Genomic DNA, 57,671 nt, shown 5'->3' on the forward strand with positions numbered 1-57,671 from the left:
GGTTGGTACCCCCCCTTGCCCCCCCTTGCTAAGGGGGGGTTGGGGGGGTTGCAAAATTTGCTGATAGATTCCCAGCATTCTTGCTGCTAGTTGCTCGTTGCGTTCGATGCGATCTGCGCGCAGCGCAGCAGCGAAGCTATCGCGAATCGTTCTTAAATGCTCTGGCTCATCTTGGGATTCCCAACGGTTAATTATATACTTTTTAACAATATTTTCTACCAAAACCTTTTCGACAAGGGGAAGATTTCTCTTCTCTTCATCAGTTTTAGCTTGACTGGATTGCACAATTAATTGACATACTTTTTGCGTCAGAAAAGGCTGTCCTCCCGTCCAATTCAATATCTCTTTGATAACCCTTTCTGGTTGTTGGACTATTTTTTCTAATCCCTTGATTAAAGAACCCGCCTCTGCAAACTTCAAACCTTCTAATTCAATAGCTTTACCGATATTAAAAGGAGTCCTCGTTTTATCTTGAATTAAATCACTGGGAGTGGCTACACCAAAAATAGCAAATGACAGACGCTGATATTCAGGGTTTATAGCTCTTTGGTTATAGCAAAATCGAATCAAAGCAAAAAAATCATCAACTGAAAAATCTAAACCGAGAATACTATCAACTTCATCAACAAAAATGACCAGTCTTTCTTTGGCAAATTGAACAAAGAGTAATTCCTCTAGAAAAGCCTTCAGTCTTGTGAGTAAAGAAAAATCTTCTTGCTCGCGCCACCAAGCTTTTAGCTTGAGACTTTCTACAAGTTGAAAACCCAACCATAAATCGCCAACTATCCCCTTATACCACTGCTGTACGGTGATATTTTCACTACCAATAACGCTCAAATCGACAGCAGCACATTTAAACCCTTCTTGTTGGAGACGGTGCTTAGTTCTCACTAAAAGTGAAGATTTCCCCATTTGGCGGGAGTTGAAAATGTAACAAAAATCACCCTGTTTCAGAGCTTGATAAAGTTGTAAATCTGCTTGTCTTTCTACATAGGTAGGTGTATCAACGTTGAGACTCCCACCTACTTGGTATCTATAGGTCATTCTGGACTTAACTGGTGTTTAGATGAAAATATGAAAAAATCACCTAGTAGTGCTAAGTTAAGAAGGTTTAAATTTGAAAAATCAAAGATTTGATAAAAGTTAATACGCTTGCTGATCAGATAATTTGCAAGAATGATAACCGTTATAGAGAGGTTGCATGCAACCTCTCTACACGTATGAAATCTCCAAAAACAATCCTTAACTGAACTGTATTGTGATAAAAGTATTTTATAACACTTGAGTGGAGTAAAATAATATTTTTTACTTGATTGTATAGCAGAATTTCATCAACTATTTGATACCCTAACTAGATTTCCAGATAATCTACTGAAGTATTGCTTCTACTTGCGGCAAAGTTTCAGCAAACATTTCCTCTGCAAGTTGCTGTTTCTTTGCCAAATCAGCTAAATCCGTTACACAAAAAAGGGGTTCTACACGCGCTACAATCTCAGGTGGGAAATCTCGGTTAAAATACTTCATACTAAAATCATATCGGTAAGGTCGATATATCATTCCCAGAAGTTCAACTAAATGTCGCAGCGTATAGGATTGATAGTTGACAATAGCTTGCGCCAAATGTCCACGATTGATTTCTTTTTTGACGAATATTTGCAAAAAATCAAACATCGTTTTTAACTGCTCAAACCTTGCTTTCATTTTTGAAAAATGCTCTTGGCGATTCAACTGGAGTTTAGACTAAGCCATGTAAAATGACCCAGCAGGGCTGAGTTAAGAAAAGACGTAGTGAAATTATCGATAATCTTGAGTATTAAACAGCAACTGATGGTTCTTTAGGTGGTGGCGTTACTGTTTTTTTGACAATTGGGCATCGGTTTTTACGGTGACGCTTTTTTCCTGGTTCCCAACCAGGAGACTTTCCGCGAAGTTTGGGAGCACAGGTAGGAGTACCAATCGCCGCGAAAACTCCACCCATAGCTTGAGCAACTCTTCCAGGGGTCAATTTGTCAACAGACTTCTGCCAAGGTAGAGGATTGTCATGTACTATCGCACGAGCTAACCACAATTCCCAAGTCATTAGAGGCATCAAGTCACTCCACCGCTCACATTGCTTGGGAGTACTTAACTTGGGTACAGTCCAATGTAAACGTTGCTTTAAAAAGCGATACCAATGATCAATTGTAAAGCGACGCAAGTAAAGACACCAAACTTCCTCTAGCGATGGTATTTCTTCTCCTACCCAAGCTAACCACAAAGGTTTGGATACTTTCGTGTTGCTTTGCTCGCCCTGACGTTCAACCCTCATGAGTAACATTGGGCGTGTAGCAGCTTTACGAAAGTGTAAGTTTTTCCACAAGCTAACACGCACAAGTCCTAATTTTGAGTCATTTACTTCCAATACAGATGTTGCTTGACTCCATGTTGTTGGTTCATTAAGTTTAAATTTATCACCATGCTTTTTGGGTCGCCCCTTCCCAGAATAAGCGTGACTGTTCACCCCATAAACATAAATTTGAACGCAACCGAACTAGAATATCTGCTGGAATATTGGCAGTTTTTAACACAAAAGGCGCACAACCATATTCACTATCCCAAACTGAAATCGGTCTAACAGGTAGATATTTACACACCTGTTTTAGTTGCCAAATTGCTTTTGAGATTGGACTTTCCCTACTTGTAATCCGTTCATGTCTTAATGGTAATGCCCAACTTCCTGAAGTTTCTGGTATCCAGGCAATTGTGCTATATCCCTGACCAATAGTAATTGGTTTATTTCCTGCTATGGATGTGCCACTATGTTCATAAGTTCTTTCCTGTAGTTTAACTGCATCTGGGCGTGACCAGTTAGTATGGTCGCCTGCCAATAGAGGTCGCTCCCCCGTTGCTATCTGTTTGATATATAACTGCATCAATTTCTGTCGCTGCGGTCTACTATCTTGCAGGGCTTCATAAATACTTGACCACTTGCGTCTAAATACTGGTGATAAAGATAAGTCTGCCAAGGAATAAACATTGCGGGTCAGCAATATGGCATCTGTTAATTCAAAAGTCGCGTCTTTGGCTCTACCTAAATATCTGTAAGCTACTTGACGAAACTCTTCAAGTCTGGCACGTTTCATATTGGCAGGTGAGTAAGTAATGGTAATTCTTTTCTCAGCTTCTGCCAAAAGGGGGCTGTGTTCAATCACACTCCCTTTTTTTGGTCATTCCTCATTTAGTTTCCAGTCCAGTGATAATGATAATAGAATAATGGGGGTGGGAGAGAAACGAGCAACGCTCGTTTCTCTCCCACCTTTTTCATGATTCTCATTATTGTAATATTATCTTCACACATATCCACTACATAATTATCAAAAGTCGCAGATGCTTTGAGGCTGACTTGAGAATATTTTTAATCTGTAATTCTATTTGATTTGCCTTCTCTCATATCGCTTTTAGTCTAAACTCCAGATTCAAATGTGTTGGAACAATAAGATTAGCCTTATCGAAAGCAATGACTGCTTGTCCGTGTCGTTCCACATCTAAAAAATCGTTACGACTACTACGCTTCATAACAGCAAAGTCAATCGCCAAAAAAGGACTCACTCCCACAAGTTGATAGAAGCATTGTGAGTGACCATGCCATGTAGGTTCAGGAACTCTATACTTAAAGTTAATTTCAGAAATTGTTTGCAATGCTGCTTCAACAATATCAAAAGTTTGTTGAACGTAATCATCTTCAACAATCACTTCAATATCGATGTCAGACCATTCATCTGTATACCCGTGTGCTGCAGAACCACCTTGCCAGAAAGCTAAAACAAAATCTTTTGGTTGTAATGCAGCGATAATGGTTTTTAAAAATTTTTCTCTCATTATGCCTCAAAAAAAGCAGCTGGTGAAATGTGAAAAAACTCTGCCAGTTGACGAATGTGGTTCACGGTCAAATTGCGTTGACCACTTAAAACTTCAGATACTATAGATTCAGTTTTAAAGATAGGAATTAAATCTTTTTGCCGCAAACCTAGTTCAGCTATCAAGGCTTTGAGCAGTTCTATGCCATGAATATCAGGTATAGGTTTATGTTTTTCTTCGTACTCGTAAACGAGAGTACCTAAGACATTGAGATAGTCTTGTTCATCTGGTGTTAATTCACCTTTATCGATAAGTAAATCTATGACTTTCTGCGTAGCCGTCAATTCTTCTTCTGAAGTAATTGGACGAGGAGGAAAAGTTTTGAGTAACTCTATATAAGCGTTAGTGCTAGGTGTAGCAAAGGTCATTTTTAGCAAATTGCGAAGATTGGTGCGAAAATATTGGTGGGCATCGCCCACCCTGATTACCTAAACAAGGACTGGAGTATTGACACGTTTTTCCAAAGGCATTGCAACCATCTGCATTCCTGCGGGTGTTGCTACAGTCAAACCACGACGCACAGGACGGACGGGACGCCTATTAACCAGAGAGACTTGAAAGCGCGATAAAATTGTCGCCAATACGAGTTTCATTTCATACTGGGCAAATGCCAACCCAATACAACGACGATTTCCGCCACCAAAGGGCAAATACTCATAAGGAGAAAATTGTCTTTCCAAAAAACGTTCTGGTTTAAACTGCTTTGATTGTGGATAAGTTTCTTCTCTGTGGTGCGCTAAGTAGATATTGGGGATAATGATTGTTCCTTCTGGGAGTGTGTAACCTTGAATTTCGATTGGTAATCGCACAACCCGAGGAAAAGCATTCATCGCAATCGGATATATCCGCAGAGTTTCTTGGCACAACGCATTTAAGTAAGGTAATTTGGCAACAGTACTTGGATCTGGGTTGTCACCAAGCGTGTCCAGTTCCCTCAGCAACTTGTCGCGTACCTCTGGTAAATAGTCAATCCAGTAAAACGCCCAAGTCAATGCTGAAGCAGTCGTTTCATGTCCCGCTACCATCAGAGTCATCAATTCATCGCGTAACTCTTCATCAGTCATCGGTTGACCATCTTCATCACGTGCAGACATCATCAAACTGAGGATATCTTGCCGATTTTGAGGAGATTGGACGCGACGTTCCCGAATAAGCGCATAAATCATTTCATCAATTTGTTGTCGCAGGCGTAGCACTCGCCCCCAAGGACTCCACGCACCAAAATCTTTTTGTAGAAACCGGAAAAATAAGCCAGCAGACAACAGGGGAGAACCGATAGAGTCCAGCAGTGAACTCAACAATTGTCGAATTTTTTCCAAATGAGGCCCTTCATCTAAACCAAACACCACACGCAAAATGACACGCAAGGTAATTTCTTGCATCGACGCACGGATATTAAACGGCTTACCCTTCTTCCAGCCGTTACTCACTTGCTGCGTGATTTCGCGGATAATCTCACCGTAAGTCCGCATCCGATCGCCATGAAAAGGAGGGGTTAAGAGTTGACGTTGGCGTTGGTGGCGATCAGAGTCCAGTAGAATCAAAGAGTTAGAACCTAGCAAAAATTGTAAACCTCGGTTTCCACTTCCAGCATATAAGTGACTGGAATCCGCATTAAAAATTTGTTGCAGTGCTTGAGGATGACTGAAGTAGATAATAGGAGAATCGTTACGACTCCAAATAGTGAAGTTATCACCGTAAACTTTGGCAAAATCTTCCACATATTCCAACGGCTGAAAAATAAATTTCATCCGCCGCAGGAAACTCGACATTTTCGGTCCATCAGGCAGATTGTTAGTTGCTCTCATAAATACTTGTAGCAGATGTGCTGATCGATTCTATTGTGACTCTTTTAAACCAATGCCGTTTTTGGCAAACTCTTCTACTGTTTTGTCTGAAAATTCATGAGTCGTCATAGCCTGTAACATTGACAAAGGTAAAGTCAGATGATGAGCACCAGCTTGTAGTGATGCTGCGGCTTCTTGTGGTGACTTAATACTAGCTGCTAAGATTTCAGTATTGCTGCCAGTTAGTACACTAGCCATATCTCGTACCAAGGCAATTCCATCGCCTAACAAACGGGTAGCACGATTGACATAGGCGATCGCCATCTTAGCACCCGCCTCCCGTGCCACTGCAGCCTGTGCTGCACTGTAAATTGCTGTCACCGAACAAGTTATCTCTGGCGAGAGACTCGCCACGGCTGCAAACCCAACTGGTGTGGCTGGAATTTTCAAAATCGTTTGTTTGCCAATAATCTCAAAAGCTTTTCTTCCTTCCGCCAGCATTCCTTCAAAATCAGATGACATGAGCTGATAAAATACAGGTCCTGAAGTCAACTGCGTCAATTTTTTCAGTGTAGTTTCCGGTGGATAATCGCTTTTTGCTAAAAGCGTTGGATTCGTCGTGATACCTTTTACCCAGCCCATTTGACTGGCAATTTCAGCTTCAGATACAATTGCTGAATCCAGATAGATTGCCATAATTGTCTCGCTTTTTGAGGTGTCTCAACAACACAGGTATGATCTCACATTCTGCACCTTGAATGGTAACAGTTTTCCTAAAGGCAATTAGGGTTGCGGCATAACAACAACCCTGAAGCAGACAGACGTTTGCTACAATCAGAGTAGAAATTTTAGTATCGCTTATGGCACTGTCAATTAAGCCTGAGCCTGCGCCATTAAAAACTAACGTTGATGGTGTCGTTCGGGTGGGCAAAACTCGCGTAACACTGGATACGGTCGTTGCTGTTTTCAAACAAGGAGCAACAGCAGAAGAAATTGTTTAGCGTTATCCATCGCTGAAGCTGGCTGATGTATACGCCACAATTGCCTTTTACCTTAATCATCAGCAAGAAGTTGAGATATACCTAAAGCAGCGACAGCAGCAAACGCAAGAAGTTCGCAGGATGAACCAGCAAAGGTTTGACCCGCAAGGGTTACGTGACAGATTGCTTGCTCGTAAGGCTGAGCAGGAAGCATGCTGAAGCTGCTTGCCGACGAAAACTTCGACAATACTATCGTGAGAGGCTTAGTGCGACGTAACCTGAATATTGATATTGTGCGAGTCCAAGATGTTGGTTTATCGGGTGAGGATGAGCCAATTATACTGGCATGGGCAGCTCAAGAAAACCGAGTGTTGCTCACCCATGATGTCGCTACGATTACACGCTATGCTTATGAACGAGTTACACAGGGACTGCCAATGCCAGGAGGATATTTTCATCATCGTGGAATGTAGTCTGGACGGAAAATTGGAAGGACAGGTTCAGTATCTTCCTCTATGATTTGAATGCGTGAATTGTTCACCTTTCTCACCGTCTCAGAAGAATCTCCCAAGTTCCTTCACCAGCCACACCATCAGCATCCAAACCATAGCGCTTTTGTAAAGTTATGACTGTAGCTTCGGTTTCGGTAAAAGTATTCTTCCTATTCGCCGATTCCCGATTTCCCTTTCAGGAGTTATATTCTTTTGAAAGAGTGTCGCAAGCAAACAGTGCCGAAAATCATCGCTATCCTCAATGGTAAGGGAGGCGTTGGTAAAACAACGACCGCAGTCAACCTGGCTGCAACCTTTGCACAAGAAAAAAAAGTTCTTTTAATCGATGCAGATATTCAAGGTTCTGCCAGTTGGTGGTTTGGGCGGAGTGAAAATAGCATGGGATTTGATTTATCACAATCAACTGACCCCAAACTTTTAAGTTATTTACGAGGAATAACAGGTTACGATTTAGTAGTAGTAGATACGCCTCCGGCGCTGCGCTCTGAAGCATTGGCGGCAGTTGTTGCTGTAGCAGATTATCTAGTTTTGCCTACACCATGCGCACCAATGGATTTGACTGTCCTTATTGAGACAGTTCAACAAGTCGTCATTCCCGTTGGGAAGCCCCATCGGATACTGCTGACTAAAGTGGATTCGCGGAGTTTAGGGGAAGCGCTAGAAGCTCAAAACACTCTTATGCAGATGAAAATTCCTGCTTGTAAAACTTTTATCCGTGCCTACAAAGCACATGAACGAGCTGCGCTTGAGGGTGTGCCAATTACTCAATGGCGAGGAAAGAATGCACAGGAGGCGCAGTCAGACTATCGTCAAGTAGCTGAAGAACTAAAGCGTGATTGGAGATAATATGGCTAAGAAACGTCTTTCTGACTTATTACACGAAGAAGTGCAAAGATTTTCACCATCAGAAGATGAAACGACTATCGATGTTGTTGCTATTTCTGACGAGAATTCCTCTACGTCCTCCGATAATGATAAAGAGAAAGAAGAGGAAGAATCAACACAAGCAGATGAGTCAACCAATTATGAGCATACACATTCAACACAAGCGGAGTTAGAAGCAACTGTAAAAGAGTTGAAAGACACTGTAGAAAAAGCACAGCAAAAAGAAGCTTCTCTTGCTCATGAATTGAAAGAAGCTTTAGAAAAAGCACAGCAAAAAGAAGCTTCTCTTGCTCATGAGTTGAAAGAAGCTTTAGAAAAAGCACAGCAAAAAGAAGCTTCTCTTGCTCATGAATTGAAAGAAGCTTTAGAAAAAGCACAGCAAAAAGAAGCTTCTCTTCAACAAGAAATTGCTGATTTGCAATCATCCTTATCTGAGAAAGAAAAACTAGCAGCAAGACTCAAAACAGAGCTAGAGGATGCAAAACAGGCAGCTATACAACTAGCAGAAGCTAATTCACAACTGACAGAAACAATTAACGCATTACAACAGCCAAAAGAAAAAACTCAGTTAGTCAAAACCTATAAAAAATCCTACCGTTTACCAGAAAAACAGCCTGTAAAGAAGCCTGACGAATCTGGTGATAATTCTTCTGCGATGTGGTTGCTTGACTAGAGTCAGTCAATTAGTACCAATCAAAATCTATGGCATTGCTTCACTTATTTGTGAGTTCCGCAGTGCCATTTTCCGTACGAACTGTGTACAAATGAAAATCCCGCACTTATGTAACTGCAAATCCTGAATCTCGCCTCAGTTCCTGAGAACGGAAACCTAACACAATCTGTTCTTTAGGTATACCTGCCCTGACTAGTTCTGTTGCTACACCCTCTTCAGTACCATCCCGCTGAATCCAGATTTTGCCATCAATAATATCAATATGAATCAGACAACCATGAACCCGGCGCGTGACAGTTGGAGAAAAATCATAGGCTGGTTCTCTTCCCAAAATCATCAACAGGTATCGATCCTGTTCACTGTCAAAGACTGTCTCAAATTGAATGTCACCGTAGCTGAAGGGAATTTTTGTGTGTTCGATTAAAATATGCCGAATCAACTGCCTGTATTGCTCCAAGGTATCCATTTGAGAATAACCTCCTGTTCTGGTTTGAACACAACAATGTCTACTTTATAGTCTTCTACCAAAAGTTTAGCAATGGGTTCGTCAAACAGATCCGCATACACTTCATCATGAACGGCAAGATGCAGAGAGCGATTTGGATCAGTTCTAGTCATCACAGAACGATATACAAGATATTGTCCCAGCGTTTGTTCGAGATCGCTCATATCCGATACACTGCGAAACGTTTTAATTTCAACCGCTATATACCGCCCTTGTTTCTGGGCGGCGATCAGTTTCTCTGCTCCCAAGTCAACGTACATATCCCGTTTGCCCCACTTCAGATGCAACGGATCATCGGTAATTGTCCAACCATCTTTGATAAGGGCATTTTTGACACTCTGGTGATAACGGTCTCTGACAGGCATTAGACGTGGAACTCGCTTTGTCAACGGTATAGAGTATTCATTTTATGTTACAGGGAGTCTACGCGTTAGACCAATTGCTGCTAGTCGTTATCTCGAAATTCTAAAATATGCTGAGCAGTTATTTGCGGTTCTTCCAGATGAGGGATATGACCACAATCTTTAATCCAAATGAGTTTACTATTTGGAATTGCTAACTGAAACCTCTTGGCATCTCTAATTCCTAAAATCTTGTCAGAATCACCCCACAAAATAAGTGTTGGTTGTACAATTTCTGCTAGTTTCTTAAATCTAAAAGGACTGTAACCACCACTTTTGGTAAAAGCAATCAAAGCTTTATGCCAGTCAGAGCATTCTAGATGCAGTGCTGCACATAATTGGGCGTCAAGTGATGCTAACTGCTTGTTTTTATAAGCAGCGCGGGAAATACTTGCCCTAACCTTTGGATTGCGCAAAAATTGAGCTGCCCAATCATCTAACGGTGGAAACATTAATTTGATGAACGGTGAACCACCTGTTAAACCAGCACTATCAATTAATACTAGCTTTTGGACGACTTCTGGGTAAGTAAGGGTGAAATCAATTGCTGCTGCACCCCCCATCGAAGCGCCTACTAAAATGATAGGTTTGTTAATTAGTATTTTCCAGAAATAGTAGAGATGATTTTTAATGTCACTAGGGCTAAACTTAACTCCGACTGGTCTATCTGTAAACCCAAAACCCAACAAATCAACTGCGAATGTCTCGTTTTGTACTGCAAGTAAAGGAATCAAGCGACGAAATTCCAATACAGAACTATCAAAACCGTGAATCAAGACTATAGGTGTACCTCCACTCCCCTGACGAACATAAGTTGTAGTGATTGGTTGTTTACTCAAGGGAGTGGTAATTGCAATCTGCTCAATGCTTTGAACAAGAGCAATTGAAGCTGGTTCTGTGAGTGTACTAACTGTAGTCGGTAAGAAACTTGGAAACATATAATTTTGTTGACCTGAAGTATGACTAAAAAAGTTCATTTGAGAAAAGCAAGATGGTTTGGGCTAATACTGAAGATTAAAGCGGTGTCACCCAATAGTTAATTCCCTCAACAATTTTATTTTGAAAACCAAATTCAGTTAATCTTTCTTTTGGCAAACCTACATAAGTCCAATGAAGTACATCATACTCTACAGTCCGGTACCAACCATTTTGATTAAGAGCTTGTATCTGCGCTTCGTTTGAAACTCTTAAATCAATAGCGAGTCCCCAAAGATGTTGTGATGCTCCTGGTGGTGCAACTGTACCAAGGATTTTTGTTTCCTTACCTTGACGCACTTTTTCCAAAGTATTATTGTTTGCATATTTTTGCCAGAATCTCAAATTAGTGGCAAAACTGCGAGTACAGTCACTAGCACCATAACCTGATTTTAGAGGGATTTGTACTTGCGCTCGTGCCTGATTGAAGGCATCTGCTGCTGACTTTTGTAACTCACAATTACTTGTATTATTCACTTTACCCATTGTCAAAGTCAATTGAAATTGTTTTGTTTCCTGGTCATTTGTAAATAGTACTTTTGGTGGAAGTTTAATTGTAGGTATTTGATTGACAAATGCTGAACCGTATGCACGCAATAGTGTATATTCAAAACTATTCGGAACGGGAATGATTGATAATTTTTGTGTAATGGTTGCTAGAAATCGCTCTTTTTCAGTTAAACTTTGGTCGGGAGTGAATGGAGAGCTTGAAGTAGGTTCTATTGATGTTTGAGAAATATTTTTACAAAATTGAGTTGAGACTCTGTTATTTTCAGAAGAAAAAGTTGTGACACAATCTTTCGTGTTTTGAACATTTGCCATCAACTGAGAGCGATTCACTCCTTGACTTGCAACTAATGCACAAGAAAGAAAAGCAATCAGAATATAGAAAAACGTTTTCTTTAAAAAGAATCCCATACTCATAGTCATATTTATAAGTTAGAATCATCCGTCAGAATAGTTAAAGAATCAGGAAAACATTTGATGAAATGAATATAACAAGAAGAATAGAGTTTTTAAAAATTAGGACTACTGACTCAAGAATTGCTGACTTCTGAATTCTTACACAAAAATATGAAGCGAACATAGTGATTTCGCTGAGCTTTTCATCTTGAGTTTACAGCAAGGGAACCCGCGTATCGGCTAATATTGAGATTGACTATTCATGCTTGCTTAAAGTAAGACCATGCACACTTGTGTTGAATTTCAAGACGCTTATGATATCATCGTCGTCGGTGCAGGTCACTCTGGTTGTGAAGCAGCCCTTGCTACCGCACGCCTCGGCTGTCGAACCCTGCTGCTGACACTCAATTTGGATAAAATTGCTTGGCAACCCTGTAACCCAGCAGTCGGTGGTCCAGCAAAATCCCAGTTGACTCATGAAGTGGATGCACTCGGCGGGGAAATTGGCAAAATGGCGGATCGCACTTATTTACAAAAGCGCATTCTCAACTCTTCGCGAGGACCAGCAGTTTGGGCGTTGCGTGCTCAAACAGATAAAAGAGAATACGCAGCCGTCATGAAAGCGATTGTCGAGAACCAAGACAACTTAACCATCCGCGAGGGAATGGTTACAGATTTGGTATTGGGTGCAAACGATGAAGTCATCGGCGTTCAAACATATTTTGGTGTGGCGTTTGAGTGCAAAGCAGTCATCTTAACGACGGGGACATTCTTGGGAGGACGGATTTGGGTTGGTAACAAGTCAATGGAGGCGGGACGTGCTGGAGAATTCGCCGCTGTCGGTTTGACGGAAACTCTCAATCGCTTAGGATTTGAAACAGGACGACTCAAAACAGGAACCCCCGCACGGGTAGATAAGCGGTCTGTAGATTATAGTAAGATGGCACCTCAACCAGGGGATGAAGATGTCCGTTGGTTTAGCTTTGACCCAGAAGTCTGGGTAGAACGGGAACAACTTCTTTGTTATATCACCCGCACCACACCGGAAACTCATCGCCTCATTCGGGAAAATCTGCAACTATCGCCAGTTTATGGTGGGTGGGTTGATGCTAAAGGACCACGTTATTGTCCCAGTATAGAAGATAAGATAGTGCGCTTTGCCGATAAGGAAAGCCACCAAATTTTCATTGAACCAGAAGGAAGAGATATTCCTGAACTCTACATTCAAGGGTTTTCGACAGGGTTACCTGAAAATTTGCAATTACAAATGTTACGGAGTCTACCTGGGTTGGAAAAGTGTGTTATGCTCCGCCCAGCTTATGCAGTTGAGTATGATTATTTGCCAGCAACTCAGTGTTATCCCACACTGATGACAAAAAAGATAGAAGGGCTGTTTTGTGCTGGACAAATTAACGGAACAACAGGATACGAAGAAGCCGCAGCTCAAGGTCTTGTTGCTGGAATTAATGCTGCTCGCTTTGTTCGCGCTCAGGAAATGATTGTGTTTGCCCGTGAACAAAGTTACATCGGTACATTGGTTGACGACCTCTGTACAAAAGACTTACGGGAACCTTACCGTATGCTCACAAGCAGATCTGAATATAGGTTAATTCTTCGTTCGGATAATTCCGACCAGCGTTTGACACCACTAGGACGAGAAATCGGCTTAATTGATGACCGACGTTGGGAACTTTTTACTCGCAAGCAAGAAAAGATTGCAGCCGAAAAAGAACGATTGTACGGGACAAGAGTTAAAGAACATGATGAAATTGGACAGGCGATCGCCCTTGGTACTCAACAAGCCATCAAAGGTTCAATCACCCTAGCTGACTTGTTGCGACGTCCGGGATTTCATTATGTAGATCTCTACAAATACGGACTAGGAAACCCCAACCTTGCGCGTGCGGAAAAAGAAGGCGCAGAAATTGACATCAAGTATTCTGGTTATTTACAAAGACAGCAAAATCAAATTGACCAAATTGCCCGTCAAGCACAACGTCAGTTACCCGTAAACTTAAACTATGAAGCGATTGATACTCTTTCTAAAGAAGCACGGGAAAAACTGAGCAAAGTCAAACCATTGACTATTGGTCAAGCTGCTCGCATTGGCGGAGTCAATCCAGCTGATATTAACGCCTTATTGATTTATCTAGAATTACGTAGAAACAAGAAACAGAGTGAATTTTCAATATTGACTTGAAAACAATTCAACAAGAACGAGTATAGTGATATGTGAAATCTGGACAGACCAGTACCGCTTGACGTTCGTCAAAAGCATGCCCTTGAGCTAAAGCGCGATCGCGTGTCCTCTGGACTAACGTCGTTCTTGCGTGATAGCAAAATGCCCGCAATAAGGTTGCGGTCCAAAGACTTATGATATAAGCTTTTTGCTGATTTTTAATCGTCGTTTTATTTTCACCGTCATGTACTAGTATGATAGGTGACGTTAAATTAAGAACTGGTACTATCAACAGTTTCAAAATTGCAGTATGATTTAACACCAATCATCAATCCACTTGTTGATTTAGCACAAGAGATTGGAAATAGGATTTAAAGTTTGTATTCGCGGGCAGGGGGAACAAAACTTATTTTTCTAGGAGTCAGCACTTAAAAAAATCATGTCACAAAACGCCAATACGTATCTCATTCTTCCAGAACAATCAGAGGAATTCATCGCCAGCGAACCCTGGTCGATAGAAACTTGCGCCGATGGCTTGATGGATGAACTCTTCACTGAAATCAACCTCATTTTGGATGGTTGTGATAGCTTACCTTCCCAAGCATCACCACCTCAAAAAGACATTCGTCAAGTACAAACAGTTACAATACCGCAAATTATCGTCCCAGAGACACAGATCCAACCTAGACAAAAAGTTCCGACATCGGTTCCTAAAGCTAGAAACAACCCATTGAATCAAGTTGGAGTCCAGACTTCAGCTGCTAGTAAACCAAAAAACAAACCACGCAAAAAATCAAAGCGCACAAAAGGTTTAGTGCTTTGGATGGGAGTCAGCATTGGGTTAATGGCTGCTAGCATTCTTTGGGTGCTAAACTCTGTACTGGTCAATCGTCTCGTTTCCAAATCATTCCAGCAAAGCCTGCTACAGCCCCAAACAAAGCAGATAAAGCCTCAATCGCTGACAAAATCTCAAGTTGAGACAGATTTGGCAAACTATATGCTGGGAGCGCTAGCAGTTATTGATAAGCAAGAAGCAAGAAGCTATATTCAACGATCTGCCAAACCAGTTTACACTGCAACACCAGCTCATCAAGCAGTCCTTGCTTATATCACTCCTCAACCCACAACAGCAGGTCGTCCATCAGCTGACGATCGCAATTCTACAACCGTTACTGAGCAGCACATCAAAGTGTATCAAGCGCCCCAGCCCATGCGCTACACGTCTTCACCAGAAGTAATTGTGTCCAAAGATACCTTTCTAAATGCCTCTCAACCTGCACCCGTAGACACAAACCTTAACAGCGTTACGCCACCAAAACAAGCTACAGTCACAGCACTCACACCTGGAGAACAAGAAGTGGCTTCTACGGAAACCACTTATAAAATTAGTGCTTTTAATTACAAATTAGAAAGATTATTAGAGTTAGGAAACAAATCTGCTGCCTTATTTAAAGTGAACGGCGTCACTCAACGCGTTGAGTTGGGTGAAGTCATCGGCTCAAGCGGTTGGACTCTAGTGGAATTTGCTAACGGCAAAGCCATTATTCGTCGCAACGGTGAAGTCCGTTCAATTTATACAGGGCAGACATTTTAGTTTGACGATTTGTGATCCGCGTAACAGTGAGGCTCACTGCCGAAGCGCGTAGCGTGCGCTTTGCGCTCGTAAGGCAAGCGTTAGCGCAGGCCCCCTAAGGGGCTAGCTATCGCCATTTGAGAAAGTAACTCTCTTCAAAGAGCGATTGCCCATAGCCAAATTACCTATAATTGAGTCATCGAACGCCAGCCAGAGAACAGTTATGCTCTCAAGCAATCTCAAAAATAGCCTGCCAACCACCGACGAACTTCCTTGTAGTGACGATATACCAGTGGATAACGAAGACCAAAATTTTTTGCCCAATGTTTTACTATTTTTACTCAACTCGATTTGGGCAAATCGTATGGATTGGTTCTTCGGTGTAGATATGGCAGTTTATCATACCACCGGAGTCAATCCCAGAGTACCCGTAGTGCCAGATGCTTTTTTGAGTTTGGGAGTGGAACGGAAAAAAGGTGGCAAATCTCGCAAAAGTTATGCAGTTTGGGAAGAAAACGATGTAGTTCCAATACTCACATTGGAAATGGTATCTCATACTCCAGGAGGCGAATATGATGAGAAAATGGCGATATACAACAAACTCGGTGTGTTGTACTATGTGATTTACAATCCAGAATATTGGCGACGCGACCAACATCAACCGTTTGAGGTATATAAGTTGGTAGATGGTGATTATAAATTGCAGATAAGTGAACCGTACTGGATGTCAGAGATAGGGTTGGGTATAGGACGATGCCAAGGAGTATTTGCTGGTATCCAGCAGGAACAGTTAGCGTGGTATAGTCAGCAAGGCGATCGCTATTTGACAGCAGATGAAGTTGTTCAGCAAGAACGATTACGCGCAGAACAGTTAGCGCAGTATTTGCGTTCTCTCGGTATTGATCCTGATAATCTGTCTAGCAAGTAACTCTGTTGTTAATGCACTCAAGTAACTAAATACAGTTGAGAATCGCTATCTTTCCACTTCTAGAATGACTACAATAAAGAAGCAATCAACCTCGTGGAGTTCTAGCAGTGGGTTTATTTGACGATTTTAGCCGGTTTTTAGAAAACCGTTTGGAAGAATTCCTGCGTAATAATCCGCATTTGGAACTAGAAGCACTGTTGGAGCAACTACGCCAGCAAGAAGAAGACACGTTGAAGTTGATTGCAGATTTACAAGTTCAGGAGAAGCGATCGCAAGAGCAAATTCTTTCCACAGCTCAAGAAATCCAAAAATGGCATATCCGTGTAGAAAAGGCAAAAGCTGCGAAGAGACAAGATTTAGTTGCTGCAGCCTCTCAGCGAGAAGCCGCACTGTTACGCGAAGGAAATCAGCTTTGGGGACAAATGCAAGGAGTGAAAGAACGCATCACTCAAGCCAAAGAACTATTGCGGAAAATTCAACAACGACGACAGGAAGTGCAAGCCAAAGCAGCCGAAGCACAAACAGCACGTGCTAAAGCACAACAGGCGCAGCGCTTAGAAACCAGTGGCTGGTGGAATGCTGCAAGCAGCTATTCTAGTGGATATGACGATTTAGAAGAAAAGTTTCGCCGTTGGGAAACTGAAGATGAGTTAGAACAAATGAAGCGAAATATGGGAAAATCATAATGTTTATTGGACGAACCGCCTTAGCGTTTGCGAAGCGCCCCCTATGCCTTCGGCACGGCTTCGCCTATCGGGGCTAGCGTGTCCGTTAGCGCAGCGTGCCCGCAGGGCATAGGACATAGACGCCAAGCGCGTAGCGTGCGCCTTAGCGCATAGAACGCCAAGAAAAGAGAAAAGAAAAGAGAAAACAGAGAATTTCACTAATCATTTAGGATTGCTATTTTACCTTGCTTCGCTAATACTCAGCACATCTTGTAATAACTTGCGTTCTTCGATGGGCAGTTCTAGCAAAACACGTCTATCGCCTTTTGTCTCCCGATAGCGGACAGCAGCATTGAGAAGCCGGAGGGGAATTTGGAATTCAGGACGACTTCCTACTACTTCTTGCCAAACTTCCAGCCATGTTTGGGCTGCTTTGTTGCTTACGATTTCTGACATCAATGCATTGATGGTTTTTTCTCGGACAAGTCCTTGTGCTAATGGTGCGGTGATTTGATGTTTGTTGTAAAGTTCAATCAAGGTTGTGATGCGGGTTTTCCATAACGCTGTGTCGTTTGTGCTGTTGAAAAGATTTCGTAAAATTAACTCGATGTCTTCCGCAAACACATCATCTGTAGACTCTATACGCTCAAGTGCATTGTCTAACGCTGTGATGCCTTCCTCCCAACGATTTAGCCCTAGAATTGCGATCGCTCGATTGAAGAAAACATAGGAAGATTGTTCGCCGAGTGCGATCGCGCGATCGCAGGATGCCAAAGCTTCTTCGTAACGTTGAAGTTCGTTTAGCGCCCAACCTCGGTTTGTCCAAACCCAAGCAAAATTGAGGTTAAGCCCAATCACTTTGTCATAGGATGCTAAGGCTTCCTGGTAGCGTTGAAGTTTATGCAGCAACCAGCCTCGCTGTACCCAAGCCCAAGCATAATTGGGGTCAAGCGAAATCGCTTTGTCGTAGGATACCAAAGCTTCCTCGTAGCGTTGCAGCTTGTCCAGCACATCACCTCGCTTTACCCAAGCCCAAGCATAATTGGGGTTAAGCGAAATCGCTTTGTCGTAGGATACCAAAGCTTCCTCGTAGCGTTGGAGGTTTTCTAACACATCACCTCGGCTAGCCCAAGCCCAATCATAATTGGGGTTAAGCGAGATCACTTCGTCAAAGGATACTAAAGCTTCCTCGTAGCGTTTGAGATAACCCAGCAAATCGCTTCGATTAGCCCAAGCCCAAGCATAATTGGGGTTAAGCTCAATTGCTTTGTCGTAGGATACTAAAGCTTCCTCGTAGCGTTGGAGTTTGTCGAGCACGTCGCCTCGGTTCGCCCAAGCCCAAGCATAATTGGGGTTAAGCTCAATTGCTTTGTCGTAGGATACCAAAGCTTCCTCGTAGCGTTGGAGGTTGTCTAACACGTCGGCTCGCTTAGCCCAAGCCCAAGCATAATTGAGGTTAAGCTCAATTGCTTTGTCGTAGGATACCAATGCTTCTTCGTAGCGTTGCAATTTTTTCAGCGGCCAACCTCGGTTAGCCCAAGCCCATTGATAATTGGAGTCAAGCTCAATTGCTTTGTCGTAGGATACCAAAGCTTCTTCGTAGCGTTGGAGTTTGTCGAGCACGTTGCCTTGCAAACACCAAATGCTAGCATCATCAAAACCAAGCGAAATCACTTTTTTGTAGGACACCAAGGCTTCCTTGTAGCGTTTAAGGGACCAAAGTACCGCTCCTCGTACTAACCAAACCCAGGCATAATTAGGGTCAAGCAAAATCGCTTTGTCGTAGGATAGCAAAGCTTCCTCGTAGCGTTGAAGGTTGTCTAGCACATCACCTCGGTTCGCCCAAGCCCAATCATAATTAGGGTCAAGCGAAATCGCTTTGTCAAAGGATGCTAAAGCTTCCTCATAGCGTTCAAGGTTATTTAAGCAACGTCCTTGTGCTGACCAATCTTGTGCATGACTGCGAATTTCCACCAATTTCTCTGCATATCGCAAAGCATTAGCATAGTCTTTCTTTTTACAGCAATTCTCATATTCCTGCCAGTACGCTGCTACCCGAGGATCTTCATCATCATCTTCCATTGCTTCAAGTGCATAAAGCACATATTCTCGTTCCACTACAGCATCAGGTGGAAGCGGTTCTAGACGTTGCTGATACTTGAAATGATTTCGTTCGTAAGGAAAATCATCAATTCGCGCTTCATTGAACTGTTGTCCTAAATCATCAAACCACCCATTTTTCCTGATTTCATCAATATCGTGTCCCAACCGCTGCTGCAACTCTGTGCGCGTGTACCAAATTCGCAAAAAGTCAATAAATAATCGTATCGGTTCATCTCGCTGCTTCTTCACCTCCAAACAAAACCGCATCAGTGGTTCGTGCAGTTCATAAAACGACTCACGCCCAATGAATTCAGAATTAACGTAGCCCTTCTCGCGCAAATCTTTAAGTTGACTTGATGCTGTCTGATGAGTAATAAAACAGCGTTGGGCAATCTCCTTCACAGTAACAGCACGGCGACGGTCTGCGAGAAATTCAATAATTTTTCTTTGCTGCTGCGAAAGCCAAGACATCCGCGCTTGATAGTAAGGTGTCAAATCATCCAGCATCCGCATGAACGGTTCTACCAGTTCATCTAGCAACTTACGCGTGAGGAACTGAGAGAAAATCACGTAGACGCGGGGGTTTCCACCAGAGAGGTGATGGATGGCGCGGATGCGATCGCGTCCCGTTGGTGTTTTAATAAAATCTTCTAGTTCCTTATCCCCTTCTAATTCAGCAATATGCCTCAACAAATCCACAGCTTCATCTAGCGTCAACTCCTCTAAATGATGAGCATAAAAGAAGTTATAAAAAGGGTCATCTTTACGGATGATTCCATCAAACAAACTTTGTGCTGTTGCCAAAATTGTTAAAAATGAATAATTCTGTATATAAGCCCGCAGTTGCTTTTGCCCAATATCACCTAAGCCGTTAAACACATCATCTAGATTTTCCATCAACAGCAGTAGAGTGCGTTTCCCAACAAATTCTCTGAGCAATGCTGCGGCTTGATGTTCAGCTTCTTGTGGCGATAACTGATATAGTGCTTCAACTTCTTGATTTAATTTCGCATCATATTCTGCTGGATATTCTTTTTGAAGCGCTCGAAATATCCGCAACAGCAAATCTAAAAACGATGTAACGCCCCACTCTTCCTCTCTCAACCATGCGATAACTAACTTATCTTGTAAGTCTTTCATTTTAGAGACGCGGTGATACATCAGTGTTATCATGTGCGTCTTTCCGATACCTCGCATCCCCAGCAACAGGCGAAAATGTTTATTTGCTGTTAGTACACTTTCACGAATCAATTCAACTAAATAATCTGCCAACTGATGACGCTGGACAAAAATTGCTTCCAAAGTTTCTGGAGTCATCAGACTAGGAGTAAAGCGAGAGAGGAAGGTGCTTTTCATGTTCTCAACCTCTCAATAATTTCCAGTAACGTTTAATCAGCGAATAGCGAAAGCAATATCCTTCACTTTGTCGAATAATATAGTAATCACGTTCTAAAAGTCTTAATACAGTGCGTGCCATTTCTTTGTTTTGTGTTTCTGGCTCTTGTTTGAGATTGTGAAACAACTCATCAAATAACAAAGGCTCGTTTGAAACTGCCAAAACATCAAGTAAATTTAGAGCATAAGGACGTTGCTCGTCATTATAGTAATTATCAATCCGCTCTCGATAATGATCCATCTTCCAAGGATTGAGTGGATCTAATAAACAATCTTCGATAGTTTTAGTGATAATTGCTGCATCCACCTTTTTGCCCCGCATTTTTAGTTTAATAATCAGGTGGTGAATGTAGAAGGGAATGCCATCCATTGCTTGAGCTATTGCAGCAGCACTTACCCATGAATCAGTCGTAGAAATATTTTCTCCTAAAAGTAACCTATGGGTCAAATCATTAGCATCAACATAAGACAGTGGCGGTATATCTGCTGCATACATATCATTTGTCGGCTCGTTTGTGTATCCTTCTTTTTTCAAAGAAGCAATTACATGATGCAAGCCAATAGAACCCGTAAACACCATCCTGACATCGGGGTACATTTGACGGATAGAACGCAATGTATCCAAAATCTCCATTGCCGCTTGATTGCCAACATTACCCAGCATATATGGAACTTCATCCCAAAGCAGAATGACTTTGCGCTCTTGATTTTCAACCAAATCGGCTATGGTTTCTGTCAGCAGTCTTTTCCAGTGGGGAGCAGCAAATTCAGGTAACTTGAAACCGCTGAATTCAGCACCACTAATTTGTGTCAATAGCTGGCGCGTTCGCCTTGCTGTTCGCCGTAAGCCACTTGAGTATTCTTCTACATCTTGCAAAACAGTCTCCACAAATTCTAAGGGCGAGCGTACTTTCTCCAAGTCATGGTAAACAGGTAACTTGTCCTTTGGCGCTTCTGCTTGCATCTTCTTAATCATGCAAGTTTTGCCCATTCGCCGTTCTGCATTCAGCATCAAGCTTTGTCTGTCCAAAATTTCCCAAAACTCCGAAATCAGCTGATCTCGTCCAATAACCTCATCTGGCGAAATTTGACCTCCAGGGTTAGCCCTCAATTTTTGCGGTACCACTATAATCTATACCTCCATAATATACGTTTCGTTAAACGTACGTCAAAAATAACGTATGTTTAACGAAACGTTTTTGGAGCACTGGTGATCAAACTAGTAAAGCTTTGTTGATATCAACGACATTTGATTTGGTGTGGGAGGATGTCACTTGCGCCAACACTCGAACAAGTGTAAACCAAACTGCTGTGAAAGTTCCTCACAAACCTTAACCCCTCGAACACTATTACCGCGTGAATCTAATGGTGGTGAAAACACTCCAATTCCCATGACATCTGGAACAATAGCAATAATTCCGCCAGAAATTCCACTTTTTGCTGGAATACCAACCTTATAAGCCCATTCACCAGCAAAATTATACATTCCGCAGGTGTACATAACACTGAGAATGTCTTTAACGTAACGGCTATCCACAGCTTGTTTTCCGGTCATGGGATTGATACCCTTGTTAGCTAAAGTAGCCGCCATGACTGCTAAATCATGACAATTCACCATCACAGAACACTGTTGGAAGTAAAGATCTAATGCTTGTTCAATATTTTGGTCAATCATGCCAAAATTGAGCATTAAGTGAGCCATTGCACGGTTACGATGTCCTGTGATACGCTCTGAAGTAAATACTGAAATATCAACAAACACATTGTGACTTGTGTATTTCTCGAACATATCCAGCATCCGGTTAAGACGTTCAGTAGCATCTGACCCTTTAATCAAGCTGGTAGTTGCTATAGCCCCCGCGTTGACCATTGGATTGTAAGGTCGCTTTGATTTCTCATCAAGGATAATTGCGTTAAATGCGTCTCCTGTCGGTTCTACACCAACTCTAGTCAAAAGATAATCTCGTCCATGATCCTCAAGCGCCAGTCCATGAACGAATACTTTAGAAATCGATTGAATCGTAAATAGTTGGTTGTAGTCCCCAACTTCATAAACATCGCCGTTGACAGTAGCGATACAAATGCTAAATAAGTCTGGATTGACTTTTGCAAGTTCCGGAATGTAGTTTGCTACGGTTCCATCCCCTCGTGATTCATACTTTGAATGCAAGTCCTCAAGAAAAGATTGCAATGAGGATGCGATTGTTTGTAAATCTTCTTGCTTTACCATAAAGCTGACAGCTGGGTACAAAACATTACATTTTTCTTTCTACTTTGGACGATATTTTTTTTGACTGGATTTTATATATTCGATTTGTACATATGAATCTAGTTAATTCTCTCATTAGTAATTTTGCTTTGCTAGTCAAAATTGTTATTAACCAAACATTAACTTTACTGTTTTGTCCACGTAATTTAAATTTGTAATTTATTTTACTTGCATTCCTAGTAAACCCTAGAGTCCATGTGTATTAGGAATTACCTAAACTGTCCAGCTGCTTCTAAAAAGTGATATTTCTTAAAGTGAACTTAAACACTCTTATTATATTTCTTGGTTAAACTGTGCTACTGCTTGCAAAACAACCCAGAAACAAGACTTAAAAGCTCGTACTTTGCAAATCACATTTCTTATGTAGTGATTTCAATCACTACATATGTCTATTTTGTATATAAACTGATTCTTATGGTAAAACTACTGTAAATAAAAATTAAAGTATGGTATTACCAAATATTTGGACAAGCGAATACCATCAATTCTTTTGATAAGCAAGCGTATACGCTACCCTGATTAATTTAATTACCAAATATTATTAGGTTTTTCTAATCGAATTTCTAATATAAGAAAAAAGTGTTACACAGCCAAAATGCTCTTTTGAGTAAGGTTTTGAGCTAGCGAGGCGAGTTTGAATTTGATAAATTTACTGAGAATTGTGCCCAAACCCTGATTTCCAAGCATAGGAGTTCGTGATAGTCTGTTGCAGTTAGAAAATGCAGTTGTTAAAAGCAAAAAGTGAAAGCAGAACGAGTTTGAGTGTTTAGGGATATCTCACTCTAAGTGGTCCAAGCATCCCGCAAATTATGAAACTTTTGTTCTTCAGTCGCTTTAATTATCAGACGCATGAATCAAAAACATTTGTTGACTGTTGTCGCTGTGTTTACTGCTGTTTTTGGGATACAGTCAGTAGGTCGTGCTCAAACGACCAAGGAAATGTCTCCCGCTTTGCCACTCGCTTCTAGTGATGTGGTCAAAGTAGGAGAATATAAATCCCAAGCAGAAAACCTCACTTCAAAGGCTGTGATGACTGAAATTCACACTCATGAAGTGGCAGGACGTCAGGCGGCAACACTCTATATTCGCAACATCCCCGTTCTTACCTTTTTGGGTCAAAATGTTGGTAACAAGCCAGCAGCAAGTGCTCAAATAAAAGTCGGTGCATTTAGTGATGAAGATAGCACAGAAGATGCAAGTAGCCCAACAAAGGTAGCATCTATTGGGGCAAGTATTGGGGCAAGCATAGATGTCAAAAATCAAGCTAATTATACCAAAAATGACCCAGTTCAGAGGGCTTCAAGAGTAGCCGCGAAGATAAACCAGCTCATCTGGGACAAAGTAGACGCCAATAAAATTACTGTAAGTTGGAAAGCAGGAGGCGAGTCTACAGCAAATCAAGCCCAGAAAAATGACCAAGCTGGTCAGCAATTGCAACAAGGTCGCTACATCATCAAGGCAAATGGTAACGAAATTGTAGAAATTGATGATGATACAAGGTTAGCACAGACAACCAAAGATCGAGCCAAAGATGCTCTGCAAGCAACAAATCGCCTGCGCAGACTAGTAGGTAACGCATCTCCCTTGAATGAAATTGCTGATTTACCCACGCGATCGCCAGTATCGATATCAAAGTTACCACAGATCATTGCTAGACGAGTACGAGGCGGTTCTGGGGGTATGGCTTCTTATTATGGCTATGATGGCTCTGGCAACCGTACTGCCACAGGCGAGAGATTTAATCCAGAAGGGATGACTGCTGCCCATCGCAGCTTACCCTTTGGAACACGAGTTCGTGTGACTAACACCCGTAATGGTCGTTCTGTAGTGGTGCGAATTAATGACCGAGGACCATTCATTCGTGGTCGAATTATTGACCTTTCTGTAGCTGCAGCGCGGATTTTAGGAATGATGGGTAGCGGCGTTGCACCTGTGCGGATAGAAGTCATAGGAAGGTAAGAGTAAGGGATGAAGAAGATGAGGAAGAAACGAGGGAAGCAATGAGGGAATGAGGGAAACTTCTCCCCAATACTCGCGCTTCCCCGATAGGCAACAGCCGTGCCGCAGGCATAGGGGGCGCTCTTGCAACGCTCTCTACCCCACTGCCCCTAATCCCCACTCGCTGCGCTGCCTACGGCACGCTACGCTAACAAATTCACGCATCGCGTAGCGTTGCGAGTGAAGCGAAGCAATCTCAAAATTCGCTCATTAATAATTCTTTTTTTGAATTTTGAATTTTGAGAGAAGTTGGAGCGGAGGTTTCCTCCGTAGACGCTTTGCGGCTTGCCGCAGGCATCCAATCTTCGGTGATTTTGAATTCCTCCGCAGGAGGTCTCCCCATCTCCCCTCATCTCATACCCCTAATTGCTGGTTTCCTCCTCAGTTTCAGATATAAACTACTGGGGAGAGATAGACAACACTAGGGGTATTTTTGTGCGCCTGTTAACAACAGTCGCAGCTTTACGCTGCTATTTAGCTAAACATCGTTTTGAAAACCACCTTGCGGAGCAAGCACAGCTAGTGCCATTTGAGGTGACTGCTCGCTCAAAGACGGTAGTGGGTTTGGTTCCCACGATGGGAGCGTTGCATGAAGGTCATTTAAGCTTAATTCAACGGGCGCGGCAAGAAAATGCCATAGTGATTGTTAGTATCTTCGTGAATCCGCTGCAATTTGGTCCAAACGAAGATTACCAAAGCTACCCTCGCACTTCAGACCAAGACCAATTATTTTGCAAACAAGCAGGCGTAGACGTAATTTTTGCTCCGACTCCGGAAGAGATGGGAGTTGTCCAGAAGAGTGGACAAGAATCAAAAATTACACAAGTTATCCCACCATCTGCTATGATATCAGGCTTGTGTGGTCGTACTCGGCTGGGTCACTTTCAAGGTGTAGCCACGATTGTCACCAAGCTTTTCAACTTGGTACAGCCTGACCGTTCCTATTTCGGTCAAAAAGACGGTCAGCAACTTGCTCTTATTAGACGGCTAGTCGCTGATCTGAATTTCCCAATAGAAATTGTTGCTTGTCCTACAGTGCGGGAAGCATCGGGTTTGGCGATGAGCTCTCGCAACCAATATTTGACCGCAACACAAAAGCAGCAAGCAGCTGTGTTGTATCGTGGTTTGCAAAAGGCTCAAGCAGCGTTTCGCGCAGGAGTTCGTGATCCAAAAGCGCTCATAGCAGTCGTGCAGCAAGAAATGGCAATGTTCAGTTGTGTATCTGTGGAATATATCGAATTGGTTGAACCCAATACGTTGATGCTTATAGAAGAAAAAGTTGAGGAGGAAGGAATGCTCGCGGTCGCCGCTCGCCTTGGTTCTACACGTTTGATTGATAATATCATCCTGCGCGATCGCCAACCCATCATCGCCATAGATGGACCCGCCGGAGCCGGAAAATCCACTGTTGCTCGTCAAGTCGCAGCAAAGCTGGGCTTAGTCTATTTAGATACGGGAGCAATGTACCGTGCTATGACCTGGCTGGTGCTGCAAAAGGGAATTGCTTTAGATGATGAGTGTGCGATCGCAGAATTAGCTAACCACTGTGTGATTGAACTAGCCCCCGGTAAAGATTTACAAACACCAGTGCAGGTTTTGATTAACGATATTGATGTGACTCAAGCAATTCGCACTCACGAGATCACATCTAAAGTATCGGCGATCGCCGCTGTGAGTACTGTCCGTCAAGCACTCGTCAAACAACAGCAAAATTGGGGAAAAAAAGGTGGTTTAGTTGCAGAAGGAAGGGACATTGGTACCCAAGTTTTCCCAGACGCAGAAGTGAAAATCTTTCTAACTGCTTCTGTCAGCGAGCGTGCTCGTAGACGTCAGCAAGACTTTAAAAAACAAGGTCAACCAGAGGTTAGTATAGAGCAGCTCGAAAAGGACATCGCCGAACGCGACCGCAAAGACAGCACTCGCAAAGTTTCCCCTCTGCAAAAAGCAGCAGATGCTATTGAAATTAGCACCGATGGCATGAGTATTTCTGAAGTCATAGAACAAATTGTTGACTATTACCAGCAGCGATTATCTTAATAGTATTGCCATTTGCTGCTAGTTTTTAGCCATATGGCACAAATACTCTATGAGTTTTGATTTGTGAAAATTATAAAAGCCCGGTTTTCCACAAAAATCGGGTTTTTTGAAATTTTCATATCGTTTCCGGTTGAATCTGAATCATGAAAAAAAACGCACGAGGCAAGAGAGAACGCACCAGGGAGAGGAAGGAAAAATAACTATCACAAAACGTAATCTTCAATTATAGTCTGAAATTATCTTTAATGGCAAGATACTTAGCTCTGACGGATATAGGAATACATAAAGCTAGGAGCAAAACGACTTGCGCTTCCCTTGTTTTTTCATTTTGAACTTTGTGCCTACTCTTTTGAGGAACTGCGAAGTACGCGCGTAGCGTATCCACAGGACATTTTAAATTTTGAATTGCTTACTGGTGAGTTTTCTGCTTTCATTGCTGTAAACTTGATGTGCAAAATATTCTTGTTGCGCCTAAGACGGTCAACACCCCTGCCTGAAGGCTAGGGGCTTCTAGCCTCAAGCTTTAGGATTAGTTGACCAGACTCAGTACCTTGCGTACTACGTTATTGGTAAGCGTTCAAGTTCCTACCAACGAATGCGTTAGCGCAGCGTGCCGTTAGGCATAGCTAGTTTGTTGCTCTAGAAATTGGGGATTAAACAGGTTTATAGGGTTAAGCCAGTGTTCTCGATATAGTACCGACCAATAACATTGTCGTTAGCGAAGCGGAACCTCTTAGGTTCAGCTAACTTTACTCCTGCAAAGGAAGGCTCTATGGCTAACGCCACGGCTAACGCCGAACGGAGCAAAATCATTATGCGTACAGAGTGAACGATTTGAAATGGTAATTGTCCCATTGAAAGTGCATTACAAAAGTACACCGAATTTAGTAACTCCAAGGCGGTAATGAACTTTAAAGATATGTGACGGTTGATAAATCAACCGTAGAGAGCGAAGCGAGTACCGTGTTTCCTTCGTGACTTAAAAGTACACGGTTTCCACACTCCCAAAGGCTTTTAGATGAAACCATCTGCAAAATTCGACTTTGAAGATGAGAAGTACAATGCACCCGCTTCTCAAGTCATCCCTTGGTGTCAGATGATTAATCCTCGCTATGGTACCAACGGTTTACAGCCTCACGGTTTGGCAATTAAGCTAGATAACGCTAACGCTGTGGGTTTTCAACCTGATAACAATTGGCATGAAGTGGAGCATGAATTTAGCTCTGGAATTGAAACAGTGTATATCACAACTACTCCTCGCCTAGTCGTAGTACGTCGGGGACCATTATCTGTTAAAGACCGAGAAACTGGTGTGAAATTAGGTACACTCAAAGACAATTACGATGCTTTTTTAGCAGACAAACTTAAATTTAAAACATTTACTCGTTATTTAATTTATTTGGTAGGAGAAGAGAAAAAGTTTTTACATGAATCACCGTTACAGTTAACTCTCAATGGAGCAGCAGGAGCAAGTTTTAGTAAAGCTTACTGTGAGTATCAACAAGGTAAAGTCACGAGTGGGTTTCTTGCTGAACTAGAAAAGGCTTATTCTGGATATCGCAAGCAACCTTTGACACCAAAAGGTCCACTTTTCCACGCTCATGGAATTTTTTGCCCTATTATCAACTGTGAAGAAAGAGGAATTGAACCTAACACAGTTTTGGTAGCTTCAACTGTGGACTATAAACATCCTACAATTGCTACCTTAATAGAGTACCTGATTGCTTCCGACTCCCAAGAATCTGAAATTATCTGTAAGACATTTGAAGAGTACAAGGACTTTGGAAAGGAAACTATGAAAGCCGAAACACCTCGGATGGAGACGGCTGGAGTTTCCAGTTCTTACGTTTATCCAGATGATGATGATTATGCTTATCCACCGTATTAGTAAAAACAGGGAAAGTACGAACTGTGGTAAATTTTGATGCAACAAATTGAAATTTACCTGGTCGTGGAAGTCCCCACCTTCAATCAGTGGAGGCGAAGTCCAAGCTAAGGCATTTGGCCTTGAAACTGGAAGCCCAACCTTCAGCCCGTCGGCAAGGTTGGGTAGTTCACTATGGTCGTCGTCACCTCACGGAAGTCATGATAGTGAGAGATACATAAAAATTTAAAATTCCAAACTGATATGACTTCAACATTACCCTTGCCCGATCCACATCGTAGTGATTCGTCCGACATTGGCGAAAATTCTCTGAATTGGGAGGAACAACTCGATAGTGCCATTTTCACTTTTGAAGACATTCAGGCAGAACTCAACTATAAACAAGCGCGAACAGCACTGCGAAATTTGGTAGATAAGCTTGACCTCACTCAAGAGGAAAAAGACGGACTGGAGATGGAAATTGGCGATTTGGAAACCATGCTTTCGAAGTTAGAACGCATGGTAGTGCAGATAGCCGCCTTTGGTATGGTAGGACGAGGCAAATCATCTCTACTCAATGCTTTGGTAGGACAAAGCGTGTTTGAAACAGGTCCGTTACACGGTGTCACCCGCAATACTCAAACAGCAAACTGGAATATAACAGAGGAAGCAATTGGGGAAACAGAACGTGCTTTGCGAGTCACTTTACCAGGAACAGGTCAATCTCAAGTAGAATTAATTGATACTCCAGGATTAGACGAAGTTGATGGTGAAACTCGCGCTGCACTGGCTCAAAAGATAGCAAAACAAGCAGATTTGATTCTGTTTGTCATTGCTGGTGACATGACGAAAGTTGAACACGAAGCCCTTTCCCAATTACGAGAAGCAGGTAAACCTATTTTGCTGGTGTTTAATAAAGTAGACCAGTATCCTGAAGCAGACCGTATGGCAATTTACCAAAAAATCCGGGATGAGAGAGTACGGGAATTACTTTCACCAGATGAAATTGTGATGGCTGCAGCATCGCCATTAGTAAGGACAATGGTTCATCGCCCCGATGGTACTAGGGGTGTGCAGTTGCGTACAGGACAAGCCCAAGTCGAGGAACTGAAACTAAAAATTTTGGAAATTTTGCATCGTGAAGGTAAAGCTTTGGTCGCCCTTAACACAATGCTTTATGCTGATAATGTTAACGAGCAATTGGTGCAGCGCAAACTGAAGATTCGTGATACGAGTGCCAATCAGTTAATTTGGAAGGCGACGATGACTAAAGCAATGGCGATCGCCCTCAATCCTGTCATGCTAGTAGATGTTCTCGCTGGTGCGGTGATAGATATTGTCCTGATTCTGGGCTTATCAAAACTTTATGGCATTCCCATGACCGAAACTGGGGCCGTAAAATTATTACAAAGAATAGCTATCAGTATGGGTGGTATCAGTGCTAGCGAATTATTGGCAAACTTGGGATTGAGTTCGCTAAAAACATTACTTGGTTTATCTGCACCTGCTACAGGCGGTGCTTCCTTGGGTGCTTATCTTTCGGTAGCACTAACTCAAGCTGGTGTCGCAGGTGTTTCTTGCTATGGTCTTGGGTATGTAACCAAAGCATATTTAGCCAATGGTGCAAATTGGGGACCAGATGGTCCTAAAGCTGTGATTAGTAAAATCTTAGCAACCCTTGATGAAGGTTCAATTCTTAGCCGTATTAAGGAAGAATTACGATTGAAGATAAAGGGGAAAAGATAAAAGGATTTCGTCTTGTCTTTAACTATTAAAAGCTGTTTGGCAAATTTTCATCAATAGCTAACCTCTTGAAGAAATACACAGCTATGCAACCTGATTTACAAGGCTTATATATTACACAAGACGACTTGAAACAAATAGCTGGTCAACCCCTATGCCTAACGGCACGCTTGGGCTATCGGGGAATTCAAAATTCACGCATTCACTGCCTGCGGCACACTGCTAACACATTCAAAATTCAATACCCCATAAATAAATTTAGAAGCTTGAAATAAAGAACTTTTGGAGAGCAATGTTACTGCTATGCAAGCATTACAAGTCAGCCATGAGGCGAGAGAATATGCACGACGAGTTGATGAAGCCTTGCAAATTGTACAAGACGTGCAAGTAGAAATGAGAAAGCTAGAAGAGGGTTAAACCAGTGAACAGTTATCAGTTATCACTGATAACTGATAACTGGTGAATGTGTACAAAATTAACTACAAAAAAAACCGTCGTTCTAAGTAATAGTTTTCTTGGATTGTGTGAATATATTCAGATGTTTTTGTTTTGACTTGGTGATGAGAAGGGAAATCGAATTCAGAGTTATCCATGTGAGATGTCTTCTGATTTTTTTCCTCTTTTGGAGGAGGTTTGAGTTGGAAAACTAGGGCAATGTACAACATAACTGTTAAGTGACTCTCTTTGTTTAGAAGTTTTTGTTTTAAGCTTAATGACTAGCATACTACATAAACACTACAAAGCGTGTCAAGGAATTTCAGAAAATTTTTTGAAATTCTTTGAAAACTTTACTCAGCTTGTCTTTGAGCCTAAAATCCTTGTCTTTGTTGCCCGCGCTTACGAGACTGTTCTCCCGTTGGAAGAAGAAAATGAAGAGAGGTCATCTTAGACTGGGAAGGGAGTAGGATACAACAAATACGCCACTAGCCCTTTGATAGGAGTATCAATCTGTGCAGCCGGACTTATTGAGCCTGGAAATGACTAAGGGAGAACTAAGACGCTTAATTGGGTTAAATCCAGATGATGTCTTGCGACCATCTATAATGAAAAATCGCGAGAAACGATTGAGTTTTTTGAAGAATGAAATCGTTGTAGTGCTAGTGCTGACTCCAATAATTGTCGGGTTGATTTATGCGTTTATGATTCTTTTGACAATTGGTCCTTCAATTCTACTAGGCATCATTTTACTTACAAGCGTGCCAATTGCGGTCATAATTGGGCGTTGGTTTTGGCGGCGTTTCACCTGTCCCAGAAGAGTCATAGTACTTTTAGATGAAGTTGATAAATATCATGCTGTTATCAAAGCTATCGATATCCATGACCAACAGCTAACATCTGGAAATACGGAGAGTTGTATAGCTGATAGAGAAAAAGTTGTTACTGCTTTACAACTGATTAGAGAAGATTTTGTTCGCGCTTTGAAAACAGAACGAATTTTACGAGATAATAAAAAATTATTTACTAATAATCAAGAGTTACTTGTCAATAATTTCACAGATTTGCAACTCCTGCAAGTGAGCAATCAGGCAGGTGAGTATGCTCAACTCCTAAATCAATCATTGCAGATTGCAATGACTGTGCAAACAGAGATGACAAGATTTCACAAAGTCTAATCTTGGTAATCTCCAAGCCTCCTTACAAAGGAGCAACACTTGCCAAAATTTTCTGAGATCACAATTGTCCCGTTGACTTAAAGATGACCAACAAACCAAAAATAATTGTCTTAGATGATGATCCGACAGGTTCTCAAACAGTCCACAGTTGCTTGCTACTCATGCGTTGGGATGTGGAAACATTACGTTTGGGGTTGCAAGATGATTCACCGATTTTCTTTGTGTTAACAAATACAAGAGCCCTTCCCCCAGAAAAGGCAGCATCGATTACCAGAGAGGTTTGCCATAACCTGAGAACCGCTATAGATACTACCCCCTCTCTATCCCCCCTTTCAAAAGGGGGGGACAAAGGGGGGGTTCTGATTGTCAGTCGTTCTGATTCGACTTTACGGGGACATTACCCAATTGAAACTGATGTCATTGCCTCTGAACTTGGTCCATTTGATGCTCATTTTCTTGTACCAGCGTTTTTTGAGGGCGGACGTATAACCCGCGATAGTATCCATTATCTGATGATCGACGGTGTTCCCACCCCTGTGCATGAAACTGAATTTGCTCGTGATTCAGTTTTTGGCTATCATCACAGCTACTTACCTAAGTATGTAGAAGAAAAAACTCAAGGACGTATTGATGCTGAGTCGGTAGAAAGGTTTTTATTGAGGGATATTCGGGCTGGTAGCTTAGAACGACTCATGCAACTGAGTCACAACCAATGTGCTGTTGTGGATGGTGAAACTCAAGCAGATCTCAACCACTTTGCACAAGATGTACTGACAGCAGCAAGTCAAGGAAAACGCTTTTTGTTTCGTAGCGCTGCGAGTATTTTAACGGCTTTAGCTGCCTTGCCACCGCAACCCATTGCTGCAGAAAATATGTCACAGTATGTGCGAGGAGGTAAACCAGGTGTCGTGATTGTTGGTTCCCATGTTAAAAAGACGACTCAGCAGTTAGAAGTGCTGCTGCAGCAAGAGAAAACGATGGGAATTGAAGTGGATGTGACGCGGTTAGTTGATGATGGAGCTAATGAATCTGCTACACTGCTAACCGAGGTTCTACATCATGTCCGTGCAGCACATAATGCTGGGAAAACACCAGTGGTTTATACCAGCCGTCAGGAACTGACTTTTAAAGATGTTAAAACAAGGCTACAGTTTGGTGTGGAAGTTTCAGGCTTATTGATGGATATCGTGCAGGGTTTACCATCGGATATGGGGTTTTTAATCAGTAAAGGTGGCATTACTTCCAATGATGTCTTGAGTGTAGGTTTAGGGTTGACTTCAGCGCGCTTACTGGGTCAAATTTTAGCTGGTTGTTCAATGGTGATAACTTCATCAGAACATCCTCAGTTTCCTAATTTGCCAGTCGTGCTGTTTCCAGGAAATGTGGGCGATGCTGATGCGTTGGCAATAGTCTACCAAAGACTAAGTAAAAATACAGGGTGAGGAGTGTGTTTTTTAAGAACACTGTTGCAAATGGTCACTAATCTGGTATGGATGATCGCTCTATTCCGTATTTTGGCAAGTCTTACATGACTTCTGATTCTGCTATTCCTGATCAGAAGTCGAAAAAAGCTTTTTCTGATGTGGAGGAAATCTCTACGCTTTCTGATGTAGAAGCGATTTCGCAAGCAGAGGATAATCCAGTCCTCCCCGAAGCAGAGGTTAATTCTGTCCTACTTTACTTAAAATCGCATTCTTCAGATTATAATATCGAGTCAAATTCCAATGATTCCAACGTGAAGGCAAATTTTTCCCATCCTGATATAGAACAGACAGGTTCTAACTATTCCAACGTGGAGTTAGATTCTTCCCATCCTGATGGTGAGTCACATCTTATTTCCGAGTATTCCAACGTGGAGGTAGATTCTTCTCATCTTGATAGAGAACAGACAAATTCTTCCCATTCTGATGAGTCACATCTTGTTTCCAATACAGAGTCGAATGCTTATCATCCTGATGTTGAGTCAAATTCTGTTGTTCCTGAGTTAGAATTCAATCCAGCTTTTCTCAACGTAGAGTTAAGTGAATCACTGTCATTAGAAGTTACGGTGAATCCCAATATTCAAGTCCAAATAAAAACTCAGGAGGAAAAACTTTTTTTAATTTTACCAACAGAGTCTCAATTCCCTTCTTCAGAAAACAATTGGACTGAGATTTGGCAACAAATGAAGTTGCGGCTTTTGGCTTGCGATCGCTCTTTTTCACCTAATACAGCGCTACATCTGGTTGCCCAAGATCGCTTGTTAGATGGTAGACAACTCCAAGAACTTGCCGAAAGTTTGAATCAATTTCAAATTGAGCTAAAATCGGTGTCTACTAGTCGTCGCCAAACTGCTATTGCTGCAGTCACGATGGGCTACTCTGTAGAACAATTGCAGCAACAAACAACACTTCGCGCTGAGTCAAAACCGGATAAACCTCCGCTTGCAGAACCTCTCTATTTAGAAAAGACGTTGCGTTCTGGAGAAGAAATTCGTCACCCAGGTCATGTTATCCTCTTAGGGGATTTGAACCCTGGTGGTATTGTAGTTGCAGATGGAGATATTCTTGTTTGGGGTCGTCTACGTGGAATTGCTCATGCAGGTGCCCTTGGAAATCGCGATTGTCTGATTATGGCTTTGCAGATGGAACCAACGCAGCTGCGAATTGCAGATGCTGTTGCAAGAGCTCCAGAAAAGTCCCCAATGCAGTTTTATCCTGAGGTAGCGTATATTACGTCTCAAGGAATTCGCATTGCGAGAGTTAGCGATTTTTCTAGAATCCTATTAAGTAGGATGAATCAAGAGACCTAAATCTTTTTTATTGTTGTATATTTTTTAATCACTAATCGAGCTCGTTTCTATCATGACTCGCATTATTGTTACAACCTCCGGCAAAGGAGGGGTAGGAAAAACCACGATTACGGCAAATCTGGGGATGGCTTTAGCCAAAATGGGGCGTCAAGTGGCTTTGGTTGATGCGGATTTTGGTTTGAGAAATTTGGATTTGCTACTAGGGCTAGAAAATCGCATCGTTTATACAGCGGTTGAAGTTTTGGCTAGAGAGTGTCGCTTAGAACAAGCTTTGGTAAGGGATAAGCGGCAACCTAACCTTGTTTTGTTACCTGCTGCACAAAATCGTACCAAAGATGCGGTGACTCCCGATCAGATGAAATTATTGGTAAATGCACTGGCGCAAAAGTATCAATATGTTTTGGTTGATAGCCCAGCAGGAATTGAAATGGGGTTTAAAAACGCGATCGCCCCGGCAAAAGAAGCCCTGATTGTCACCACTCCAGAAATTGCTTCAGTGCGTGATGCTGATCGTGTCGTTGGATTACTGGAAGCACAAGGCATTAAACGTATTCACCTGATTATTAACCGTATCAGACCTGCAATGGTACGGGCAAATGATATGATGTCGGTTCAAGATGTTCAGGAACTTCTTGCAATTCCCTTAATTGGAGTTATTCCTGATGATGAGCGCGTTATTGTTTCTACAAATCGCGGTGAACCTTTAGTCTTAGCGGAGAATCCTTCTTTAGCTGCTACAGCGATCGACAATATTGTTCGTAGATTAGAAGGAGAAACGGTCGAATTTCTTCAGCTTGACTCACATCAAGACAACATCTTCTCTCGTTTGAGAAGGTTGTTCTGGACAAAAAGTATTTAACATATTCCCTCTGCTGCCGACTTAGCTAGCTAGCTGCAATGATTCTTGAAATTTTAGAAAGATTTTTTGTTCGTAGTGCTGACAATAGTCGCACTCAAGTCAAACGCCGCCTCCAATTGGTGATCGCTCATGATCGTGCTGACATCAGCCCTGATGTACTAGACAAGATGCGGCAAGAAATCTTAGATATTGTCTGTCGTTACGTAGAAGTTGAAACGGATGGCTTAGAGTTTTCCCTGGAAAGCAACCAAAGGACGACAGCTTTAATTGCTAACATGCCCATTCGTCGAGTCAAAGAAACTCAAGAAGAAACAATTGAGTTAGACAATAGTGAGAACCCTGAGTAGTTTTACGGTTTAATTTTGTCATTAATATAGCTAGTCAGGAAGATTTTTTATCCTGAAAAACTACCAACTTGATCGAGATTTGGGCGCTAATTATTTAAATATCGTTGTTTTTACAGCCATTTTCAAATGATTAGACCACAACAAAGTAGGGTGGGCATCAGCCACCTTACAGAAAATGTTTGTGTCTTTGAAGCAAAAAACACACCTAGCACTCATAATGGCGATCGCTAAAATTGTTATTCAGTTGGAGGAAATACAGTGCAGGTTAATTTACTTTTTATATCCTTAGAGGAATGACAATTTCAAATACCAATTCAAATACCAAAAATTATTGATATTCTTGGCTAGTAAATAAAAGTCTAGATATTAAATATAACTATTCTTGACAATAGAAAGACTTACAGCAGATTGCAAGTAAATGAAGTACAGTACTGAAGTCTAAAACGCAGACTCTAAGCCCTTTTTACTTCTGACCGGAGGCGGAGCTTTCCTTGCTCCGCTCCTGACTCCTGACTCAGGAATTGCTGCTGTAATTAATAGTATTACTGATGACATAAAATCGAAGAAAAGTACACAAATTCAACAATTCCCAAGACATACCTCTTGTAAGAGAAGAAAAAATAATCACAACTATCTATTAACTTTGACTCAAACCATCAACAGCAAGCTCGGGCATAATGGCTACATGTGCTGTTTCCCCACAAAATGGTTTCTACATGAATAGTATCCAACCGAACTCTTTTTTATCAGTACCCACTGGTCCATTGCAGATATCAGACTTGTCCTCTGTAACAGGAAACGCAGATAATGTACTCACTTTATTTTCTCTGGTGATTCCAACATATAACGAAGCAGCAAATATCCAAAAAATCATCTCTGTATTGAGCAGTTTGTTAGATGAAACAATACCAGGAAAGTATGAGCTGATTGTCGTAGATGACGATAGTCCAGATGGTACTTGGAAAATTGCACAGTCTTTGATGGTAAAATATCCACAACTGCGGGTGATGCGACGACAGGATGAACGGGGACTATCCAGCGCTGTGATTCGCGGATGGCAAGCCGCTACAGGAGATGTTCTGGGAGTTATTGATGCTGATTTGCAACATCCACCCCACGTGCTACTGCAACTATTGCAAGCGATTCAACAGGGAGCAGATTTAGCCGTCGCCAGCCGACACGTAGAAGGTGGTGGAGTCAGTAGTTGGAGTTTTATGAGGCGTTTCTTGTCTCGGGGTGCTCAATTATTAGGATTGATTCTCTTACCAGGCGTTCTCGGAAGAGTGTCAGATCCGATGAGTGGTTATTTTCTGGTACGTCGGCGCTGTGTAGTTGGTAAAATCCTCAATCCTGTGGGATACAAAATTTTGCTGGAGGTCATTGGACGTGGGATAGTGGGTAAAATTGCTGAAGTTGGCTACGTGTTTTGTGAGCGCAAAGAGGGTGAAAGTAAAGTTACTTGGAAACAGTATGTCGATTATATTCACCACTTAATCCGCTTGCGGTTATCAACAGGTTTTTTGGGACAATTCTCTCAACGCATTGGTTTCCCTATAGGTCGCTTTGTTCGCTTTGGTTTGGTAGGATTCTCTGGGGTCTTTGTAGATATGGTAGTACTTTACTTGCTCAGTGACCCAACAACCTTAAGCTTACCACTGACGCGCAGTAAAATCATTGCTGGGGAAGTGGCAATTTTGAATAATTTTTTGTGGAATGACATCTGGACGTTTGCTGATGTTAGCAGGGCGCAGCTACAAGGAAGTCAGCGCTTGAAGCGGTTTTTAAAATTCAACATGATTTGTCTTGCAGGATTGGTGTTGAATGTGTTGGTGTTAAATTTGGTGTTTAATTTCGTGATTCCCAACCGCTACGTTGCTAACCTGATTGCTATTGCGATTGCTACTGTTTGGAACTTTTGGGTTAATCTCAAGCTTAGTTGGCGCGTGACTCAGGTGAAATAGCTTTTGACTGAAAGTTGAAGTCAACAAAAGCAGATGTGTATTTTCTTGTACATCTGCTTTTTCTGTTTTTGATGATCGAGGATGAGCAGCCAATAGGACTTGCTTTGTAACGCTTTGGATATAGTTCTTCACTTGATTACATAAATAGATAATTATCACATTTACAATCACCTCTGGTACAAGCTTATAGACCCTACTGAATTCTGTAAAGATAACCGTACTTCACAATAACTCATAGAAGCGTAAAATTAGAAGATTTACTGCTTTTAACTATTTACAACTCATCTTTTGCTTGGTGTGAAAATACGACATCTAAAGTCGTGTTCTCTGTATTTTCATCACACGAAATGTTAGGGCAAGATAACTGGTGTAAGCAATTGAAACGCTCTCGGAATTGCTGAACGAAAAACACCTGGTAATTAGTCATTAAATACAGAGGTAAACAGTTTATGATGATTCGCTACTGGCAACCTTTCAGAGAACTAGAAAACCTTCGTCGTCAAATGGATCATGTCTTTGATGAACTGACGGCTCAATCTAGCAATGCGTCATCTGCTGTCTGGACTCCTGCTGTTGAGTTAATTGATGCAGGTGATAACTTGATTTTCAAAGCACAGCTTCCTGGTGTTGTGGTGAAGGACATAGATTTGCAAGTAACTCGTGATGCTATTTCTCTTTCTGGAGAACGTCAGCAGCATCAGTATGATGGCTCTAACTACTTGCACTCTGAATTCCGTTATGGTCAGTTCCAGCGCGTTATTAACTTGCCAGTTGCAGTGCAGAATGACAAGGTACAAGCTGACTACCATGATGGTATTCTAACTCTCACTTTACCCAAGGTAGAAGAAGTTCGCAATCGTGTTGTCAAGATTAATCTGGGCGAACTATCTTCCTCCACTTCTAGTCAAGCTCTAGAAGCTAGTGTTAACTAAGAAGTCAAGACTCGTTTTGCAAAACGCTACTTCTATTGCTAAGTATAGTATCGACCGACCAAATATCTAGTTAGTAAGCCAGAACATAGAAGCTCTATTTCTATGTTCTGGTATTGATTTAAATCATGACTTTTAAAAGTTTCCTCTGTCCTAAGTTCTGAAAAGAGGAGCATAGGGTGTGGCTTAACTTTAAAACAAAAAAACCCGCCAAAGCGGGCTGACACACAACAAAACTATGAACTAGAAAAATAAAATCTTGACTTAGCTAAAATACTTCATTTCTGCTTCCAGTTGGCGAATTAAACTTTCGTCACCTTTGGCTCTAGCTACTTCTAAGCGATGTTCTAAACTTCTTATGATATTCAATTGATGCGCTTTGCGTGCTTTTCTTATAACTTCCACTCTGTTCTTGGCCATTTTAACGATTTGCCTCTTTCATAACTCCATAAATATCTGATTTTCATAACATAACAAATTTTTCGTAGCTTATGTTACAGACAAAAAAAACTTAATATATGTAAATCAACCAGAAATATATTGATTACATCCAGATGCATTCTACTTATCCGATGATCACTATGCTTAGCGATTTTGGCGATCGCGATATTTATGTCGGGGTGATGAAGGGAGTTATTGCCCAAATCAACCCAGAACTTAAGGTGATAGATTTGACACATCAAATTCCGCCGCAAAACATCGCAGCAGCGAGGTTTTGCTTGATGAATGCGTACTCCTACTTTCCCGTTGGAACAGTGCATTTGGCAGTTGTCGATCCGGGTGTGGGAGGAAAGCGACGAGCGATCGCAGTGGAATTTGCGAATGGCTTTCTGGTTGGACCAGATAATGGTATCTTTAGCGGACTACTCAGTCAAAGTCCAGCACTTGCAGTCGTAGAATTGACAAACCCTGATTATTGGAGAATCCCTCAACCCAGTCGGACTTTTCACGGGAGGGACATTTTTGCACCAGTAGCTGCACATTTAGCAACTGGAGTCCCTTTCACGGATTTGGGAAATCCAATTGATTCAACAGCTTTAGTAAAACTGAATATATCTGATTGTACACTAACAGAAAGTGGTATAGCAGGTTCTATTCAATATATTGACCACTTCGGTAACTTAGTGACGAATATTCCAGGGAGTTACGTGCAAGGCAAAACTTGGTGTGTTAAAGCGGCTGGGTTAATGATCGCAGGATGTCAAGCTTATAGTGATGTCAAAATTGGGGGTGCTATCGCCTTAGTTGAAAGTCACGGCTGGGTAGAAATTGCGATCAATTGCGGTAACGCACAGTCACTGTTGCAGCTTGAGTTAGGGGATACAGTAGAATTGGTTTTTGAAAGCTAGTAGTTTTTCTGGAGATGAGTTTGGGGAGATTGTATCCTGCGGTGATGAAGATTTTTAAAAATTCACCCAAAATCATACGTCAGCAAAGGTACTTATTATGGAAATGGTAGGTAAAAAGATTTTTTGTGGTTACTGCAAGTCATTCAAAATTTAAATCTAAAATAGCTATGATTGAGCAAACAGTATCTGTACCAGAAGTTTATCAAGGTCAATTCGGCGAATTTACAATAACTGAGGGCGATCGCACAGGCGTTATCATCTACCGTACTGGATTAATGGTAGCTGCACTCAGTTTTGCGATCGCGAGTGCTTTGGTTTTGCTAAACGATAACCCAGATTTTAAACTATTGACGCCTTTGTATGCCTGCTTCAGTCTGGCTCTTGGTGTGAGTTTACTGACCATTCACATATATATGGCATTTTTGCACCGAGTTTTGCAAGTTTTTTGGGTTATTGGCAGTGTAACCGCACTCATACTCGCATTATCTAGCACTGACCCTTTAGCTGTCACCATTTACACTCAACCAGTCACCTTGTTGGGAGTAGGCTTTATCTTTGCAGCTTTGACAGGGATTTATTTCAAAGAAGCATTTTGCTTCAATCGTCTGGAAACCAAAATACTGACACCCATAGTACCGTTACTATTACTGGCACATATGCTTGGTATTTTGCCAATACAGGGAGAAAAGGTTTTACTTGGAGTGTGGGCAATTTTATTTGTGGTGTTTGCCTTACGCAAAGTCGTACAAGCAATTCCTCCGGATATTGGAGATAAATCTGTGTTTGAATATCTTAAAGCAAAGCGTTCAGAAAAGGTGTAATGCCTGCGAAAAGTCCTTATCAAAAGCGAAAATTCCCCAAAATTCGGTTTATCCAACGGCAACAAATGTGGACACTGACTCTTCAAGGATGGGTGAGTCTGTTCGTAACTGCCGTTATTTTATTAGTTTTCACGATCACTCACATACATTCATTTCTGGCAGTTACTTCTCCTATCAAAGCGGATGTGCTGGTTGTAGAAGGATGGCTAACAGACGAAGCACTACAACAAGCGTTCAGCGAAATTTCCAAAAGTTCCTATCGCCAAATTTTTACAACAGGAATTCCGGTAGAAAGAGGGTATTATTTAGCGGAATACAAAAATTATGCAGAAATTGCCGCAGCAACTTTGAAAAAACTGGGCGTTCCAAATGAAAAGCTAGTGGTTATTGCAACACCTGATGTCATTAAGGATCGTACTCATGCATCTGCTGTGGCATTTTATCAGTGGCTATCTACTTCAAATGCTGAGTTCACATCAATAAATTTGTTTACTGATGATGCCCATGCTCGTAGAAGCTGGTTAATATATAAACGAGTTCTTCCTCCCAATATCAAAGTGGGTGTGATTGCTGCTAATACATCTAATTACAATCCTACAAAATGGTGGGCTTCTAGCGAAGGTGTGCGAACAATCATTTCTGAAAGCATCGCTTATATTTATGCCCTGTTCAATTGGAAAGGCTGAAGAAAACTCAATTCAACGGTTTCGATCTCTTTCCTTGTAAAAATGGCTCAGGTCAGACTCGAACTGACGACCAAGGGCTTATGAGTCCCCTACTCTAACCAACTGAGCTACTGAGCCGTGCATTTATTTTATCTTTTTAAGATAGCATACAAAAACTCTGAAGTCAAAGGTCAAGGGTGACTCTACTTTCTGCCAATACCTATAAAAAAAAGTAAGGGAGCTAGGCTCCCTCAAAAGAATAAGCAATAATGTAGTTACAGATTGCCAATGCTTACAGACGTGCTGTTGACAGTAAGGCGATTGGATTGACTGCACCTTTGCCACTCGGATGAATTTCAAAGTGAGTGTGTGGACCTGTGCTAAAGCCTGTGCTACCCATTAAAGCAATTGTTTGACCTTGGCGTACCTGTTGACCAGGCTGCACCAAAAGCTTGCTATTATGGCCATAGCGAGTCATGCTACCATCAGGATGGCGAATATCCACAAGATTGCCATAGCCACCACTGTTCCAACTAGCCTTTTCTACGACGCCGTCGGCTGATGCGTAAATGGGCGTGCCAGTTGAGTTAGCAATGTCAATTCCCCTGTGCATTCTTCCCCAACGCCAGCCATAACCAGAGGTCAAAGTACCTTTTGCTGGCCACATATAAGCTGCAGTAGAAGTAGATGGAGGTGCTGTATTCTCGTCAATCGGTCTTGGTAGGTATCTATCCACTGCTGCTAAAGGTGGTAACTGTGGAGAAACTGTACTTCCCCGCAGAGAACCAAGGGAACGAGAGGCATCGATACCCATAGAAGGTGTTACTATCGCTCGATTTGGTAGCAGTTCTGGATTAATTGGATCGTTTGCAGGTCTTTGATTAGCCCGGTACGCTGGCCTACCTGGTTGACTACCATAATTAGGTGCTAGTGGTCTGGGAACAAGTATCGGCACTGCAGTGTTGTTCTGTCCATTCACAGGTATTTGCACTGTACCACTATTTGGTCTAGGAACAGAAATTGGTACCGCACCATGATTTTGATTGGAAACAGGAACCGCTACTGGGACCTTATTCGCTTCATTCCCCTCTGGCACAACTATACTACTACCTGCTTGCTGAGAGCGGTATTTCTCCCGCAATTTTTCAATCTCCAATTGCAAACTGCGGAGACGTTGATTGCTTTTTACCTGTTTTTCTGTTGTAGCAGTTGGTCTTTGTGCCAATTGAGCTTCTGTAAAAACTTTTGGCACTGGGGTGTCACCACCCATACCATAATAAGATGTAGTCGTACTAGAAGTTTGGGTATTTGTAATATTATTTTCTGTTAAGTTAGCGGTCGTTGATTGAATGTATGACAGAAACTGGGTGTTACCAAGTACTGGTGTCGGAACAGTGACACTACGATTGTTGGCGATGAGTGAGTGTGGATTTGTGTCGCCTACGTTAGTCGTACGACTCACTCCAACAGGACTTGATTCCATTGCGACAGCTGACGGTGTCGTATCGCTGTTTTCTGCGACAGGAATGGAGAGTTTTTGGCTAATTTGCAGCTGATGAGGGTTGTTGAGGTGATTTGCCTTTACCAGTTCTGAAACCGAAACACCATAATCACTGGCGATCGCCCCTATTGTATCTCCTGGTTTCACCTCGTATGTTGCAATTGCTGTTTGTGCGATGACTGTTGCTGGTGCAATCACTGCTACTGAGGCTGGTTCTGTTGGAAAGCGTACCTCTGACTTTTGCTTTAACTTCGATACGAGCCTTGCTCGGCTTGGATCGCTAGTCGTGGAAGACGACTGCTCAGTAGCAGTGATTGTACTTGTCTGTGGCATTTTCTCTGCCACAGCCATTGGCTGTACGAACTGAGTCGAGCTTTGTTGTGATAAATTTTTGCTTTCCTCAGCTCGCCATTTTACCAGACTTTGTCTTAAACGGTTCGATTTTTCCTGTAATCGGTTGAGCGCATATTCTTGTTGCGCTTTCAGTTGGGTATTGACTTCTGATTCTACTGTTCTTGGTTGAGCAGATACAGAGGACACGCTTTGCATGTTATTCACAATACCATTAGCATGAGATGGTGTTTGTATCCCCTGCTTTCTGGACTGTTGTAAATTATTTTTTTCCCAGGCAATGCTTTGTTTCTCTGTTGCTTTCGGTGAGTTTGGAATTCCTCCTGGTAAAGAGGTTGGCGCTGACATCTTGCTTGCTGCAACTTGCCATTTCGCCCTCAGTTCGTTTACCTGGGAAATTGCTGTTGGTTCTACGACTACAGGATTTTCCGGTACGCTCACTGAAGAGACAGCTTGTGACTCTAGTTTCTTTATGGTTGAAAACTTCACCTCAGCATCAGAAGCAGGAATTGTTGAGGCTGTCTTTTGATTACCTAACGCTTCTGCTGCACCAGCTTGATCGCTTTGTCGAGTCACCAAAAGGCTAGTTGCTCCCATTGATATTGCCAAGCCAATCATCGCGGCTGTTGTTGGCACTCGACATTGGTTAACTCTTGGATTCACTGCGTCTATCAGTTCCACTGGAACATCATCGCCTGGGGTGTTTTCCAACTCAGCTTTTACTTTTTTCTTCAATGCTCGTTTCAAAGACGACCTCCTATGAATACGCTTTGCTTGACTGACCTCAAGTTTCCTGTCTGAATACTAGTCAACGATTTAGATCACCACAAGCAATAGATAAATATCATATACGTCAGATATACTTACGCAAGATTAACCCGGTTCTTTGATTTAGACAAGTTAACACCATAACTATTAAATAGTAAATTTGAGTCAATTTGTGCCTAACTTGCCTTGTCTACCTTAAATCTTTTATTCCATAGACCATCTCAGTTTTCTGTAAATTTTGCGCCTTCATTGCTAAAGCTACCTGACTGACAATGACATATTAGCCATGCTTTCTGTTGCTTTGAGCACTTTGAGCCGTTGGATACTGCGACTTCATCGAATAGTGTGACACCCTGCTGTAAATATATTTCAGAGCTTTTCCACGCCATCCGTCTCTTCCACACGAGACTTTACGTTTCTTCTTCCCCAAAAACAACCGTATTAACGCGCAGATTTTTTTAGCTGAAATTCAAATAACACATGACTCATGTTAGCCCAAATGCTTGATATGACTTGTTTGTGATGTTTTTATTGCTGACTTCATAGTAAATTTCAATTTACAAAAATCTATCATTCAACATCAACGTTACTTGAAATTTCCTATAGAAATTTCTTATATTTAATTTTTCCATCATCTGCAGTTATGACTCTTCATTACTTGTAGCATATGTCACGATTCATTTAGAATTACTCTAACCCCAACTGACGGCGAGCTTCAAAAAGACCGACTGCTACACTCACCGAAAGATTTAAGCTGCGAACATTTGATTCGGTCATGGGAATGTAGAGAGTAACCTCACAAGCTGATATCACCTCAAGTGGTAAGCCTGTGGTTTCACAACCGAACAGCAACCAATCATTCGATTGAAACTGAACATCTAAGTACTTACAACGACCTTTGACACTAAAACCTAACAGTCTTCCGCCACGTGCCTGATGTACAGACTTAAAGGCTTTTAGGGATTCGTGATAGTGCAGTTTAACGTAAGGCCAGTAATCTAAGCCAGCTCTTTTGAGGTAGCGATCGCTAATTTCAAATCCCAAAGGTCCTACCAAGTGTAATTCAGTGTCTGTGGCAGCACAAGTGCGAGCAATATTACCTGTATTTGGAGGTATGAGCGGATTCACTAAAACGACCTGTGGCATTGGCGGAGAAATAAACAATATTGATGAAAAACAATTTCTGATATTTTATAAATCTACCTTAAGATATAATATTTATATAATTTTTATTAATGTTTTTCATCTCTGTCTATTGATTAGAAATTTTAAACATTTATGAAACAAATCTCAGAATCTCTGAGAGATATCTGAGATACATTAAGATTTCTCAATTTATGTGTCGTTATTTTGAGTTAAACTGATGCTTAGCACAAAATAGTATCGTCAGCGACGAAGAATTGATGAAGTTCTGACTAAGCAACTAGAAGAGAACACAATTTGTCTTCTAGTTCCATTTCGCGTTCTATTGTTGTACGGATAGCTTGAGTGATAACGTGTTTTTCACTCAAGCCTAGTGCATGTAGTTGCAGCCATTGTTGAGCTTCGTTACCTTCACGCAGGATTTTTTGTAATGGTGAAAGGAAACAAGCAAAGCCATGCTGTTTCGCGATCGCCCAAACGTCTTGATAAATTTCGGCAATCCAATCTCTGGCTAAAATGCTGCTACCATCTTGCCAATGGGTGAGTTGAGCATCAAGGCTAGAAGTTGCGGCTGCGGATTCGTTGGCGTAGCTTAAAAAGACAAGTTCGTCTGGCGAGAAGCTGCTTTGGGTTAATGGATCAAGATCGGGATTTTTGATAACTTGGATTAAACGCGCTTCTAATAAGGCTGTGATTGCTAGTAAAGCAATTGGATCTGTGATGAGATCGCAAATTCGTAGTTCAAGGCGATTTAAATCATAAGGGCGGCGATCGCCATTTGGTCGAACTGACACCCAAAGATGACGAACATTTTGCATCCCTCCAGCCATCAGCTGGTTTTCCACCCATTCAATGTGGTGGGCGTGGCTTTCAAATAACGGTACTTGAGAAGGCGTTTGCGGAAACACACTCCAGCGTGTGGAATGGTAACCTGTTGTTTTGCCATTGAGGAAGGGAGACGACGCACTTAAGGCAAGAAATAAAGGTGCTTCTTGCCTAATCACCCGACACGCCCGCATTAAGACTTCTGGATTGCTAATTCCTATATTGATGTGAATGCTGGCGGTCACGACTTTGGTACCATATGTTTGTTCAATGTAGTCGTGATAGGGGTTTGTTGGATCAGAGCGAAAAAAGCGATCGCCTCCACCTAAAGATAGAGTGCTTCCTGGAATGAGCGTGTAATCACCCAATTCCTTGATAAAGTTCCTGAGTTTGAGCCGGGGACGCAACAAGGCACATAAAAGCTGATCGTAATTTCGTGCTGGTGCTGTTATGTATTCTACATTTCGACTATCTGGCTCTCGGACAAATCCATCCAAAGATGCAACAATCTTGTCGGAGAGTCCGACGATATCACCACTGGGCGTGCCAGTGTACATCTCAATTTCAAAGCCTTTCAATAGCACTGGTTTGTTCTCCTCGGCTCTCCCTACTTCTAGATTGTATCGAAGGCAACGAAATTCTGCTTATGACGTTAGGGTTAATTAACACTATCCTCAATTTAAGCCCCAAGATGGTGTGTACTTCCAACAGCACAGTTTAAGCTCAGACGTGTAAGGTTGTGGAAAAATTATGTCTAGCAACGAAACGACTCCTAATCAAGCTGAAAAAACAAATCCACAAAGTGAGGAATCACAATTAAGTCCCGAAATGCGTGACTTAATTAAACATCCTCCAAAAATGGATGATGTCATGCTGAATCTGTCGCCAGAAGAACGTCGGGGGAATCCAGCTGTAGTACCAGAAATGCTAGATGAACCAAGCGATGAAATCATTGGCTTTACTAAAGAGTAGTCAGTATACAATTTCAATTAGTATCTCACTGCTGACTTCAGTTGCTCTATGTTGCCAGTCATCTATTCCGATGAGTTTCTGGATCACAAGACTGGATCTTTCCATCCAGAAAAACCAGAACGTTTGACGGCGATCGCCACCGCCTTGAAAGACGCTGCATTTGCACAACACATTGAATGGCGCTTACCCACTCCACCCCAAAAGCGTTCTGTCATTTCTGTGTTGGAACAAGCACACACCCGGCGTTACATCAAAAAAGTTCAAGAAATAGCTCTTTCTGGCGGCGGTTATTTGGATGGAGATACGCCTGTTTCTGCGCGCAGTTATGATGTTGCTTTGTTAGCGGTGAGTGCTTGGTTGGATGGAGTTGATGCTGTACTGGAAACTGGTAAACCAGCTTTTGTCTTAGCGCGTCCACCAGGACATCATGCTGAAAGTGATACGGGGATGGGGTTTTGCTTGTTTTCCAATGCGGCGATCGCTGCTCTTTATGCTCTACAACAACCAGCAATTAACCGTGTCGCCATCCTTGACTGGGATGTACATCACGGTAATGGTACGCAGGAAATAGTAGAAAAGTATTCACAAATTGCTTACTGTTCTCTGCATCAGTACCCGTGTTACCCAGGAACTGGACATCATACAGAGCATGGTTTTCATCAAAATGTGTTGAATTTGCCTTTTCCTCCTGGCAGTGATATCGAAATATACCAACCTATTTTTCAAAACAAGGTTTTGCCTTTTTTATCCAGTTTTCAGCCGGATTTACTGATTGTGAGTGCAGGTTACGACGCCAACGCTGATGATCCGTTGGCTAGTATCAATTTGCAACCGCAAGATTATGGTTTATTCACAGATTATTGTCTGGGAATAACTCGTAAAATTCTGTTTGGCTTGGAAGGCGGTTACGATTTTGATACACTCTCCAAGTCGGTTGTTGCAACAATTGAGCGCTGTGTCGCATGAGAAGTCAGTAGACTTGTTCGCAGTGCAAAATTGTAGAAAAAATCTCATGATAAACTTAATTAATAATCAAGAGTTATAAGTAAGTCGGCACAAATAAACCGAAGCATGTAACAGAATGTAAAGTACGCCAAATCCTTGTGATTGCTACCCTGCGGGAAGCCCCCTCCGGGGTCTACGTTTCACTCCGTTCCACTCGCTGCGGACATACCTTGAAATTTTTACGCCGACTTACTTATCATGTCCGCTTAAATGCTTGTCCGCAGCGTTAGCGTAGCGTGCCCGGAGGGCATACGTAGCGATAGCGGAGTGAAGCAATCCCAGACTCTCGCGATTGCTACCCTGCGGGAAGCCCCCTCCGGGGTCTACGTTTCACTCCGTTCCACTCGCTGCGGACATATCACAAGTAATTTGCCGGACATGGTATTAAACCAATAACCAAACAGATCAATCGCTCTAAAATTTATAAGTTTGTCCGAAACCAGACATTGTACATTTGTAGATTTGTTTGGATACAATTTTTTCTACAAGCTTTAAACTCTGTAAAACTGATGCACATTAGTATCGCTGACGATATCAAGAAACGCTTTCACGCAGCCTGTGCTATCCGTGGGCTGAAGATGAGCCAAGTGATAACTGAACTAGTTGAACAGTGGTTAAAAACAAACGAAGTTACTTCATCGAGTGATCCCAAAGCCTGATGAAGAAGATTTTAATTTTATCAGCCAATCCTATAAATACAAATAACTTGCGCTTGGATGAAGAAGTACGAGAAATTCAAGCAGCGTGGGAACGCGCCCTCAATAGAGAAAATTTTGAATTGATTAATAAAGGTGCAGTTCGTATTGATGAGTTGCGTCGTACATTGTTAGATCATAAACCACAAATAGTACATTTTTCCGGTCACGGTACTGGGACAAATGGCTTAGTTCTGGAAAATAACTCAGGTGAGGCGCAAATAGTAAGTACGCAATCACTCTCACGTTTTTTTGAGTTATCAAAAGAGCAAGTAGAGTGTGTTTTACTAAACGCTTGCTATTCCGAGACTCAAGCTGAAGCAATTTTTCAACATATTGATTGTGTCATTGGTATGGGACAATCTATTCCAGACAATTCTGCTATCCTTTTTTCCAAAGGATTTTATGATGCTATTTTTGGTGGCAGAAACTACGCAGATGCTTTTAAATTTGGTTGTAATAATATAGATTTAAATAATCTTTCGGAATTTAATACTCCCACAATAAAAATTAGACATAGAGATTTTAGTCCGGAAGACTCAATCACAACTCAACCATATACACCGTTGTTCTTTATTGGCACGGTAGTATTTGGTTTGATAATTAGTTTACTAGGACTTTTCCGGTTAGTACTTAACGATTATGGATTAATAACTCGTATTTTACTAGGTTTTGGTCTCATTATTTTTTGGCTCTGTTGTGCATACATCTACTATCCCTCAAGTCGAATTGCTGGTTTTAATATCAATTTCTTTAGACGATTCAAACAATACAAAAAATTACGGCGTTTGGCTCTAGCAGGGATGGTGATTATACCTCTTTGGGGTATAACTGGATTTTATATATTGGAACTCCCAACCAAAGACATTATTGTTCTTCTCGCTGATTTTGAAACTTCTGCTGAGCAAAAAAACTATCGTGTGACTCAAAATATCTTTAATAAGCTAAATGATGCCTTTCAACAATATCCTGATGTCAAACTACAACGTTTAAACAAAATAATTACTAACCGTCAAGATGCCGTTAGTGAAGGAGAAAGTCAGAAAGCTAGTATTGTCATCTGGGGTAATTATGGCGTAACAAGTACAAATACACAGTTGAGTCCACATTTTGAAGTATTGCAAACCTTAGAATACTTACCTGAAATAGGTTCGTTAGAACAGACGGCTAGCATCTCTGAATTAAATAGTTTTCAATTGCAATTACGTCTTTCAAAACAGATGAGTTATTTGACTCATTTTACTGTGGGATTAATTCGTTACAGAGTTAGTGATTGGGAAAAAGCTATAACCAATTTTAGCGAAGCTTTGGAACAGGGGGATGATTCAAACAAAGCGTTAAACCAGAAAATAATCTACTTTTACCGAGGAACTTCTTACTTCTCTAAAAAAGACTATGACCGCGCTATAGCTGATTTTAACCAAGCTATTAAACTTGACCAAAACGATGCCTACGCTTACAACAACAGAGGAACTTCTTACTTCTCTAAAAAAGACTATGACCGCGCTATAGCTGATTTTAACCAAGCTATTAAACTTGACCCGAACGATGCCCTAGCTTACAAAAATCGAGGAAATTTTTACGACGAAAAAAAAGACTATGACCGCGCTGTAGCTGATTATAACCAAGCTATTAAACTTAACCCAAATGATGCCCCAGCTTACAACAACCGAGGAGTTTCTTACGCTAATAAAAAAGACGATGAACGCGCTATCGGTGATTATAACCAAGCTATTAAACTTGACCCGAACGATGCCAAAGCTTACTACAACCGAGGAGTTTCTTACGCCAATAAAAAAGACTATGACCGCGCTATAGCTGATTATAACCAAGCTATTAAACTTAACTCGAACTATGCCGCAGCTTACAACAACCGAGGACTTTCTTACGACAATAAAAAAGACTATGACCGCGCGATAGCTGATTTGAATCAAGCTATTAAACTTAACCCGAACTATGCCGCAGCTTACAACAACCGAGGACTTTCTTATGCTAATAAAAAAGACTATGGCCGCGCTATAGCTGATTATAACCAAGCTATTAAACTTGACCAGAACTATGCCTCAGCTTACTACAACCGAGGACTTTCTTACGACAATAAAAAAGACTATGACCGCGCGATAGCTGATTTGAATCAAGCTATTAAACTTAACCCGAACGATGCCACAGCTTACTACAATCGAGGACTTTCTTACGCCAATAAAAAAGATTATGACCACGCGATAGCTGATTTTAACCAAGCTATTAAACTTGACCCAAACGATGCCCTAGCTTACAACAACCGAGGACTTTCTTACAACAATAAAAAAGACTATGACCGCGCGATAGCTGATTATACCCAAGCTATTAAACTTGACCAGAACTATGCCTCAGCTTACTACAACCGAGGACTTTCTTACGACAATAAAAAAGACTATGACCGCGCGATAGCTGATTTGAATCAAGCTATTAAACTTAACCCGAACGATGCCACAGCTTACTACAATCGAGGACTTTCTTACGCCAATAAAAAAGATTATGACCACGCGATAGCTGATTTTAACCAAGCTATTAAACTTGACCCAAACGATGCCACAGCTTACTACAACCGAGGACTTTCTTACGCCTATAAAAAAGACGATGACCACGCGATAGCTGATTATACCCAAGCTATTAAACTTGACCCGAACTATGCCGCAGCTTACAACAACCGAGGATATTCTTATTTGTATAAAAAAGACTATGACCGTGCGATAGCTGATTTTAACCAAGCTATTAAACTTGACCCGAAGGATGCCGCAGCTTATGATAGCCGATGTGAGCTATACCGTATTAAGAAAGACTATGATCGTGCTATAGCCAATTGTAAGCAAGCTATAATACTTGACCCAAACTATGCCGCAGCTTACAACAACCGAGGGTTAGTTTATAAGAATAAGGGCAATAAAGATAAAGCTATACAAGACTTCCAAAAAATCTTGCAATTAAATAATGATGTTGAATTGAACGAAAAAGCAAAACAAGAACTTAAAGAACTAAGCACAAAATAATAACAATAGATAAGGTAGGTTGGGGAACCAGCGCGAATGACGGCTTTCCCGACCTAGGCAAGTCTGGCGTTTAAGCGTAGCACAACCCAACAACAAACGTTTTGTGTTGGGTTTCCTGGCGTCAAACGCCACGCGCCTCAAGCCGGGGAACCCGTCCACGGCGGTGGCTCCCCAACCTACTAGTGTTCCTGCGGATAACGTATAATTAATTTCTGGAAATGTCTAATGTGTCTTAGCGCGAAATCGCCAAAATCTGGGAAATCATCCGGTTGGCTTGCGATAAATAACCACCTCCAAATAAATTGAAATGGTTCAAGATGTGATACAGGTTGTAGAGAGTTTTTCTTTGCTCATATCCTTCGTCTAAGCGCCAAACTTCGTTATAACCCCGATAAAACGCAGGTGAGAAACCACCGAATAATTCTGTCATGGCGATATCAACTTCGCGATCGCCATAATAAGTCGCTGGATCGAAAATCACTGGTTCTCCTGAAACAGTACACCCAGCATTTCCTCCCCACAAGTCACCATGTACCAAAGAAGGCTGGGGTTTGTGAGTGGCGAAGAGTTCTGGTATCGCCTCTAGTAACTTTTTCTCTTGGGGAAAATCACCTCGCCTGCGTCTTCCCAACTGGAATTGATAACCAAGTCGATGTTTAGCATAAAACTCTGCCCAATCTGCTGTCCAAGTATTCACTTGAGGGGTGGAACCGATGGTATTGTTTATGTTCGACCCAAAACCTTGGTTGCTAGTAGCTTTATGCATCGCTGCTAACTTGCGCCCCATGTCTTCCCAAGATTTGGTATTACTTGAACCCATCTCTAACCATTCCAAAACTAGATAGCTAGAATCAGCGGCGGTACCCCAGCAAATCGGTTTAGGAACACGGATAGTAGCTGTTTGGTACATTTGCTGTAAACCTAGCGCCTCAGCCTCAAACATTGCGATTTGTGACGCTTGATTGAACTTGACAAAATAGGTACGCTGAGCATCACAGACACTGTAACCTTGATTTATACATCCACCACCAACAGAACGCCGTTGTGACGATTGAAATTTTTCGCCAGTGACTTGGGTAATATTGGCATCAATTTCAGTCCACATCATACAAATAGCAAATAGGGAGATGAGCAGGATGAGCGGGATAGCTTTGTGATCGTCGTTCGTCTAAGATGGTTTGATAACAACGACACCGTAAGCATCTGGGGAAAGGTACTCTTGTGCTGCTTGCATTAAGCTTGTTGCATCTTGAGCTTGAATGCGAGCTGGGTAGTTAAGTGCTGGTTTCAAGTCTCCTACGATTGATTGGTAGTAACCGTATAAAGTGGCGCGATCGCTTGGTGTTTCATTACGAAAAATAAATCTGTTAGCGACTTTTGTCCTGACACGAGCTATTTCCGCTTCCTTCACCATTTCTGTTTGCAGATTGCGGATATGCTGTACGATTGCAGCCTCTGTTGCCGATAGATTTTCTATTGTACACGAAGCTGTAATGTAAAATATCCCTTGTAACTGCTGAGTCATATTGCTCACAGAAATGTGGGAAACTAGCCCTTGCTCTTCGCGCAAATCTCGCACTAGCCTTGATGTGAATCCATGTCCTAAAATTCCGGCTAAAACATCTAACGCATAAGTTTTCTCTAATTCCTTCAACCCAGGTACTCGCCAAACCATGACTAGCCTTGCTTGCTGGAGACTTTCATCAATAAATTCTTTGCGGACAATTTCTGTAAACTGAGGTTCAGGGTGAGCTGAGTGCTGAGTGATGAGTTGTGAGTTGTCAGTCTTTGCAGCTTTGCTAAAACCTTCTGTGACAATTTGAATTAACTCTTCCACAGGTAAATTCCCTACAGCCACAGCAGTTATTGAGCGAGGTTGATACCAGGTTGCATGAAAATCTCGCATTGCTTGCGATTGCAATTGAGAAATAACAGTTTCTGGTCCCAAAACAGGACGCCGATAAGGTAACTTATCAAAAGCTGTCTCTATTGCCCGTTGAAAAGTGCGGCGACGGGGATTATCTTCGGAACGTCGAATTTCTTCTAGAACAACCAATCGTTCCCGTTCAAAGGCTTCGTTTGGTATGCTGGCATTGAGGACAACATCAATTTGCAGCGGGGCAAGCTCTGCAAAATCCTTGGGAGCAGTCGTAATGTAGTAATGAGTATAGTCTTGACTTGTGGCAGCATTAGTAATCGCACCCCGCTGTTCAATTCGACGTTCAAATTCGCCGCTTGCCAGTCGCTCAGTTCCCTTAAAAATCATATGCTCAAGAAAGTGAGCCATACCGTTAATAGAATCTGACTCGGTAGCTGAACCAACGTTAACCCACAAACTCAGGTTAACTGCTTCAGATGGCATCTGCTCTACCACAATAGTTAAACCATCAGGCAATTGGTAAAGCTTTGGAGTATTAAGATCAGGAAAGTTTAGCAAGGTAATGGTCATTTGAACTAGTGGGGTAAGCCTACACTTCTTTATCTTATGTGACGTACTCCCACAAGTCATGCAAGCATACAGTGTAGACTTCTCAGCGACTCCCGGTATCCCGTCGGACATTGGTTATATTTTTATCTTTACTTATAAAAAATGCTATAATTAATACAAGTAAATTACTGATAAACCGGTTGACTTTTTCGTCAAAAACAGGGGTTGCATGAGAAATTCTTACCACACAAGAGTCGTCATGGATCATTGTACAGAGCACACTGCCCGTTTCTGTAGCGTGTCCAGAGGATATATGGCGAGCGTATGTACTAATCGACACAACTCTGTTCAGGCTTCTCCCAAGTTGAGCTTGGGAAGACTCTATGTTTTCATCAAAAGTCTGTAAAACTGGACAAGAAAAGGAACACATATGCGGAGAAATTTGTCAACAAGACTAGTGACTGAGAATAAACTGCCTATGCATACCACTACTACAGGCAACTAGGTACATACCACGATAACTCGTGGAGTTTTGCAGTTTGACACAGGTTCCACCCAAAGCTGAGTGCAGAGTCAAGAACAGAGCATTTGTGCGCTCACCCACTCGTACAAATGGAAATCTATTTCTAACTCAGCATCTTAGGCTAATATTTTATTAATGAGCAAACCCTTACACAGTCTCCTTTTTAGGAGAATAGTATTCTCATTACCTGCATATGCTGTCAGTCAATTAGCTGTTTCAATCAAGTATTTGCAAATGTCAAGTTAACTTTCACCGCTCGTTGTGCGAAATCTCATTTTTATTTCGCAAGTTAAGCATGTTTGAAGCGAAAAAATCTTTTTTCGTATTGCGAAATCTTTATCTGGTTTCACTTTCTGTTTAGCTCGTTAACGCATTACCCACAATACGGTGAATAAAATGAAGAGTGATTTCCCATTAGTGTCAGTTATCATTCCTGCATATAATGCAGAACCTTTCATCGGTCGAACTTTACAATCAGTCATATCTCAAACGTATCAAAACATAGAAGTTTTAGTTGTTGACGATGGTTCGCGAGATAAAACACCCAAAATCGTAGAATCTTTTGCTCAAAAAGACAGTCGCATCACTCTTTTGAGACAACAAAATGCAGGAGTAGCATCAGCTCGTAATTTAGCAATTGAAAATTCTAAAGGTGAATACATTGCACCACTAGATGCTGATGATATCTGGTATCCCCAGAAAATAGAAAAACAAGTGCAATGTATGTTAAAAGCAGACGAATCGGTGGGATTGGTCTATTCCTGGTCAGTGTTTATTGATGAAGAAGATGTCATAATTGGACAGTACAATCCTCATCACCATTTAAATGTTCTCAGCATAGAAGGAGAGGTTTACCCAGCACTGCTATATACGAACTTTATCAGCAGTGCAAGTGTTCCTCTGATTCGTCGAGTTTGTTTTGAGAAAGTTGGTGGTTATAACCGCAAACTCAAAGAGCAGAATGCACAAGGTTGTGAGGATTGGGATATTTACTTGCGTATTGCTGAAAAGTATCAATTTCGAGTTGTACCTGAGTTTTTGATTGGGTATCGTCAGGTCAAGGCAAGTATGTCCAACAGTTGTAAGGCAATGGCGAAGTCTTACAATCTATTTATGGGAGAATTTAAGAAAAAACACCCAGAAATTCCGACTCACATATATAACTGGTCTGAAAGTTCTTATTATGTCTATCTTGCATGGAAAAGTAGGGCAAGTGGAGATTATTGGAGTACACTAACTTGGTTTTACAAGAGCATTAGACTAGACTATAGTCCATTATTACTTCGACCAGTTCATCAATGCATTATAGAATGCCTTGTCAAAATTGCAGCTAAGCCAATTACATCTTTGATTTGGCCAGACCATAATTCTTGGTTGCAGTTTCAGGAAAAACTGAATTCCCGAAAAGATAAAGTGGCGGTTAGTCAATTAACTACAGTTTCTGATGTCCAAAAGCAAATATCTCAATCTAACGCGCTTCCGCTGAAACCGCACGCAATAATTATGTGGAAAAGATGGTTAAAAGTTCTGGAGCTTTGTCGTGAATTATCCCATTAAGTAAAGTGTTCAAAGGTTTTTCATATTTTCCTGAAACCTTCATGTAAAAAAAGGGGAACAACATGACAGAGGCAAAGGTAATAAAAACTTTATTACCAATACTGAAAATCTACCGTTGGGCAATTCCTATAATCATCATATTAGGAGTTTTGTCAGCATTTTTTGAAGGATTTGGGATTATTTTATTTATCCCTCTTCTACAAAGTAACGATTCTCAAACAACAAGTAATAGTGCTTTTGTAAATGTTCTGACAAAATTTTTTGTGAATGTTTCAGACAATGAACGTTTTGCTATTATCGCTTTTTGTATACTGGGCAGTATACTTTTGAAAAACTGCCTTTTTTATAGCAACACGGTTTTGTTTGCTTGGTTGAATTCACGAATTGGACATCGATTGCGTTCAGGGATTTTTAATCAACTGTTGAGTGTCAGCTATTCCTTTTTAGAAGGTAGTGATTCAGGTAAGTTGATAAACACTCTGGCAAGAGAAACATGGCAAACTGGTACAGCTTTATCAACTCTAGTAACCCTGACTATTACTATTTGCACAGTCACTGTTTATGTAACTCTGCTGTTGCTTATCTCTTGGCAACTCACTTTAATAGTGAGTGTCTCGATGGTACTCATTTCCCTTTTTATCCAGTTCGTGACTCGCCAAGTAAAAGTTTTGGGAGAACAAGCTGTAGAAGCTAATTCCGATTTGGCAATCCGTATGTGGGAAGGGCTCGCAGGAATGAAGGTGATTCGAGCCTTTGGACGTGAATCTTATGAGCAACAACGTTTCGATACAGCATCAAAAAAGGTCGTTAACACCTTTTTAAAACTCGACATCGTTTCTGGATCTGTACAGCCAATATCTGAAGTATTATCGTCTCTTCTCATCCTGTGTATTCTGGTAGTTGCCTTACTGAAAGGTCTAAGTACCATTACGACGTTGCTGGCTTTCATTTTTCTTCTTTACCGCTTACAACCACAGGTAAAACTATTGGAAAGTACGCGGGTTACACTGATAGGTTTGACAAGTTCTGTCCAGGATGTCATGTACTTTTTAGATAGGTCTGATAAACCTTACATTCATTCTGGTAATATTCCCTTGAAAAGTTTAGAACAAGGAATCTATTTTGAATCAGTAAACTTCCGCTACAATCCTCAAGAAGATCTGGCACTTCAAGATGTGTCAATTTGTTTTCCTAAGGGTAAAACAACTGCGATTGTCGGTCCTTCAGGTGCGGGAAAGTCCACATTAATTAGCTTGATATGTCGTTT

At 41.6% G+C, this 57,671-nt stretch carries 50 protein-coding genes, 1 tRNA gene and 1 pseudogene (1 of these 52 running past the window's edge); 28 read left to right on the top strand and 24 right to left on the bottom strand.

All coding sequences use genetic code 11. From position 1 onward, the window contains the following. The 8 genes from DP117_RS06690 to DP117_RS06720 form a co-directional block, all read right to left on the bottom strand. The coding region (locus tag DP117_RS06690) for an AAA-like domain-containing protein (protein ID WP_211175955.1) at window positions 1–1,044 on the bottom strand (1,044 nt) is incomplete at its 3' end. A gap of 324 nt (window positions 1,045–1,368) precedes the next feature. Beyond that, entirely contained in the window at window positions 1,369–1,701 is a 333-nt protein-coding gene (locus tag DP117_RS06695; RefSeq protein ID WP_169217549.1) for a hypothetical protein, read from the bottom strand. A 112-nt stretch (window positions 1,702–1,813) separates the two neighbouring features. Beyond that, window positions 1,814–2,500 (bottom strand): hypothetical protein, encoded by a 687-nt coding sequence (locus tag DP117_RS36010; RefSeq protein ID WP_248277556.1) that lies wholly within the window; start codon window positions 2,498–2,500, stop codon window positions 1,814–1,816. Then, window positions 2,451–3,191 (bottom strand): transposase, encoded by a 741-nt coding sequence (locus tag DP117_RS36015; protein WP_348982991.1) that lies wholly within the window; start codon window positions 3,189–3,191, stop codon window positions 2,451–2,453. Before DP117_RS36015 ends, DP117_RS36010 begins: the two co-directional genes overlap by 50 nt. A gap of 235 nt (window positions 3,192–3,426) precedes the next feature. Then, window positions 3,427–3,858 (bottom strand): nucleotidyltransferase domain-containing protein, encoded by a 432-nt coding sequence (locus tag DP117_RS06705; RefSeq protein WP_248277557.1) that lies wholly within the window; start codon window positions 3,856–3,858, stop codon window positions 3,427–3,429. After that, window positions 3,858–4,265: a transcriptional regulator gene (locus DP117_RS06710; RefSeq protein ID WP_169217550.1), complete on the bottom strand. Its 408-nt coding sequence runs from the start codon at window positions 4,263–4,265 to the stop codon at window positions 3,858–3,860. The genes DP117_RS06705 and DP117_RS06710 overlap by 1 nt, the downstream gene beginning before the upstream one ends. A gap of 60 nt (window positions 4,266–4,325) precedes the next feature. Next, window positions 4,326–5,705, bottom strand: coding sequence for a cytochrome P450 (locus DP117_RS06715; protein WP_169217551.1), 1,380 nt, complete (start codon window positions 5,703–5,705; stop codon window positions 4,326–4,328). 30 nt (window positions 5,706–5,735) lie between these two features. Next, window positions 5,736–6,380, bottom strand: coding sequence for a transaldolase family protein (locus DP117_RS06720; protein ID WP_169217552.1), 645 nt, complete (start codon window positions 6,378–6,380; stop codon window positions 5,736–5,738). Between the two features lie 164 nt (window positions 6,381–6,544). Between DP117_RS06720 and DP117_RS36020 the strand changes: the two genes are divergently transcribed. Continuing rightward, window positions 6,545–6,685, top strand: a complete 141-nt coding sequence (locus DP117_RS36020; RefSeq protein ID WP_248277558.1) for a hypothetical protein — start codon at window positions 6,545–6,547, stop codon at window positions 6,683–6,685. 52 nt (window positions 6,686–6,737) lie between these two features. Here the strand turns inward: DP117_RS36020 and DP117_RS36025 are convergent, their stop codons facing one another. Beyond that, on the bottom strand, window positions 6,738–6,878 hold the full coding sequence (locus DP117_RS36025) for a hypothetical protein (protein WP_248277559.1): 141 nt from the start codon (window positions 6,876–6,878) through the stop codon (window positions 6,738–6,740). On the opposite strand from DP117_RS36025, the gene DP117_RS06730 reads away from it, so the two are divergent. Further along, the gene (locus tag DP117_RS06730) at window positions 6,877–7,137 is read left to right on the top strand and encodes a DUF5615 family PIN-like protein (protein WP_248277560.1); all 261 of its coding nucleotides are present in this window, start codon (window positions 6,877–6,879) and stop codon (window positions 7,135–7,137) included. The genes DP117_RS36025 and DP117_RS06730 overlap by 2 nt on opposite strands. A gap of 73 nt (window positions 7,138–7,210) precedes the next feature. Here the strand turns inward: DP117_RS06730 and DP117_RS06735 are convergent. Further along, window positions 7,211–7,306, bottom strand: a pseudogene (locus tag DP117_RS06735) (peptidoglycan-binding domain-containing protein); the annotation flags it as partial. 86 nt (window positions 7,307–7,392) lie between these two features. On the opposite strand from DP117_RS06735, the gene DP117_RS06740 reads away from it, so the two are divergent. Further along, window positions 7,393–8,022: a ParA family protein gene (locus DP117_RS06740; protein ID WP_169217603.1), complete on the top strand. Its 630-nt coding sequence runs from the start codon at window positions 7,393–7,395 to the stop codon at window positions 8,020–8,022. A 1-nt stretch (window position 8,023) separates the two neighbouring features. Beyond that, entirely contained in the window at window positions 8,024–8,734 is a 711-nt protein-coding gene (locus tag DP117_RS06745) for a hypothetical protein (RefSeq protein ID WP_169217553.1), read from the top strand. A gap of 106 nt (window positions 8,735–8,840) precedes the next feature. Here the strand turns inward: DP117_RS06745 and DP117_RS06750 are convergent, their stop codons facing one another. The 4 genes from DP117_RS06750 to DP117_RS06765 all read right to left on the bottom strand — a co-directional run bounded on the left by DP117_RS06750 (window position 8,841) and on the right by DP117_RS06765 (window position 11,533). Beyond that, the gene (locus DP117_RS06750; protein ID WP_169217554.1) at window positions 8,841–9,200 is read right to left on the bottom strand and encodes a XisI protein; all 360 of its coding nucleotides are present in this window, start codon (window positions 9,198–9,200) and stop codon (window positions 8,841–8,843) included. Next, complete coding sequence (locus DP117_RS06755) at window positions 9,170–9,604, bottom strand: element excision factor XisH family protein (RefSeq protein ID WP_169217555.1); 435 nt, start codon at window positions 9,602–9,604, stop codon at window positions 9,170–9,172. Before DP117_RS06755 ends, DP117_RS06750 begins: the two co-directional genes overlap by 31 nt. An 80-nt stretch (window positions 9,605–9,684) precedes the next feature. Beyond that, the gene (locus tag DP117_RS06760) at window positions 9,685–10,578 is read right to left on the bottom strand and encodes an alpha/beta hydrolase (protein WP_169217556.1); all 894 of its coding nucleotides are present in this window, start codon (window positions 10,576–10,578) and stop codon (window positions 9,685–9,687) included. A 76-nt stretch (window positions 10,579–10,654) separates the two neighbouring features. Continuing rightward, entirely contained in the window at window positions 10,655–11,533 is an 879-nt protein-coding gene (locus DP117_RS06765) for a D-alanyl-D-alanine carboxypeptidase family protein (protein ID WP_169217557.1), read from the bottom strand. Window positions 11,534–11,801: 268 nt separating this feature from the next. On the opposite strand from DP117_RS06765, the gene mnmG reads away from it, so the two are divergent. The 4 genes from mnmG to DP117_RS06785 all read left to right on the top strand — a co-directional run bounded on the left by mnmG (window position 11,802) and on the right by DP117_RS06785 (window position 16,884). Then, the gene (gene mnmG / locus DP117_RS06770) at window positions 11,802–13,718 is read left to right on the top strand and encodes a tRNA uridine-5-carboxymethylaminomethyl(34) synthesis enzyme MnmG (RefSeq protein WP_169217558.1); all 1,917 of its coding nucleotides are present in this window, start codon (window positions 11,802–11,804) and stop codon (window positions 13,716–13,718) included. Between the two features lie 418 nt (window positions 13,719–14,136). Further along, the gene (locus tag DP117_RS06775; protein ID WP_169217559.1) at window positions 14,137–15,291 is read left to right on the top strand and encodes a hypothetical protein; all 1,155 of its coding nucleotides are present in this window, start codon (window positions 14,137–14,139) and stop codon (window positions 15,289–15,291) included. 202 nt (window positions 15,292–15,493) lie between these two features. Further along, window positions 15,494–16,198 carry a Uma2 family endonuclease gene (locus tag DP117_RS06780; RefSeq protein ID WP_169217560.1) on the top strand — a complete coding sequence of 235 codons (705 nt, stop codon included), beginning with the start codon at window positions 15,494–15,496 and terminating at the stop codon, window positions 16,196–16,198. Between the two features lie 107 nt (window positions 16,199–16,305). Next, the gene (locus tag DP117_RS06785) at window positions 16,306–16,884 is read left to right on the top strand and encodes a TIGR04376 family protein (RefSeq protein ID WP_169217561.1); all 579 of its coding nucleotides are present in this window, start codon (window positions 16,306–16,308) and stop codon (window positions 16,882–16,884) included. A gap of 219 nt (window positions 16,885–17,103) precedes the next feature. Here DP117_RS06785 and DP117_RS06790 read toward each other — a convergent pair whose 3' ends face one another. The 3 genes from DP117_RS06790 to glsA all read right to left on the bottom strand — a co-directional run bounded on the left by DP117_RS06790 (window position 17,104) and on the right by glsA (window position 22,591). Beyond that, window positions 17,104–20,322: a tetratricopeptide repeat protein gene (locus tag DP117_RS06790; RefSeq protein WP_169217562.1), complete on the bottom strand. Its 3,219-nt coding sequence runs from the start codon at window positions 20,320–20,322 to the stop codon at window positions 17,104–17,106. Window positions 20,323–20,326: 4 nt separating this feature from the next. Continuing rightward, complete coding sequence (locus tag DP117_RS06795) at window positions 20,327–21,487, bottom strand: ATP-binding protein (protein ID WP_339381039.1); 1,161 nt, start codon at window positions 21,485–21,487, stop codon at window positions 20,327–20,329. A gap of 144 nt (window positions 21,488–21,631) precedes the next feature. Further along, window positions 21,632–22,591, bottom strand: a complete 960-nt coding sequence (glsA, locus tag DP117_RS06800) for a glutaminase A (RefSeq protein ID WP_169217563.1) — start codon at window positions 22,589–22,591, stop codon at window positions 21,632–21,634. Window positions 22,592–23,479: 888 nt separating this feature from the next. On the opposite strand from glsA, the gene DP117_RS06805 reads away from it, so the two are divergent. The 11 genes from DP117_RS06805 (at window position 23,480) to DP117_RS06855 (ending at window position 38,775) form a co-directional block, all read left to right on the top strand. Continuing rightward, entirely contained in the window at window positions 23,480–24,589 is a 1,110-nt protein-coding gene (locus DP117_RS06805) for a septal ring lytic transglycosylase RlpA family protein (RefSeq protein WP_169217564.1), read from the top strand. A gap of 474 nt (window positions 24,590–25,063) precedes the next feature. Next, entirely contained in the window at window positions 25,064–26,665 is a 1,602-nt protein-coding gene (locus DP117_RS06810; RefSeq protein ID WP_169217565.1) for a bifunctional pantoate--beta-alanine ligase/(d)CMP kinase, read from the top strand. Window positions 26,666–27,683: 1,018 nt separating this feature from the next. Further along, window positions 27,684–28,553 (top strand): DUF5895 domain-containing protein, encoded by an 870-nt coding sequence (locus DP117_RS36030; protein ID WP_248277561.1) that lies wholly within the window; start codon window positions 27,684–27,686, stop codon window positions 28,551–28,553. Between the two features lie 240 nt (window positions 28,554–28,793). Continuing rightward, window positions 28,794–30,275, top strand: coding sequence for a GTP-binding protein (locus tag DP117_RS06820; RefSeq protein ID WP_169217567.1), 1,482 nt, complete (start codon window positions 28,794–28,796; stop codon window positions 30,273–30,275). A 947-nt stretch (window positions 30,276–31,222) separates the two neighbouring features. Next, on the top strand, window positions 31,223–31,885 hold the full coding sequence (locus DP117_RS06825; RefSeq protein WP_169217568.1) for a hypothetical protein: 663 nt from the start codon (window positions 31,223–31,225) through the stop codon (window positions 31,883–31,885). An 83-nt stretch (window positions 31,886–31,968) separates the two neighbouring features. Then, entirely contained in the window at window positions 31,969–33,327 is a 1,359-nt protein-coding gene (locus DP117_RS06830; protein ID WP_169217569.1) for a four-carbon acid sugar kinase family protein, read from the top strand. Window positions 33,328–33,374: 47 nt separating this feature from the next. Beyond that, a complete protein-coding gene (minC, locus tag DP117_RS06835) occupies window positions 33,375–34,676 on the top strand; it encodes a septum site-determining protein MinC (RefSeq protein ID WP_248277562.1) in 1,302 nt (433 codons plus the stop codon). Between the two features lie 52 nt (window positions 34,677–34,728). Next, window positions 34,729–35,535 carry a septum site-determining protein MinD gene (gene minD, locus DP117_RS06840; RefSeq protein ID WP_169217570.1) on the top strand — a complete coding sequence of 269 codons (807 nt, stop codon included), beginning with the start codon at window positions 34,729–34,731 and terminating at the stop codon, window positions 35,533–35,535. 38 nt (window positions 35,536–35,573) lie between these two features. Next, window positions 35,574–35,882 carry a cell division topological specificity factor MinE gene (minE, locus tag DP117_RS06845; RefSeq protein WP_169217571.1) on the top strand — a complete coding sequence of 103 codons (309 nt, stop codon included), beginning with the start codon at window positions 35,574–35,576 and terminating at the stop codon, window positions 35,880–35,882. A 716-nt stretch (window positions 35,883–36,598) separates the two neighbouring features. Then, on the top strand, window positions 36,599–37,843 hold the full coding sequence (locus DP117_RS06850) for a glycosyltransferase (RefSeq protein WP_169217606.1): 1,245 nt from the start codon (window positions 36,599–36,601) through the stop codon (window positions 37,841–37,843). Between the two features lie 449 nt (window positions 37,844–38,292). Beyond that, entirely contained in the window at window positions 38,293–38,775 is a 483-nt protein-coding gene (locus tag DP117_RS06855; RefSeq protein ID WP_169217572.1) for an Hsp20/alpha crystallin family protein, read from the top strand. Between the two features lie 261 nt (window positions 38,776–39,036). On the opposite strand, the gene DP117_RS06860 is transcribed toward DP117_RS06855, so the two are convergent. Further along, complete coding sequence (locus tag DP117_RS06860; protein ID WP_169217573.1) at window positions 39,037–39,192, bottom strand: hypothetical protein; 156 nt, start codon at window positions 39,190–39,192, stop codon at window positions 39,037–39,039. 134 nt (window positions 39,193–39,326) lie between these two features. Here DP117_RS06860 and DP117_RS06865 point away from each other — a divergent pair, with 134 nt between their 5' ends. The 3 genes from DP117_RS06865 (at window position 39,327) to DP117_RS06875 (ending at window position 41,628) form a co-directional block, all read left to right on the top strand. Beyond that, on the top strand, window positions 39,327–40,121 hold the full coding sequence (locus tag DP117_RS06865) for an SAM-dependent chlorinase/fluorinase (RefSeq protein ID WP_169217574.1): 795 nt from the start codon (window positions 39,327–39,329) through the stop codon (window positions 40,119–40,121). Window positions 40,122–40,288: 167 nt separating this feature from the next. Further along, window positions 40,289–40,942 (top strand): DUF2301 domain-containing membrane protein, encoded by a 654-nt coding sequence (locus tag DP117_RS06870; protein WP_169217575.1) that lies wholly within the window; start codon window positions 40,289–40,291, stop codon window positions 40,940–40,942. After that, a complete protein-coding gene (locus DP117_RS06875; RefSeq protein WP_169217576.1) occupies window positions 40,942–41,628 on the top strand; it encodes an ElyC/SanA/YdcF family protein in 687 nt (228 codons plus the stop codon). The genes DP117_RS06870 and DP117_RS06875 overlap by 1 nt, the downstream gene beginning before the upstream one ends. A 43-nt stretch (window positions 41,629–41,671) precedes the next feature. Here DP117_RS06875 and DP117_RS06880 read toward each other — a convergent pair. The 4 genes from DP117_RS06880 to gshA all read right to left on the bottom strand — a co-directional run bounded on the left by DP117_RS06880 (window position 41,672) and on the right by gshA (window position 46,779). Beyond that, window positions 41,672–41,745 (bottom strand) — tRNA-Met (locus DP117_RS06880). Between the two features lie 154 nt (window positions 41,746–41,899). Continuing rightward, window positions 41,900–44,206 carry a peptidoglycan DD-metalloendopeptidase family protein gene (locus DP117_RS06885; protein WP_169217577.1) on the bottom strand — a complete coding sequence of 769 codons (2,307 nt, stop codon included), beginning with the start codon at window positions 44,204–44,206 and terminating at the stop codon, window positions 41,900–41,902. A gap of 708 nt (window positions 44,207–44,914) precedes the next feature. After that, window positions 44,915–45,373 carry a tRNA (cytidine(34)-2'-O)-methyltransferase gene (locus DP117_RS06890; RefSeq protein ID WP_169217578.1) on the bottom strand — a complete coding sequence of 153 codons (459 nt, stop codon included), beginning with the start codon at window positions 45,371–45,373 and terminating at the stop codon, window positions 44,915–44,917. 269 nt (window positions 45,374–45,642) lie between these two features. After that, a complete protein-coding gene (gshA, locus tag DP117_RS06895) occupies window positions 45,643–46,779 on the bottom strand; it encodes a glutamate--cysteine ligase (RefSeq protein WP_169217579.1) in 1,137 nt (378 codons plus the stop codon). A gap of 166 nt (window positions 46,780–46,945) precedes the next feature. Here gshA and DP117_RS06900 point away from each other — a divergent pair, with 166 nt between their 5' ends. The 4 genes from DP117_RS06900 (at window position 46,946) to DP117_RS06920 (ending at window position 51,896) form a co-directional block, all read left to right on the top strand. After that, a complete protein-coding gene (locus DP117_RS06900; RefSeq protein ID WP_169217580.1) occupies window positions 46,946–47,167 on the top strand; it encodes a hypothetical protein in 222 nt (73 codons plus the stop codon). Window positions 47,168–47,215: 48 nt separating this feature from the next. Then, window positions 47,216–48,133, top strand: a complete 918-nt coding sequence (locus tag DP117_RS06905; RefSeq protein ID WP_169217581.1) for a histone deacetylase — start codon at window positions 47,216–47,218, stop codon at window positions 48,131–48,133. A 548-nt stretch (window positions 48,134–48,681) separates the two neighbouring features. Continuing rightward, window positions 48,682–48,831: a plasmid partition protein ParG gene (locus DP117_RS06910; RefSeq protein ID WP_169217582.1), complete on the top strand. Its 150-nt coding sequence runs from the start codon at window positions 48,682–48,684 to the stop codon at window positions 48,829–48,831. Further along, on the top strand, window positions 48,831–51,896 hold the full coding sequence (locus tag DP117_RS06920) for a tetratricopeptide repeat protein (protein WP_248277563.1): 3,066 nt from the start codon (window positions 48,831–48,833) through the stop codon (window positions 51,894–51,896). The genes DP117_RS06910 and DP117_RS06920 overlap by 1 nt, the downstream gene beginning before the upstream one ends. 232 nt (window positions 51,897–52,128) lie before the next feature. Here DP117_RS06920 and DP117_RS06925 read toward each other — a convergent pair whose 3' ends face one another. Both DP117_RS06925 and DP117_RS06930 read right to left on the bottom strand, forming a co-directional pair. Further along, on the bottom strand, window positions 52,129–53,001 hold the full coding sequence (locus DP117_RS06925) for a fructosamine kinase family protein (RefSeq protein WP_169217608.1): 873 nt from the start codon (window positions 52,999–53,001) through the stop codon (window positions 52,129–52,131). A gap of 63 nt (window positions 53,002–53,064) precedes the next feature. After that, window positions 53,065–54,345, bottom strand: a complete 1,281-nt coding sequence (locus DP117_RS06930; protein ID WP_169217583.1) for a pitrilysin family protein — start codon at window positions 54,343–54,345, stop codon at window positions 53,065–53,067. Window positions 54,346–55,243: 898 nt separating this feature from the next. Here DP117_RS06930 and DP117_RS06935 point away from each other — a divergent pair. Continuing rightward, complete coding sequence (locus tag DP117_RS06935) at window positions 55,244–56,404, top strand: glycosyltransferase family A protein (protein ID WP_169217584.1); 1,161 nt, start codon at window positions 55,244–55,246, stop codon at window positions 56,402–56,404. 62 nt (window positions 56,405–56,466) lie between these two features. Then, window positions 56,467–57,671, top strand: partial view of an ABC transporter ATP-binding protein gene (locus tag DP117_RS06940; RefSeq protein ID WP_169217585.1) — the 5' portion only. 580 nt of this gene lie beyond the right edge of the window; only the first 1,205 of its 1,785 coding nucleotides appear in the window; the start codon lies at window positions 56,467–56,469; its stop codon lies beyond the right edge, outside the window.

The sequence above is a fragment of the Brasilonema sp. UFV-L1 genome, from assembly GCF_012912105.1.
Lineage (GTDB): Bacteria > Cyanobacteriota > Cyanobacteriia > Cyanobacteriales > Nostocaceae > Brasilonema.

Bases quoted from the DNA above. Each gene is read 5' to 3' on its own strand.
- DP117_RS06850 (WP_169217606.1), top strand. From the start codon at position 36,599: ATGAATAGTATCCAACCGAACTCTTTTTTATCAGTACCCACTGGTCCA.
- glsA (WP_169217563.1), bottom strand. From the start codon at position 22,591: ATGGTAAAGCAAGAAGATTTACAAACAATCGCATCCTCATTGCAATCT.
- DP117_RS06860 (WP_169217573.1), bottom strand. From the start codon at position 39,192: ATGGCCAAGAACAGAGTGGAAGTTATAAGAAAAGCACGCAAAGCGCAT.
- DP117_RS06875 (WP_169217576.1), top strand. From the start codon at position 40,942: ATGCCTGCGAAAAGTCCTTATCAAAAGCGAAAATTCCCCAAAATTCGG.
- DP117_RS06865 (WP_169217574.1), top strand. From the start codon at position 39,327: ATGCATTCTACTTATCCGATGATCACTATGCTTAGCGATTTTGGCGAT.
- DP117_RS06920 (WP_248277563.1), top strand. From the start codon at position 48,831: ATGAAGAAGATTTTAATTTTATCAGCCAATCCTATAAATACAAATAAC.
- minE (WP_169217571.1), top strand. From the start codon at position 35,574: ATGATTCTTGAAATTTTAGAAAGATTTTTTGTTCGTAGTGCTGACAAT.
- DP117_RS06930 (WP_169217583.1), bottom strand. From the start codon at position 54,345: ATGACCATTACCTTGCTAAACTTTCCTGATCTTAATACTCCAAAGCTT.
- DP117_RS06805 (WP_169217564.1), top strand. From the start codon at position 23,480: ATGAATCAAAAACATTTGTTGACTGTTGTCGCTGTGTTTACTGCTGTT.
- DP117_RS06750 (WP_169217554.1), bottom strand. From the start codon at position 9,200: ATGGATACCTTGGAGCAATACAGGCAGTTGATTCGGCATATTTTAATC.
- DP117_RS06755 (WP_169217555.1), bottom strand. From the start codon at position 9,604: ATGCCTGTCAGAGACCGTTATCACCAGAGTGTCAAAAATGCCCTTATC.
- mnmG (WP_169217558.1), top strand. From the start codon at position 11,802: ATGCACACTTGTGTTGAATTTCAAGACGCTTATGATATCATCGTCGTC.
- DP117_RS06760 (WP_169217556.1), bottom strand. From the start codon at position 10,578: ATGTTTCCAAGTTTCTTACCGACTACAGTTAGTACACTCACAGAACCA.
- DP117_RS06695 (WP_169217549.1), bottom strand. From the start codon at position 1,701: ATGAAAGCAAGGTTTGAGCAGTTAAAAACGATGTTTGATTTTTTGCAA.
- DP117_RS06710 (WP_169217550.1), bottom strand. From the start codon at position 4,265: ATGACCTTTGCTACACCTAGCACTAACGCTTATATAGAGTTACTCAAA.
- minD (WP_169217570.1), top strand. From the start codon at position 34,729: ATGACTCGCATTATTGTTACAACCTCCGGCAAAGGAGGGGTAGGAAAA.
- DP117_RS06870 (WP_169217575.1), top strand. From the start codon at position 40,289: ATGATTGAGCAAACAGTATCTGTACCAGAAGTTTATCAAGGTCAATTC.
- DP117_RS06935 (WP_169217584.1), top strand. From the start codon at position 55,244: ATGAAGAGTGATTTCCCATTAGTGTCAGTTATCATTCCTGCATATAAT.
- DP117_RS06905 (WP_169217581.1), top strand. From the start codon at position 47,216: ATGTTGCCAGTCATCTATTCCGATGAGTTTCTGGATCACAAGACTGGA.
- DP117_RS06855 (WP_169217572.1), top strand. From the start codon at position 38,293: ATGATGATTCGCTACTGGCAACCTTTCAGAGAACTAGAAAACCTTCGT.
- DP117_RS06720 (WP_169217552.1), bottom strand. From the start codon at position 6,380: ATGGCAATCTATCTGGATTCAGCAATTGTATCTGAAGCTGAAATTGCC.
- DP117_RS06745 (WP_169217553.1), top strand. From the start codon at position 8,024: ATGGCTAAGAAACGTCTTTCTGACTTATTACACGAAGAAGTGCAAAGA.
- DP117_RS36020 (WP_248277558.1), top strand. From the start codon at position 6,545: ATGGCACTGTCAATTAAGCCTGAGCCTGCGCCATTAAAAACTAACGTT.
- DP117_RS36025 (WP_248277559.1), bottom strand. From the start codon at position 6,878: ATGCTTCCTGCTCAGCCTTACGAGCAAGCAATCTGTCACGTAACCCTT.
- DP117_RS06715 (WP_169217551.1), bottom strand. From the start codon at position 5,705: ATGAGAGCAACTAACAATCTGCCTGATGGACCGAAAATGTCGAGTTTC.
- DP117_RS06780 (WP_169217560.1), top strand. From the start codon at position 15,494: ATGCTCTCAAGCAATCTCAAAAATAGCCTGCCAACCACCGACGAACTT.
- DP117_RS06830 (WP_169217569.1), top strand. From the start codon at position 31,969: ATGACCAACAAACCAAAAATAATTGTCTTAGATGATGATCCGACAGGT.
- DP117_RS06820 (WP_169217567.1), top strand. From the start codon at position 28,794: ATGACTTCAACATTACCCTTGCCCGATCCACATCGTAGTGATTCGTCC.
- DP117_RS06730 (WP_248277560.1), top strand. From the start codon at position 6,877: ATGCTGAAGCTGCTTGCCGACGAAAACTTCGACAATACTATCGTGAGA.
- DP117_RS36030 (WP_248277561.1), top strand. From the start codon at position 27,684: ATGAAACCATCTGCAAAATTCGACTTTGAAGATGAGAAGTACAATGCA.
- DP117_RS06890 (WP_169217578.1), bottom strand. From the start codon at position 45,373: ATGCCACAGGTCGTTTTAGTGAATCCGCTCATACCTCCAAATACAGGT.
- DP117_RS06705 (WP_248277557.1), bottom strand. From the start codon at position 3,858: ATGAGAGAAAAATTTTTAAAAACCATTATCGCTGCATTACAACCAAAA.
- DP117_RS06925 (WP_169217608.1), bottom strand. From the start codon at position 53,001: ATGTGGACTGAAATTGATGCCAATATTACCCAAGTCACTGGCGAAAAA.
- DP117_RS06900 (WP_169217580.1), top strand. From the start codon at position 46,946: ATGTCTAGCAACGAAACGACTCCTAATCAAGCTGAAAAAACAAATCCA.
- DP117_RS06790 (WP_169217562.1), bottom strand. From the start codon at position 20,322: ATGAAAAGCACCTTCCTCTCTCGCTTTACTCCTAGTCTGATGACTCCA.
- minC (WP_248277562.1), top strand. From the start codon at position 33,375: ATGGATGATCGCTCTATTCCGTATTTTGGCAAGTCTTACATGACTTCT.
- DP117_RS06765 (WP_169217557.1), bottom strand. From the start codon at position 11,533: ATGGGATTCTTTTTAAAGAAAACGTTTTTCTATATTCTGATTGCTTTT.
- DP117_RS06910 (WP_169217582.1), top strand. From the start codon at position 48,682: ATGCACATTAGTATCGCTGACGATATCAAGAAACGCTTTCACGCAGCC.
- DP117_RS06775 (WP_169217559.1), top strand. From the start codon at position 14,137: ATGTCACAAAACGCCAATACGTATCTCATTCTTCCAGAACAATCAGAG.